Source organism: Kitasatospora sp. NPDC004240 (genome assembly GCF_053603215.1).
Genome location: NZ_JBSGFD010000048.1, coordinates 1 through 49184, shown reverse-complemented (window position 1 = coordinate 49184; position 49184 = coordinate 1). Strand labels below are relative to the sequence as shown.

The window sequence follows — 49184 nt, the reverse complement described above, 5'->3', positions numbered from 1 at the left end:
CGGGCCGCTGCCGGGGTGAGCCGGCGCTGCCGCCCCGGCGCACCCGGGTGCGCCGGGCCGGGGGCCGCTCGCTAGCGCGAGGCGCTCGGGGTCGGGGTCGCGGTCAGGGCCAGGGTCAGGGCCGGGTTCGGGGTCGCGGAGGCCGGGCCCGCGCCGGACGGGCGGGTGACGGTGAGGTCGGAGAGGGTGAACGCCACCGGGAGGGTACCGGTGAGCTGGGCGGCGAGGCCCTTGGCGTCGGCCTCCGTGAAGTTGCCCGCGATGACGGCCTGGCCGCCGGTGATGGCGCCCTGCACGAACGGGTGCGACACCACGACGTCGTCCACCAGGACGGCGAGCTGGTTGCCGGGGGCGGCCTCGGTGGCGATGCGGCCGGTGAGGTCGGCGAACTTCCGGGTCCCGGAGGCGTTGAAGGCGAGGGTGGTCTGCCAGCCGCCGCCGTTCTGGCCGTCGAACGCGGCCTTGGCGCCGTCCAGGTCCGCACCCGCGAGCGCGACCGGGCCGAGTGCGAAGGCGTACCGGACGCCCTGCTCGGGCTTGGCGCTGCAGGCGAGCGCCGGCTCGGCCGGGGCCGTGGCGCCGGCCGCGGTGGCGCGGGCGGGGTCGGTGCAGTCGTAGGTGCGCAGGGTCTGCTGGAGCGCGGGCGGTACGGCGCCCTGGACGAGCTCCGGTGCCGGGGCGCCACCGGGGCCGAGGGAGGGCAGCACCGCCAGGACCGGGCGGACGGTGAGGCGGCCCGACTTGGCGAGCGCGGCGAACTTGTCGCGCGCGTCCCCCGCGGCGCTGCCCTTGATCACCCCGTCCCGGACCTCGAAGGTGGCGTCGGCCAGGTCGAGCGCCGCGGCCCGTCGCTTCAACTGGGCCACGGATTCCTGCAGTTCGGCGGCGGAGGCGGCGCCGGCGGGGGCAAGGGTGGCCGAGGTGCGGGTGCCGTCGGAGGGGGCGGCCGGGGTGGCGGATCCGGTCGGCGAGGCGGGCGCGGCACCGGTCCGTCCGATGGCGGAGGTCGACGAGGAGCCTGCGTCACCGCCGGAGCAGGCGGTGAGCGAGGCCAGCGCCAGCAGGGACGCGGCCAGGACGGTGCTGCGGTGTCGCGGAGTCATGGCGGCCAGTCTGGTCGGGCGCCGGGTCAGGTCGCAACGTCCTTACGAGGACTGACGGGACAACAGCCTCCGACTGCATGATGCGTCCACATCAAAGTCCCGGCCTCGCGCCTCTAGATGAAGATGATTATCAAGCGCTAATCTGGCACCGCCGCTCGCACCGGAGCCGAGCGGGCGCCGCCCCATGCCGTCGTCACCACGCTCCGGCAGCGGGATCCGGCACAGCACCCACCGCCTGCCGACGACCGTTGGCAGTCACCCAGGGCGGGAACATGGCCGACACCACCCCCACCGTCACCGCACCGCCGGCGAGCCCCACCTCGCCGCGCCGACGCCCACCGGCAGCACCCGAACTGCCCACCCGCACCACGAACACCCTCGAACCGCACGCCCCGACCCCGCACGCCCCGACCCCGCACAGCCCGAACCCCCGCACGCCGGGCCCGCGCCGTCTCGCCGCCGTCGCCGTCCCCGTCGCCGTCCCCGTCGCCGTCGGGGTGACGGTGCTGCTGCTCGGCACCGGTCTCCTCGGCCTCTCGGACGCACCCGCGCTGGCCACCTGGCGCACCGTGCTGATCGCCATCGTGGTCCAGGGCGTGCCGTTCCTGCTGCTCGGCACGGTGGTGTCCGCCGCGATCGGGGCGTTCGTCCCGCCCGACCTCTTCTCCCGGCTGCTGCCGCGCCGGCAGGCCCTGGCCGTCCCGGTGGCCGGCGCGGCGGGCGTGGTGCTGCCCGGCTGCGAGTGCGCCTCGGTGCCGGTCGCGGGCAGCCTGATGAAGCGCGGGGTCGCCCCGGCGGCCGCGCTCGCCTTCCTGCTCTCGGCACCGGCCGTCAACCCCGTCGTCCTGGTCTCCACCGCGATCGCCTTCCCCGGGCAGCCCGGCATGGTGGCCGCCCGGCTGGTCGCCTCGCTGCTCACCTCCGTCGTGATGGGCTGGCTCTGGCTGCGCCTGGGCCGGGAGGAGTGGCTGCGGCTGCCCGCCGCTCCCGAGGAGCACGAGGAGGAGGACGGGCCGGTGGTCCGGTTCGCGCGCGGCCTCCAGCACGACTTCCTGCACGCCGGCGGCTTCCTGGTGGTCGGCGCGGCGGCGGCCGCCACCTTCAACGTGCTGGTGCCGCCCTCGGTGCTGGACCTGTTCGCCGACTCCCCGTGGATCGGGGTGCTGGCCCTCGCGGTGCTGGCCGTGGTGCTGGCGGTCTGCTCCGAGGCCGACGCCTTCGTCGCCGCCTCGCTGACCGGCTTCTCCCCCACCGCCCGGCTGGCGTTCATGGTGGTCGGCCCGATGGTCGACCTCAAGCTGATCGCCCTGCAGTCCGGCACCTTCGGCCGTTCCTTCGCCGCCCGGTTCCCGGCCGCCACCTTCATCGTCGCCGTCCTGGCCAGCCTCGCCGTCGGAGGGGTCCTCCTGTGAGCCGCATCGCCCGCGTCCTGTTCCCCTCCCTGCTGCTCGCGCTGCTCGGCGCCGCGCTGCTGCGCGTCACCGTCGGCAGCGACGTCTACCTCCAGTACGTCAAGGAGGGCCTGCACGTCCCGCTGGTGGTCTCCGGTGTGCTGCTGGTGCTGGTCGGGATCGTCAACGCCGTGCACGGGCTGACCCCGCCGCGCGAGCCGGTGCTGCGCTTCAGCCGGGCCGCCGACGGCAGCGCGCAGTGGCACCGGGCCGGGCACACGCCCGACGAAGGGGGCGACGCACACGGGTACGGGCACGGGCACGCGAACGGCGGCGAGCACGGCCACGGCAGCGGGCACGGGCACGGCGGCGCACCGGGTCACGGCGGTGCGCACGGGCACGGCCACGGGGGTGCCCCGCGGGTGGCCGGGCTGCTCGCGGTGCCGGCCGTGGCGCTGCTGTTCTTCGCCCCGCCCGCGCTCGGCGCGTTCACCGCGCAGCGGGAGGGGACCACCGCCCCGGTGGAGCAGGTCGCCTACGCCGGGCTCGCCGAGCGGCCGACCACCCCGATGTCGCTCACCGAGTTCATCGGCCGCAGCCACGACCCGGCGAAGAGCCTGGAGGGGCGGACCGTCCGGCTCACCGGCTTCGCCGCGCCCGGCTCCCAGGCCGGCGAGTGGTACCTCAACCGGCTCACCGTCAACTGCTGCGCGGCCGACGCCCGCAGGCTCCGGGTCCAGGTGACGGGCACCACCGCCGCACCGGCCACCGACTCCTGGGTCGAGGTCACGGGTGTCTGGCGTCCCGTCCCCGGCGCGGCCGCCACCGCCGCACCCCGTCTGGAGGTCCGGGAGGTCAAGCCGGTCCAGGCACCGCGGAACCCCTACCGCGACGTCCCGCCCGGCGAGGGCGGTTCCTGACGGCGGCGGCTCCTGACGAGGGCGGCTCCTGAGAGGATCCCGCCCGCCCCGGCGCACCGAGCACCCCCACCTCGGTGCGCCGGAGGGTCGTCCAGGACCGCCCGGGGGCCCGGCGTCAGTGCGCGGGGTCGCGGTCGTACGCCTCGCGGGCGTCCGCGACCCGGTCGAGGTGGGCGGCGGACCAGTCGGCGAGCGCGGCGAACAGCGGCGCGAGGCTGCGGCCGAGCTCGGTGATCTCGTACTCCACCCGGGGCGGGACCTCGGCGAAGTAGGTGCGCCGGACCAGGCCGTCCCGCTCCAGTTGCCGCAGCCGCTGGGTGAGCACCTTGGGGGTGATCGCCTCGATCCTGCGCTGGAGCTCGACGAAGCGCTGGCGGCCGTCCGCGTGGAGCGTCCACAGGATCGGCGTCGTCCAGCGGCTGAACACCAGGTCGACGACCGGCCCGATCGGGCAGGCCTGCACGGGATCTCCGCCCGCCTCCTGCATGGACTCCCCCCGAGGTAGCCGCTTTCCTCCGGGTACCCACTGTACCGAGCCCGTCGGCTTCGTCCGGTCGCCGCGACCGGGGCCCGCACACGAGGCCCGGCGGAACGACACATCCACCACTCAACGGCCTACTTGAGCATGCCTGCCCGCTCAGGTCTCGCGCTGCGGGTGGTACTCGTCCTCCGGTATGCCGAAGGTCCAGGCCACGCCGGCGCGGGCCGTGCGGGTGCCGGGCGGCACCCGGAGCCAGTAGGTGCGGAAGGTACCGTCCGGCTCGGCGGTCGAGTTGACCACCTCGACCATCACCACCGGCTCGTCGTCGTCCAGCTGGATCCGCCAGAGCACGCCGGTCTCGTCCCGGTGCAGCGGCTCGGCCCCGGAGTCCGCGAGGTAGCGGTCGTAGCCGTAGTGCTCCAGCATCACCCGGCGCAGCTCGGCGTTCTCCTCGGAGCGGATCCGCTCCGGGGTGAGCGTGCCGAGGGTGGCCAGGAAGTCGGCCGGCACCGGCATGCCGCGCCAGGCGTGCAGCGCGAAGCCGTCGGCGTAGGCGAGGGCCGGACCGTCGGCGTGGTCGAGGCGGCCCGCCTCGTCGCGGTGCAGCGCGGTCGGCCGCTCGCTGACCAGGGCGACCCGCTCGTACGGCCACCACCAGCCCGCCCCGCGGGCGATCTCGGCGAGCGCGGCGAGGCCGTCGGACCGCTCCAGCTCGCCGGCCGCCTCCAGGGCGGCCAGCCAGGGGGCGTCGTGCTGGCCCCGTACGGCGTCCAGCACGGCGAGCCGGCCCGCGGTGCGGCGGGCGCGCGCGGCCCGGAAGTCGGCCTCGTCGTCCTCCTCGAAGTCCGGCTCGGGGGCGAAGCGGTCCAGCACGGCGTCCCGGACCCGGCCGGCCAGGGCCTCGGTGGCCGGGCCGAGTTCGCCCCCGGTGAGCGCCCAGAGCGGCGACCAGGCCTGGCCCCCCAGCCGTTCGACGGCCCCGCGCCTGGCCCGCTCCCACGGCCCGGTGCGAACGGCCTCACGGACGCTCACCGCGCCGGCGGCCCGCAGCTCCAGTGCGGCCTCGGCGGCCTGCAGCGGCGAGTCGCACCACCGTACGGTCTCGGGCTCGGCCAGCCCGGCCGCGCGGTAGGCGGCCCGCACCGCGCGCTCCACCGCCGCCCGGTCGGCCGGGCCGGTGGCCGCCGCGCTCGCCCGCCAGCGGGCCGTGACCTCTCCGGGCACGACCGTCGGTTCCACTGCCATCACGCTCTCCGATCCCGTCGGCCGTCCCGCCGACACCGCTCCACCACGTTCACGGCCCGCGGCCGTTCCCCGACGCCCGGGGGCTCGGGGGCCCAGGACCTCAAGGCCCCGGGGCCCCGGGTGCGGACTCAGTCCGCCACGACCCGTACCGCGCCCGGCACGTACTCGCGCTGGCGCACCACCCGGTACCACCCCTTGGGCAGGGGTATCGCGGCGTGCTCCTCGTGCACGACCCGGCCGCCCTCCGGCAGGTGGAGCCACGCGGCGCCGAACGGCCCGGACTCCCGGCGCAGCTCACCCGGACCGACCACGGCGTGCGCGTGGCCGGTGACCTCGCCGAGCGCGAGCACCATCCGGCCGCGCGCGTCCCTCGGCCGGGCCGCGATCGCGCCCACCCTGGCGGGCACCGCGGCCTCCCCGACCGGCACGATCAAGACATCACCCTGGCGATACATCAGCCCTCCCCGGCCGCTCCGACGGGCGTCGGAATCTCACGCTCCGAAGCTAGGGCAGGGGTCTGACAATCCGTGCCCCACGACGGCCGCAGCCCGCTCCCCGGGCCGACGGGTGGTGCCGCCGGACCCGCGCGCCCGGCTGTCGGACCCGACTGGTAGACAGGTCCCGTCCGACCACGAGGAGCAGCGCATGACGGTCAACGAGCACATCCAGCGGTTCCACGACCTACCGGTCCTGGACTTCCGCGAGGCCCTGGACGCCGGGACGGCGCTGCCCGACGCGGCGGAGGCCGCCTGGAAGATCGGCGTGGAGTACGACGGCGGGCACTCCTTCACCGAGCTGTGGGAGCGCTTCCTCGACACCGTCGACACCGGCCGGGTGCGTGCCGTGGTGATCGGTCTGTGGTCGGACGACCCGGAGAGCTTCGCCGGCCCGCTGCGGGCGATCCTGGACGCGGCCTCGCGGCTGCCCGCGCTGCGCGCGCTGTTCGTCGGTGACATCACCTACGAGGAGTGCGAGATCTCCTGGCTCCAGCTGACCGACGTGACGCCGCTGCTGACGGAGTTCCCCCTGCTGGAGGAGCTGGTCGTACGCGGCGCCTCGGAGGACTGGGACGGCACCGACGGCGGTCTGGCGCTGCGCACGGTGCGGCACGAGCGGCTGCGGGCCCTGCGCTTCGAGGCCGGCGGCCTGCCGGCGACCGTGGTGCGTTCGGTGGCCTCCTGCGACTTCCCGGCGCTGGAGCGGCTGGAGCTGTGGCTCGGCGTGGCCAACTACGGCGGCGACAGCACGATCGACGACCTGGCGCCGTTCCTGGCCGGCACCGCCCTGCCGGCGCTGCGCCACCTGGGCCTGCAGAACAGCGAGTACCAGGACGAGATCGCCGCCGCCGTCGCCCAGGCACCGGTGGTGGCCCGGCTGGAGTCGCTCGACCTGTCGATGGGCGTGCTCACCGACGAGGGCGCCACGGCGCTGCTGGAGGGCCAGCCGCTCACTCACCTGCGCTCCCTCGACCTGCACCACCACTTCCTCTCGAAGGGGCTCCAGCAGCGGCTGCGCGACGCCCTGACCGGTGTGGAGCTGGACCTCTCAAGGGGCGGTGAGCCGGACGGCCGCCGACGGTACGTGGCCGTCGCCGAGTAGCGTCCGCCGTCGCCGAGTGGCGTCCGCCGTTCCCGGAGAGGTCGTCCGTTCCCGGAGAGGTCCGTCGCTCGTTCTCCCGTACGTTCCGTTCCCCCGTCCGTCCGCCAGGTGCCACAGGAGCCCGCCCGTGTACCCCACCCACCCCTCGTCGTTCCACGGACTGCCGACGTTCGACCTCCCCGTCCCGCCGGACGGGCGGGAGCTGCCCGCGCCCGACGCCACGGCCTGGCGGATCGCGGTGGACTACGGCTCGGAGTCCGACTTCGCCGCCCGCTGGTCGGCCTTCCTCGACGCGGTCGACCCGGCCGGGGTGCGGGCCCTCGTCCTCGGCCCCTGGTGGACTCGCGACTACACCTCGGTGACCGGCGTGGTGGAGGCCGTCGTCCGGTCCGCGGACCGGCTCACCGGCCTGGAGGCGCTGTTCCTGGCCGACGTCACCTCCGAGGAGTGCGAGATCTCCTGGCTGGAGATGTGCGACGTCACCGCGCTGCTGACGGAGTTCCCCCGGTTGGAGGAGCTGGTGGTGCGCGGCGGCTCGGGCCTGGGGCTCAAGCCGGTGCACCACGACCGGCTGCGGTCCCTGCGGTTCGAGTCGGGCGGCCTGCCGTCCTCGGTGGTGCAGGGTGTGGCCGGCTCGGAGCTGCCCGCCCTGGAGGGCCTGGAGCTGTGGCTCGGGGTCGACGAGTACGGCGGGGACTCCACGATCGGCGACCTCGCGCCGCTGCTGGACGGTTCGCGCTTCCCCGCGCTGCGCCGCCTCGGCCTGCAGAACAGCGAGTACCAGGACGAGATCGCCGCCGCCGTGGCGCACGCCCCGGTGGTGGCGCGGCTGGAGACGCTGCGCCTGTCGATGGGCCTGCTCACCGACGAGGGCGCCACGGCGCTGCTGGAGGGCCAGCCGCTCACCCACCTGCGCTCGCTCGACCTGCGGCACCACTACATCTCCGAGGAGCTCCAGCAGCGCCTGGTGGAGGCGCTGCCCGGCGTCGACGTCGACCTCTCGTACGCCGAGGAGGAGGACGACCCGGAGGACCGCTACGTGGCGGTCGCGGAGTAGGACCCCGCGCAGGACCACGCAGGAGTAGGGCCACGCAGGAGCAGGACCACGACGGAGGACAGGGCCGCGGGCGGGGACGCCACCGCCGCGGGCCCGGCGGCCGAGGAGACGGGAGGCGGAGGATGACCGGAGGACGGACCGACCGGCTCACGGTGCTCGGCAACCCCGGGCACCGGCGAGTGACACTGTTCGCCGCCGCGGCCCGGGCCGCCGGCCTGCCCGAGCCGGAGGTGCTGCCCTGGCTCGACCTGCTGCGCGGCAGCCGCCGCCCGGCCGAGGGGGCGCTGCTGCGCATCGAGTCACCGGGCGAGGAGCCGGCCGTGGACGAGCTGCTGCGCGGCCCGGCGCTCGGCACCTCGTACGCGCCGACCCGGGTGGAGGGCGGGGCCGCCTGGTACGCGGGGGTGACGGCCGCGCTGCGCGAGGTCGCCCGGGTGCCCGGGGTGCGGCTGCTGGGCGATCCGGAGGAGATCGCCGTGATGTTCGACAAGCGCCGGGCGCACGCGCTGCTGTCCGCCGCCGGGGTGCCGGTGCCGCCCGCGCTGGGCGGCGGGCCGGTCGCCGGGTGGGAGGACCTCAAGGAGCGGCTGCGCGGGGCGGGCATGCGCCGGGTGTTCGTGAAGCCGGCGCACGGCTCCTCCGCCTCCGGTGTGGTCGCCCTGGAGTTCGGCCCGGCCGGCCGGGTGCTGGCCACCACCTCGGTCGAGCTCGCGCCGTCCGGCCCCTCCCGGGGGCTGCACAACTCGCTGCGGGTGCGGCGCTACCGGGCGGAGCACGAGGTCGCCGAGCTGGTCGACCGGCTCGCCCCGGACGGCCTGCACGTCGAGCGGTGGATACCGAAGGCCTCCCAGAACGGGCGGTCGGCGGACCTCCGGGTGGTGGTGATCGGCGGCCGCGCCACCCATGTGGTGGTCCGCACCAGCACCCAGCCGATGACCAACCTCCACCTGGGCGGCGCCCGGGGCAGCCTGGCCCTCGCCCGGGAGGCGGCGGGCGCCGGCTGGCCCGCCGTGCTGGAGACGGCCGAGCGGGCCGCCGTCTGCTTCCCCCGCGCCCGGATGGTCGGGGTGGACGTGCTGCCCGCCTCCGGCTGGCGGCGGGCGGTGGTCGGCGAGGTGAACGCCTTCGGCGACCTGCTGCCGAATCTCACCGGCCTGCCGGGCGGGCCCGCCGAAGGCCTGGACACCTACGGCGCCCAGCTCGCCGCCCTGCTGGCCGACGGCACGCTCCGGCCCGACCGCCCGCACCCGCACGACCGGCACCACCAGGCCCACCCGGGCCTCCGACCCATGGAACCGACCCGATGAACCACCCCCGGACCACACCACCCGACGTGCCCGACGTGCCCGCCATGCCCGACATGAACGCGGTGATCGGCAGCCACGACCTGCTGCTGGTCACCCTGGACACGCTCCGCTTCGACGTGGCCGAGGAACTGGCCGCCGCCGGGCGGATCCCCCACCTCGCGGCGCACCTGCCCGGGGGCCGCTGGGAGCGCCGGCACTCGCCCGGCAGCTTCACGTACGCGGCGCACCAGGCGATCCTGGCCGGGTTCCTGCCCACGCCGGCGAGCCCGGACGGGCCTCACCCGCGGCTGTTCGCGGCGCGGTTCGCCGGCTCGGAGACCACCGAGTCGCGCACCTGGGTGTTCGACACTCCGGACCTGCCGAGCGCGCTGGCCGGCGCCGGGTACCGCACGGTCTGCATCGGCGGGGTCGGCTTCTTCAACAAGCAGGGGCCGCTCGGTTCGGTCCTGCCGGGGATGTTCCAGGAGAGCCACTGGGCGCCGGAGATGGGCGTGCCCTCGCCCACCTCCTTCGAGGCCCAGGTGGCGTGCGCGGAGCGGGTCGCCGCCGAGCAGCCCGCCGGGCGGCCGCTGTTCCTGTTCGTCAACGTCTCGGCGCTGCACCAGCCCAACTGGTTCCACCTGCCCGGCGCGGAGCGCGCCCACGGCGACACCCGGGAGAGCCACGCGGCCGCCCTGGAGTACGTGGACGCCCACCTCGGCCGGCTGTTCGCCGCGATGAGCGCGCGCCGCCCGTGCTTCGCGATCGTCTGCTCCGACCACGGCACCGCGTACGGCGAGGACGGCTACACCGGTCACCGGATCGGCCACGAGGTGGTCTGGACGGTCCCGTACGCGCACTTCACCATCCCCGCCGCAACCGTCACCGCCGACTCCGTCCCCGCCGCACCCGGCACCCCGGCCGCCGGCACCGCCGAGGAGGGCGCGCCCGCATGACCACGACCACCCCCGCACCCGAGTCGCCGTACCGCTCGTACGTCTACGCCTACCCGCACAAGACCGCCTACCGGCCGCTGCCGGAGCGCCCCGCGCTGCGTGAGCTGTGGGCCGGCGAGCCGCAGCAGGCGTTGTCGCTCTACGTCCACATCCCGTTCTGCGAGGTGCGCTGCGGCTTCTGCAACCTCTTCACCCGGATCGGCAGCCCGGAGGGCCTCACCACCGCCTACCTGGACGCCCTCGACCGGCAGGCCGGGCAGGTGCGCGAGGCGCTGGACGGCGACGCCCGGTTCGCGCTGGCGGCCTTCGGCGGCGGCACGCCCACCTATCTGACCGCGGCCGAGCTGGAACGGCTCTGCGACATCACCGAGCGCCGCACCGGCGCCGACCTGCGGGCGATACCCCTGTCCGTGGAGGCCTCGCCGGACACCGCGACCGCCGACCGCCTGGAGGTCCTGGCCGCGCGCGGCACCACCCGGCTCAGCCTCGGCGTGCAGTCCTTCCTCGACCAGGAGGCCCGCTCGGCGGTGCGCCCGCAGAAGCGGGCCGCGGTGGAGGCCGCCCTCGGGCGGATCCGCGACGCGGGCTTCCCGGTCCTCAACATCGACCTGATCTACGGGATCGAGGGCCAGACCAGCGCCACCTGGCTGCACTCGCTGGACGCCGCCCTCGCCTGGCGGCCCGAGGAGCTCTACCTCTACCCGCTGTACGTCCGCCCGCTGACCGGCCTCGCCCGGCGCGACGCCGCCGGCGCCGGTCACGACGGCCGGGCGGACCGCGCCGACCCGAACGACCGCACCGACCGGAACGACCACGCCGACCGGGCCGCCTGGGACACCCAGCGGCTCTCGCTGTACCGGGCCGGCCGCGACCACCTCCTCGCCCACGGGTACGAGCAGGTGTCGATGCGGATGTTCCGCCGCACCGACGCGCCCCGGATCAGCAGCGGCGAGTACGCCTGCCAGACCGACGGGATGGTCGGCCTGGGCTGCGGTTCGCGCTCGTACACCTCGCGGCTGCACTACTCCTTCGACTACGCGGTCAACGCCACCGAGGTCCGGCGGATCATCGACGACTACGTGGCCACCGAGGACTTCGGCCGGGCGGAGGTCGGCCGCCGGATGACGCCCGCCGAGACCCGCCGGCGGCACCTGGTGCAGTCGCTGCTCCAGGCGGAGGGCCTGTCCGTGGCCGAGTACCGGGCCCGCTTCGGGGCCACCCCGGAGGAGGACTTCCCGGCCGAGCTGGCCGGGTTCGCCGCGCGCGGCTGGCTGGCCGCGGACGCCGGCGGCCCGGCCGGCCGGCTGCGGCTCTCCCCCGAGGGCCTGGCCCACTCGGACGCCGTCGGCCCGATGCTCTTCTCCCCCGAGGTCCGCGACCTCATGGCCGACTACGAGGCGAAGTGAGCGCCTTCCTCGGCATGCCGGTGCCACCCGGGCCGCCCGGGCCGGCCCTCGGCCACGCCACCGAACGGGCACTCGACCTGACCCTGCTCTACCGGGGCCCGCTCGCCTCCTGCGACTACGACTGCCCGTACTGCCCGTTCGCCAAGCGGCGGGACACGCCCGAGCAACTGCGCGCCGACCGCGCCGCGCTGGAGCGGTTCACGGCCTGGGCCGCCGGGCGCGAGGGCGGCAGCGACACCCTCTCCCTGCTGTTCACCCCGTGGGGCGAGGGGCTGGTGCGGTCCTGGTACCGGCGCGCGCTGGTCGACCTGAGCCGGCTGCCGCACGTCCGCCGGGTCGCGATCCAGACCAACCTGAGCGGCCGGACCGGCTGGCTCGCCGAGGCCGACCTCGACACCCTCGCGCTCTGGGTGACCTACCACCCCGGCCAGATCACCCACGACCGCTTCCTCGCCCGGTGCCGGGAGCTCAACGCGCTCGGCGTCCGGTACAGCGTCGGCGTGGTCGGGCAGCCCGAGCACCTGGCGGCGGCCCGCCGGCTGCGCGCCGATCTGCCGCCCGCCGTCTACCTCTGGGTGAACGCCGCCGAGGGCCGCACGTACACCGAGGCCGAGGCCGCCGACTGGACGGCGCTGGACCCGCACTTCGGCTACAGCCGTCACCCGCACCCCAGCGCGGGGCGGCCCTGCCGCACCGGCGAGTCGGTGCTGTCGGTGGACGGCGACGGCACGATCCGCCGCTGCCACTTCGTCCGCGACCCGCTGGGCAACCTGTACGACGGCTCGTACCGTGCCGCGCTGCTCCCCCGGGCCTGCCCGCTGCCGGTCTGCGACTGCCACATCGGCTATGTGCACCTGGAGACGCTGCCGCTGTACGAGGTGTTCGCCGGGGGCGTCCTGGAGCGGATCCCGCACGCCTGGTGACCCGGCGCGGCCGCTGACCGCCACGTCCGGTGACCCCGGCGCGGCCGGCCCGTCGGATCTCCTCCCCCGAAGGGAGGCACGGCGGCGAGGAGGTACCCGGGGCCCGTCTTCGAACCCCCGTCGTCCGCCCGGCAGGCGGGGGTTCGAGGACGGGCCCTAGCCTGGAGGGAGGAGGCGATCGACATGCTTTCAGACGCGCCACTCTATGCCGTCATCCCGGCCACGGACCTCGCCCGGGCCAAGGCCTTCTACCAGGACACCCTGGGGCTGAAGGTCGTCGAGGAGAACCCGGAGGAGCTGTCCTTCGAGTGCGGCGGCACCAGGTTCGGCATCTACGAGACACCCAGCGGCGGACAGGCCGCCCACACCCTGGCCAGCTTCAAGGTGGCCGACCTGGACGCCGAGATGTCGGCCCTGCGCTCGCACGGCGTCACGTTCGAGGACTACGACCTACCGGGGCTGAAGACGGTCGACGGGGTCGTGGAGTCCGAGAACATGCGCGGTGCCTGGTTCAAGGACAGCGAGGGCAACATCCTCTGCGTGCTGCAGGTCACGGGCGGCTGAACCGGCGAGCGGAGTCCCGTTCAGCGAAGCCCCCGTTCAGCGCACCCGTGTGAGTGGACGGCGCTGCGGCGGTACGGCCGCGGCGCGGACCGGGCGCGCCGCGGTGGCCGGTGAACTGGGCACCGCGGCCCGGGCGACCGCCTCCCGCAGGGTCAGCACGATCTCGCCGTCGAACTCCTCGGTGAGGGTGCGGGCGATGTCCGCCGGGTCCAGCGGGCGGGCCGGGCCGAGCGCGACCTCGGGCAGGCGCTGCGGGGCCGCGAGGTCCCGGGCGTGGCCGCGCCACAACTCGGCGTCCTCGTCCTGCCCCTCGGAGGTGTAGTGGACGGCCAGGCAGTGCACGGCCAGGTGGTCACCGCCCTGCGCGGCGATCCGCCACCAGAACACGGCGTCGGCCGTGCGGCCCATGCTGTACAGCAGGCAGCCGAGGGTCCGGGTGGCGGCCTTCTGGCCCGGCCGGTCGAGGCCCAGCGCGAGTTCGTCGAGGTCGGCCGCCGCGGCGACGCCCCCGCACAGGTGCAGGAGGTCCCGGCGCAGTTCGGCCCGCCCGTCCTCGGAGCAGCGGGCACCGGCCCGTCTGGCCGTCTCCCGGACCTCCCGGCCCCCCGGGCCTGCGCCCCGGGCCGCCCAGGGCCCGGGCGGAGGCCCCGGGGCGGGGCCGGCGGACGCCGAGGCGCCCGCCGACGGGGGGCGGTCGCCGCGTAACGGCCCGCGCGCGAGGAACGGGCGTGCGCCGGGCGCGAGGGGCTGCTCCTCGGCGTCCTCGGCGGCGATGCGCTCGGCCAGCCGGCGGGTGAACGCCGTCGGGTCGTGATCGCGGTACTCCCGCTCGACCAGTTCGGCCTGGGCGCGCAGCAGGGCGGAGAGGTTCATCCGCGGTGCTCCTCCTCGTCCGTGCCACCACACCGTCCGACGCCGCCGACACCGCCTGAACCGCCCGGGTGCACCCCGCCCGGGCCCCCGCCGCCCGGTCCCGGTCCCGCTTCCGTGGGGCCGCCCTCACCGCGGCCGCACGAGGACGAGGCCGGGCCCGGGACCGCCGCGCCGCGCGCCCCGGGCCGGTCGTCCGGTTCGAGGCCCGCCTGCTCGACCAGGTACTCCAGGTGCCGGCGGCCGAGGCTGTAGTAGGTGCGGGCGGTGGTGTGCGCGATGCCCAGCGCGTTGCCGATCTCCGGGTAGGAGCGACCGGCCTGGCGCAGCCGGACCACGTCCGCCTGGATCGGCGCGGCCCGGCCGAGGTCCTCCATCGCCCGGTCCAGGATGTCGAGCTCGGCCAGTTCGTCGAACTCGTTCTGGCTGGTGTCGGGGTCGCGCTGGGCGATCACCCGGAGGCGTTTGCGCTCGGTGCGGCGCCGTTCGCGCATGATGTCGGCCACCGCGTCCTTGAGGATCTTGAACGCGAAGGCCTCCAGGTTGGCGCTGGAGAGCGCGCGGCGCCAGTTCCGGTAGAGCACCGCGCCGGCGTTCTGGACGGCGTCCTCGGCGTCCTCGTGGTGGCGCAGCCGCTGCCGGGCGTACCGCAGGTAGCCGGGGTGCTCCTCGCAGTAGAAGGCGGTGAAGTCGACCGGGAGCCGGTCGAGCGCGTCCGCGGGAACGGCGCTGTCCGGGACGGGCCCCGACCTCGGGATCTCCACGACGCTCCCCCTCCCTTCCGTCAGCTGGCCGGCGCACCGGATGGTGCGCCGGCGGCCCATGGGGCTTGTGCTGTAACCGTTCGGGGGGTGCCGTTTGTTAACCGGATCGCGCTGGCAATATATGACCGTTTGCGCCCGGTTTCTTACTCACCGTACTGACCTGCGGATTCGAGCGCCCGCTCGACGTCCGGGGCCGGCCGGCGTGAGCCAGATCACACTTCCGGGTACGGGATCACCCGGTCGGAGCACCGAGCCGGTCGGGGTCGAGCAGCGCCGCGTCGAGGGTGCCGGTGACCCGGCCGAGCGTCGCCCGCAGCGCGACCAGCTCCTCCAGCGCCAGGCCGGTGGCGGCGAGCAGCCGGCGCGGCACCTCGTAGGCCCGCTCGCGCAGCAGGTCCCCGGCGGCGGTCAGGCCGACGGTGACCGACCGCTCGTCCTCGGCGCTGCGCTCGCGCCGTACGAGCCCGGCGGCCTCCAGGCGCTTGAGCAGGGGCGAGAGCGTGCCGGAGTCGAGCCGCAGGTGCTCGCCGATCCGCTTGACCGGCAGCTCGCCGTGCTCCCAGAGCACCAGCATGACCAGGTACTGGGGGTAGGTGATCCCGAGGTCCTTGAGCAGCACCCGGTAGACGCCGTTGAAGGCGCGCGAGGCGGCGTTCAGCGAGAAGCAGATCTGGTGGTCGAGGCGGAGCAGGTCCTCGTCGGGCACCTCGCCGAGGTCCCGCACCTCCGAGAGGGGCAGCTTGGTCATGCACCCCATGGTAGCGAGCCCGCGCACGATTGAGTTGTGCGCAATTGAATTGCGTGCTCTACTTGTCGTCGAGGGCGGCCGGGCGGCCGCCGAGGAGAGAAGGGAAGCCCTCACATGGACGCGCTCTACACCGCTGTGGCCACGGCGAACGGTCGCGAGGGCCGCGCGGTCAGCTCGGACGGACAGCTCGACCTCGCCCTGGCGATGCCGGCCGCGCTCGGCGGCAACGGGCAGGGCACCAACCCCGAGCAGCTGTTCGCGGCCGGCTACGCCGCCTGCTTCGCGAGCGCCCTCGGCCTGGTCGGCCGGCAGGCCCGGGTGGACACCAGCGAGGTGTCGGTGACCGCCGAGGTCTCCATCGGCAAGGACGGGGTCGGCTTCGGCCTCGCGGTGGTGCTGCGCGTCGAGCTGCCCGACTCGCTCGCGGGCGAGAACGGCCTGCTCCTGGTCAAGCAGGCACACGAGGTCTGCCCCTACTCCCGGGCCACCCGCGGCAACATCCCGGTCGAGCTGGTCGTCGAGTAGTCGGGACGCCCGGCGGTCACCCCGACCGCCCGCGCCAGGACGCGCCACGAGGGCCGCACCCCGCCACGGAGCGGGGTGCGGCCCTCGCGATGCGCCCTCGGCCCCCGCCCGCCGGCCGGGCGGACGACGGAGGGCCCGAGGAAGGGCCCGGCGCACGCCGGCGGATCCGCACGCGAACCGCACCCCGTAGCAGAGACCTCACGCCCTGTCGAACACCCCCGCGATCGCACGACACCCGGGCGCCGGGCGGAGGTACCGTTCGCGTCATGAACCTCCCTCCACCGGCGGCGGGCCCCACACCGCCGGGCTTCCCCACCCACGGCGGCGCACCCGTCACGGACAGCCAGCGACTGCTGGCGGCCGGCCTGCTGCGCCCCCTGGAGGACGGGTGCATCCACCCCACGCTCGGCCACTCGCCGATCACCTACGTGTCGACCCGCCTCTGGGACGAGCTCGCCGCCCTCGCCATCGCGCCCGACGCGGCGGCCCTGACCGTGCGGGCACTGCTGCGCGACCTCGCGGCCCGGGCCGTGGACGCCGCGCTCTCCCCCGGCAACGAGGGCGCTCCCCGCGACGACCTCTACGTCACCTTCCCCGCGCACATCGGGCCGCGCCGGCACACGGTGTGGTTCCAGCGCTCCGGCCCGCGCGGTCTGATCACGGCGACCTTTCCTCCGGAGCGGTGAGCCCCGGCGGCTCCGCGGCCGGCCTGGCCGCCTCGGCGATCACCCCGGGGACGTCCGCCACCACCTCCGGCAGCCCGGACACCTCGGCCGACAGCTCCGCGGACACCCCCGCGACACCGGCCGCCCCCGCCGCGCCCCAGGGGGTGAGCGACGGCCGCTCCACCGTCAGGCTGTGGCAGGTCCAGCTGAGCCGGCCCGGCCCGTCCGCCGGCGGACGGTCGTGGTACGTGCCGTCCGAGACCGACATGTTGACGATCAGGTAGGCGTGCCAGCCCTGGCCGACACCCCGGCGGTCGGCGTGGATCAGCCGGCCGTTGGCGAACCAGTCCACCGAACGGGCGCCGAACACCGTCCGCAGGTCGAGGGTGGCGCCGGGCGCCACCCCGGCGGAGGCGCCGTGCCAGTAGCGGTAGCCGCCGCGAACGTGGTTGGAGACCTCCAGCAGGTCCGGGTGGTCCGGGTGGTACTCGAACACGTCGATCTCGTTGCCGCCGTCGCGCCAGGTCCAGATCGCCGGCCAGGCCCCGAGCTCCACCGGCAGGGTGACCCGGGCCCGCAGGACGTCACCGGCCCGCACCTGGAAGCCCTGCGGACTGCCCTCGGTGGTGAGCAGGTTGCAGCTCCACAGCTCGCCGCCGGGACGCCGCACCGCACTGAGGACCCCACCGGGGCAGAAGTCCCGGTTGAGATGGTCGAGTTTGTGATCGCCCGGATTGGTGGGCCCCATGTGGGGATAGGCGCTCGACCTGCCCGCCACCCACTGAACCGCCGAACCGAAGTCGGCCCTGAACACCGTAGCCACGGTCGCCTCCCCGGTGCCCCGCGCCGCCGCCACTGGGGCGCGAACCTGCACGGAGAGTGACATACCCGCCACGTACGGCGGTATGCGAACCGGATGCTCCGGATCCCGCGCGCGACCCGGCGCGCGGAAGCGCGGACTCCGCGCCCCGCACGCCCGTGGGCCCCCACGGCTCACTCGGGCCCCCGCTTCCCGCCACCGCGCCGCCGCCGGACGGACCCCTACGGCGCCGCGACCGGGGTGCCGCTGCCCTCCAGCCGGTCGGTCACCGGCCGGTCGCTCTCCGGCCGTTCGGTCTCCGGCCGGTCGCTCTCCAGCCGGTCGGTCACCGAGACCACACCGTCCACCGAGCGGCAGAGGTTCACCACGATCGGGATCAGGTGCGGCTCGCCGACGGTGCCGCTGAGCACCACCCGGCCCTGGTCCACCTCCACACCGACCAACGCCGGACTGACCCCGGCGACCCGTCCGAGCACCTCCTCGACGATCTCCCGGCGGATCACCCGGTCCTCGCGCAGGAAGACCCGCAGCAGGTCGCCCCGGCTCACCATGCCGGTCACCCGGCCCTCCTCGTCCAGCACCGGCAGCCGCTTGACGCCGTGGCGGCTCATCAGCCGGGCGGCCGCGACCACGCTGGTCCCGGGGGTGGTGCAGAGTGCCGGGCCGGTCATCAGGTCCCCCGCGGTGACCGCGCCGCCGGGGCCGGGCTCGGGGAGGGTCGGCGCCGGCAGCAGGCTGCCCGGGTCCTCCTGCGCGGCCAGGGTGCGCAGCAGGTCGGCCTCCGAGACGATGCCGAGCGGTCTGCCGTCGCCGTCGACGACGGGCACGGCGGTGATGTCGTACTCGGCGAGCAGGGAGACGATCTCGCGGAATCCGGTCTCGGGGGCCACCCGGACCACGGGGCTGGTCATCACTGATCCGACGGTGGCATGCTGCACGCCGTTCACCTCGTCCGGCCGATCTGTCGGGGTCCCCGGCCGTCCGGTCGTCCGGAGGCCGGTCGTCCTGTGTACGTGCGACTCCGTCCGCGGAGTTCCCGAAACCTCCCGGAAGATCCCGGAACGTACCCGGAACGTACCCGCAGCCGTCCGCTACCTGGAGCATCGCCCGCCGCCGGGCGCCGGGCCAGGGTCGTCGGGGCCGACGGTCCGGGACCAAAGGCCCCGCCCGGCGAACGGGGCGTTCACCCCCCATGGTCGCCCACCGGGGGGCGCATTCGCTCATGCGTGCGCCCCGCCCGGTCGGCGTACGCCACTGGGCGCGCCGCCGGGGAGAGCGGTGACCATCGATCCATGGCCAAACCTCACCCCGATCCCGGCCGGGACGAAGCCGGATCCGTGTTCCCCGTCGGCGCCGGCGGGGCCGGCGTCCTCCCCGAGTTCGCCAGCGCCTCCGAGCTCGCCGCGCGCGGCGGCTACGACCCCGCCTTCCTCGGCCCGGTCGTCCCGCTGCCCAGACCGATCGACGGCGCGATCGCCACCGTCACCCTCCCGTACACGCACTTCACGGTGCTGCTGCGCCCCGACCGCCGGCTCGCCGCCGCGACGGCCGTCGCCATCGACGGCCGCCAGCTGGTGAGCCTCAACCGCGAGGGCCAGTGGCGGCTCGACCCCCGGGTGCCCGAGGACCAGCAGGCCGGCAACGCGCTCTACGTCGACAACGACTTCGACCGCGGCCACCTGGTGCGCCGGCTCGACCCGGTCTGGGGCAACGAGCGCGACGTACGGGACGCCAACAGCGACACCTTCCACTTCACCAACGCCGCCCCGCAGCACTCCGCGTTCAACCAGGGCAAGGAGCTCTGGCAGGGGCTGGAGAACTTCCTGCTCGACCACGCGGCGCGGTTCGACCGCAAGCTGGTGGTGCTCACCGGCCCGGTGCTGCGGCCCGACGACCCGCGCTACCGCGGGGTGCAGATCCCGCTGGCGTTCTGGAAGGTGACCGGCTTCATCAACGACGGCGTGCTCGCCTCGACGGCGTACGTGCTCGACCAGAGCCCGGACCTGCCGGACGCCGTCGCCGCGCTGGCCGAGGCCGAGGCGGCCGACCAGCCGCCGCCGCTCGGCGCCTTCCGCACCTTCCAGGTGCCGGTGGTGGACATCGCCCAGATGACGGGCCTGGACCTGGGGCCGCTGCCCGAGGCCGACCTGCTGCCCCCGCCGCCCACCCCGGCCCCCGCCGTCACCGGCGTGACGCCCCCGATCGAGCGCTGGCGTCCACTGACCAGCCACGCCGACATCGTGCTCGGCTCCGACTCCTGACCCCGACGACCCCGGGAGCGGGGGCGGGTGGCGCGACCGTGCGCCATCCGCCCCCGCCGCGTGTCGGCACCCTTGGCTAGCATCACCGCCCATGGCGATGTTCGTGCACCTCACCTCGGCGGCCAACGGGCCGCGCATCCGCCGGGCCGGCATCCGCGCGGACAGCCGGGGCCAGGACGGCCTGCGCGGCGTGTACTGCTTCCCGGTACTGCCCTCGTACACGCTGACCCACCAGTGGCTGCGCGAACTGGCCCTCGGCGGCAGCCGGGGCGGGCTGGTCGCGGTGCACGTACGGCTGCCGGACGAGGAGCCGGTGCTGGTGGGCCGCTACGGCGACCGCGCCCGCTCGGCGCAGCGGCCGGTGACGGCGGCGGAGGCGGTGCGCCGCGTCCGCGCGCTGGCCGACCCGCGCGGCTGGGAGGTCTTCGTGCCCCGCGCGCTCACCGCGCGCGAGGTGCACCGGATCCGCAGCGCGCCGCAGGTGGCCGGGTGGCGGTACTTCCCTCAGGCGCACGGGGTGCGGCCGTGCACGTGCCCCGGCTGCAGGATCCGCGGCGAGTACGGCAACCGGCGGATGCGCGAGCGCCTGGCGGACCCGCTGGACGGGCCGCCGCCCCCGGTGCCGGTGCTGCTGGAACGGCTGGCCGCGGCGGGGGACGATCCGGCGGCGCTGGCGCCGGTGCTGCACTGGTTCGCCCGGCGGCGGCGCGGCCCGGTGGAGGTACTGGCCCCGCTGGCCGCCCATCCCGACGCCGGGGTGCGCGAGGCGCTGGTGTACGCGGTGTCCGGGTGGTCGACCCCGGGTGCCGCGGAACTGCTCGACCGGCTCGGCGCCGATTCCGACCGGGAGGTCCGCGAGGCGGTGGCGGCAGCCCGGGAGGAGTGAGCGGGCGGATGCGTTCACCTGCGGCGGCACCCGCCGACGCGTGCCGCCCTGACCGGCGCGCGTCGACGGGTGGACCGGGCGTCAGGCGACGCGCTTGATCTGCCAGGAGTTGTTGTTCAGGCTCGGCACGGCCGAGTAGCGGCAGCTGCTGGAGTAGAAGGAGCTGACGGTCGCCCAGCCGGCCGGCGGAAGCGTGGAGGAACAGACGTTCACCACGGTGCCGACCGGGTAGCCGGTGAGCTGCTTGATCTGCTTGATGTTCGGGTTGAAGGTGGACCCACAGCTGAAGCTGTTCCACCACTGCACGTCGACCCAGCCGCTCGGGGTGAGCGAGCTGGAGCAGATGGTGGCGGTGTCACCGGGGGCGGCGTGCGCCGGAGTCGTCAGGGACAGGGCTGCGGCGGCGCAGCCGAGGGTCAGGGCGACGGTCCGAAGACGGATCACGGGGTGCGGCTCCTCTCGTCGACGCGGGCTCTCCGCGCCGGCACCGCCATTCCTATCGGTGACCCATCGAGCGCGGACAGCGACTTTCCGGTCGCACATTCGAGCAGGTAGGCGCGAATCGATCGCCCGTGCGGACGATCGCCGGGGTTACCCGAGGTATCCGAGGTGCTCCAGGGGCCGAACGGGGCGATCCTGGAGAGCGCGTCACGTTCTCGGCGGAGATGCGCATCGGCGGAGCCCACGGAAGGGTCGGATGCCATGTTCCAGCTGCTTTGGATTCTCATGATCGGCTTCGTGCTGGGTGTGCTGGCGAAGCTCCTCCTGCGCGGGCCGCAGGCCATCCCGTGGTGGCTGACCATGCTGCTCGGCGCGGCGGGCGCCTGGCTCGGCAACGCGGTGGCCGGCTGGCTCGGCGTCGGCGAGACCCGCGGCATCGACTGGACCCGCCACGCGCTCCAGCTCGGCTTCGCGGTCGCCCTGGTCGCCCTGGCCGCCCCCGCCTGGAGCAAGTCCCGGACCCCGCACCGGTAGCCACCGGATGTCCGCAGCCCCGTCCCCCGCGATCGGAGGGACGGGGCCGGCGCACGCCCTGGGACGTCGGCGCGCTACGGCGCCCGCGGGGTCGGCGCATCCCGGCGGGCGGACGCCGCCCGGACGGGGTCCTACCCCTGACCGGATGCCCGCCGAACCGCTGTGACCTGCGACGATGCGGCGCCCTCGGAGTCCATGAGGGGGAACCGGCGGTGCCTGGCTAGACTCACACGGCCGAAGTGAACAGTTGCCCGGTACGGGACGACCGCCCCGGACCGTGGCGGCCGTCGCGATGCCGGCCGGAGAGCGCACGAGGATGGAACATGGTCGAGGCTTCCCCCAAGGTCGTCGTCGTCGTACCCACGTACAACGAGCGGGAGAACCTGCCGGTCCTGGCCGGGCTGCTCGCCGACCTGGAGGTCCCGAACCTGCACCTGCTGGTGGTCGACGACAACTCGCCCGACGGGACGGGCGAGGTCGCCGACAAGCTCGCCGCCGACGCGCCGGGCACCGTGGGCGTCCTGCACCGCACCGAGAAGGACGGCCTCGGCCGCGCCTACGTGGCCGGGATGACGCGCGCGCTGGAGGAGGGCGCCGACATCGTGATCCAGATGGACGCCGACCTCTCGCACCCGTCCACGGTCATCCCGCAGATGGTCGAGACCCTGTCCTCCGGTGACGCCGCGGTGGTGCTGGGCTCCCGGTACGTGCCGGGCGGTTCGACGGCCGAGGAGTGGCCGTGGCACCGCAAGGCCCTCTCCGCCTGGGCGAACTTCTACGTCGACACCATCCTCAGCCTCGGTGTGCGCGACGCCACCGCCGGTTTCAAGGCCTGGCAGGCGCAGACCCTGCGCGACATCGACCTGCCGACGGTGAACAGCAACGGCTACTCGTTCCAGGTCGAGCTGAACTACCGGGTGGTCAAGCTCGGCCGGCGCATCGTCGAGGTGCCGATCCGCTTCGAGGAGCGGGTCAAGGGCGCCTCGAAGATGAGCCTTGCGGTCCAGATGGAGTCGGCGCTGGCACCGTGGAAGCTGCGCTTCGGCTCGAAGTGACGGACCCGGCGGCCGCGCCGCTCCCCACCTCGGCACCCGTTCCCGCACCGGCCTGTCCGCGGGCGGGCCGCAGGGCCCCGGGGAGCAGCGCCGCCGGGAACAGGGCCAGCGCCGCGAGACCGGCCAGCACCGGCAGCGTGAGCTGCGGGGACGGCGGGCCGCCCGGGGCGGTGAGGCCGGCGGCGACGGCGATGCCGAGTGTCGGACCGATGTTCACGGCGGTCTGCTTGAGCCCGCCGATCACCCCCGCGTAGGCGGGCGGCGCCTCCCCCACCACGGTGCCGGTGGCGGTGACCATCACGGTCGCGAAGCCGGCGCCGAGCACCGCACAGGCCACCGCGGTCGGCGTCCACCCGGTGTCCGGGCCGAGCCCGGCCAGGCCCGCGATGCCGAGGGCGACCAGCGCGACGCCGGTCAGCGCGGTGCGGCGCGGGCCGTACCGGCGTACGGCGGCGGCCGCGACGGGCGAGCCGAGCACCATCACCACGGTGAGCGGCAGCACCCGGAGCGCGCCGGCCAGCGGGTCGAGCCCGGCCGCGTCCTGCAACTGGTAGTTGGTGACGAAGAGGGCGCCGAAGAGCCCGCCGGAGGCGCAGAGCAGGATCGCCATCGAGGCGGTCACCGGCGTGGAGCCGAGCACCGCCCGGGGCACGATCGGATCCGGCGTGCGGCGCTCGTGGACCACCAGCAGCACGGCGAGGGCCTTGACCGCGGCCAGCCCGAGCAGGCAGCGCGGCGAGCCCCAGCCGTACGACGGCACCTCGGCCAGCGTGTGCACCAGCACGGCGAGCGTCCCGGCGAGCAGGAGCGCGCCGGTGAGGTCGAGCCGTCCGGCCGGCGCGGTCCCGGGCCCGTCGGCCCCCGCACCCCCGCCGGCCACCCGAGGCGCCCTGACCCACGGCGCCCGGGTCGTGGACGCCCTGACCCCGGACATCCGGACCGCCAGGGTGCCCGCCGCGATCAGCAGCGCGGCGGGGATGTTGAGCACGAACACCGCCCGCCAGCCCAGGTGGTCCACCAGGAGGCCGCCGAGCACCGGTCCGGCGGCGGCCGCCAGCCCGATGCCGCTGGTGCGGACGGCGACCGCCCGGGCGATCCGGTCCGCCGGGTAGGCCTCGCGCAGCAGGGCGAGGGTGGCGGGTTGGAGCAGCGCGCCGAAGACGCCCTGGAGGGCGCGCAGGGCGATCACCCAGCCGATGTCCGGGGCGAGCGCGATCCCGGCCGAGGTGACGGCGAAGCCGAGGGTGCCGAGCAGCAGCAGCCGGGCGTGGCCGTGCCGGTCGCCCAGGCGTCCGGCGAGGACGAGCAGGGCGGCGACGGCGAGCAGGTAGCCGGTGCTGGTCCACTGGGTCTGGGCGGTGGTGGCGCCGAGGTCGCGTTGCAGGTCGGGCTGGGCGACGATCAGCACCGTCCCGTCCAGGGCGACCATCATGGCGCCGGCCGCGCTGACGGCCAGCGCGAGGCGGCGGGCCGTCGCGCCGCCCGGGCGGGGGGCGCCGGGGCGGAGGGTGGCGCTCATCCGGCGTCCGGCCCGAGGTGGGTGTCCAGGACGGCGGTGACCAGACGGTCGAGCTCCGGCCCGGGGCCGGAGCCGGAGCCGAGGGCGAGCGGCAGGGTGTCCCAGGCCCAGAGCTGGGCGAGGCCGTGGAGGTTGGCCCAGAGGGCGGCGGCGGCGACCTCGGGTTCGGCGGCGCCGCTCTCGCCGACCAGGGTGACCATGGCCCGGAACAGCGGCAGGGTGGAGCGGCGCAGCGGCGTCCGGTCGGTGGGGTGGCGCTCGCTGTCGATGAGTTCGTGGCGGAACATCAGCTCGAACATGCCGCGCTGCTCCAGCGCGTAGCGGACGTAGACCCGGCCGACCGTGCGGAGGCGCTCGCGCGGCCCGGGGGCGGACGGGGCCTCGTCGGCCTCGCCGAGGGTGGCCGCGACGCGTCCGGCGAGGTCGTCGAAGCCGCGGTGGGCGATCGCGGCGAGCAGGTCCTGATGGGTGGGGAAGTAGCGGCGCGGCGCGCCGTGGGAGACGCCGGCCCGGCGGGCGATCTCGCGCAGGCCGAGGGCGGCGACGCCCTCGGCGAGCACGAGCTCCACGCCGGCGTCGATCAGCCGGTCGCGCAGCGGGCCGGGCGCCTGCTCGGGCCCGGCCGGGGAGGGGTTCGTGGAATCACGCATAGACAGTGTCTACCAAGCGGAGGTAAACACTGTCTACTCGCGTGCACACGGGAGGGTCCCGGTCCGGTACGGTCCACGGCTCCTGCGGCAGCGGGCTCCCAGGGCGTTCCCGGACACGTCCTACCGCCCGGCGTGGGCGTCTTCGAGGGCCCGGACGTCGAGCCTGCCCATGCCGAGCATCGCCCGGATCACCCGCTGGGACTTCACCGGGTCGGGGTCGCCAGCGAGTTCCAACAGCTGCCGGGGGACGACCTGCCAGGAGAGGCCGTAACGGTCCTTGAGCCAGCCGCACCGGCCGCCCTCACCGCCGCCCTGCGTGAGCCCGGCCCAGTAGTGGTCGACCTCCGTCTGGTCCGCGCAGTCCACCTGGAGCGAGAGCGCCTCCGTGAAGGTGAACAGCGGTCCGCCGTTGAGGGCGGTGAAGCGCTGGCCGGCGAGTTCGAAGGTCACGGTCATCACCGTGCCGGCCTCGCCGGGGCCCGCCTCGCCGTAGTGGGCGGTGTCGACGATCCGGGAGTCGGGGAAGAGCGAGACGTAGAAGCGGGCGGCCTCCTCGGCCTGGTCGTCGAACCAGAGGAAGGGCGTGATCTTCTGCATGGTGGGCATGCCGCCGACGCTAGTGCGGGCCCGCCGCTCCCCCGGCGCGCCACGGCCACCGGTTCACCGGTTCGGCGCCCCGGCCGCCGACCACCCCACCGGTACCGGCTCCTCCTTGACGCAGGTCACGTCCGCCCGCGGCAGCGCGCCGGACGCCAGGTAGGCGTTGACCGCCTCGTCCACGCAGGCGTTGCCGTACAGGCCGTACAGGCCGTGCCGGAAGGCACCCCGGAGCGTCACCATCCGGGAGGAGGGCAGCAGTCCGTGCAGGGCGACGCCGTCCCGGTAGGGGGTGCGCGGGTCGCCGGTGGCGGCGACGATCAGCGCCGGGACGTCGTGGCGCACCTCGGTGCGGCCCCCGCGCGGCGGGTCCCAGAAGGTGCAGGGCAGCACGTTGTTCAACACCGGTCCGAGCAGCGGGTGTTCGGCCCGGCTGCGCTCGACGGCCCGCCAGTGGACCTCGGGGTCGCCCGGCGCGGCGCCGTCCGCGCAGAGGATCGCCATCTGGGCACCGCCGTACCGCGCCCCGGCCGGGGTGAGGAAGAACCGCAGCAGTTCGGTGAAGTCCGGCGTCAGCGGGCCGGTCGGCCGCCCCTCCGCGGCCCGGGCCAGCACCGCCATCGCCGCGGCGGTGCTCCCCCGCGACTCGTCCGTGTCGTCCGAGAGCCCGCTGAACAGCACGAACGGCACCTGGGTGTCGTCGAGCCGGAACACCTCGGGCCCGGCGGCCACGGTCAGCGGGGTGCGCGCGGCCGCCTCCACGGTGCGCAGCAGGCCCGCGACCACCTCCTGCGCCGTCCGGCCGAGGCCGAAGGTGCCGTGCCGGGCCGCCGTCCAGGCCGCCCACTCGGCGAGCGCGCGCTCGTTCGCGTCCAGCAGGGCCGGGAACATCCCCGGCCCGTACGTGCGCGGGTCGAGCGCCCCGTCGAACACCACCCGGTCGTAGCGGCCGGGGAACATCTGGGTGTAGACCGTGCCGAGGTAGCTGCCGTACGAGGCCCCGAGGTAGCTGATCCTCCGCTCGCCGAGCGCGCCCCGGATGACGTCCATGTCGCGGGCGGTGTTGCGGGTGGTCGCGTGCGGCAGCAGCGGACCGGCGGCGGCCCGGCACCTGGCGGCCAGGTCCTTCTGGAAGGAGACCTGGCGGTCGAAGCCCGCCCGGTCCACCCCCGCCGACAGCAGGGCGCTGCCCACCGGCCAGCCGCAGTCCAGCGGGGTGCTGCGGCCGGCGAAGCGCGGGTCCACCCCGACCAGGTCGTAGCGGCCGGCGACGTCCTTCATCGCCGCCCGGACGCGCGGCGGCGCCCCCAGCGTGGGGCCGCCCGGGCCGCCGTCGTTGAGCAGCAGCACGCCGGCCCGGCGGGCCGGGTCGGTGGCCCGGATCCGCGACATCGCCACCGTGAGGGTCCGGCCGCGGGGGTCGCCGTAGTCCAGCGGCACGGTGACGTCCGCGCACCGCGCCCCCGCGCGCTCCAACTCGGCGCCCTCGGCGTCGTCCGGGCCGAGGACGCAGCTGCGCCAGTCGAGCCGCTGATGGTAGAAGCGCTCCAGCCCGCGCGGGACGAACTCCGCGGCCCCGCCGCTCCCGGCGGACTCCGCCCGGACGGGACCGACCGTGGCGAACACGACGCCCAGGCCGGCCGCGAGAGCGAGAGCGACGGCCGTGACACGGCGGCCGGCCGACCGGGCGGCACCCGCCGACCGCGCCATATCGCCTTCTGTGCAAGGGATTTGGTGAGATGACATAGCCGCCATGCTAGGAAGCGGGCCGCCGGATCTCACGGCGGCAGTCCCCCGGTTCCGACCGGGCCCCACCTCCACCCCGACCGGGCGCCACCTCCACCCGGCCATGCCCGCCGGGCCATCCCCGTCCGGGTACGGCCGTCCGGGCGTGGCTCCTCGGGTACAGCTCTTCGGGTACGGCCGGGTGGGCCCGGGACCTAGGACCAAAAGCGGATGGCCGCGCCCATCGTCACCGGGTGGAATGGGCCGTGTGGATCAGCACTTGACGACACCCGAGGGCCTCGACGACACCCAGGTCGACGCCTACCTCGCCCGACTCGGCCTGCCCCGCCCCGAACGCGCCGACGTCACCGCGCTCGCCGCGCTCCAGCGGGCGCACCTGGGCGCCGTACCCTTCGAGAACCTGAGCGTCCATCTGGGCGAGCCGATCGTGCTGGAGCCCGGCGCGCTCTTCGAGAAGATCGTCACCGGCGGCCGGGGCGGCTTCTGTTACGAGCTCAACGGCCTGTTCGCCGAACTGCTGCGCGCCCTCGGCTACCGGGTCACCCTGCTCGCCGGCCGGGTGTTCCAGGGCGAGCGGATGGGCCCGCCGTTCGACCACATGGCGCTGCGGGTCGACCTGGACGAGCCGTGGCTGGCCGATGTCGGCTTCGGCAACTTCGGCCACCTGCCGCTGCGCCTGGACGTCCGCGACGAGCAGAAGGACCCGGCGGGCATCTTCACGGTGACCCCGTACGCCGCCGGCCCGGACGGCCCGGCCGGCCCGGAGCGCGACGCCGACCTCGTGGTGACGATGAACGGCGAGCCGCAGTACCGGCTCGACCGGCGCCCCTACCGGCTGGCGGACTTCGCCCCGACCTGCTGGTGGCAGGCCACCTCGCCGGCCTCGCACTTCCGGCGCGGGACGACCTGTTCCCGGCTGACCGCCGACGGCGGCCGGACCACCCTCGCCGGCACCCGGCTGATCCGCACCGGCGCCGACGGCGAGAAGGCCACCCGGCAGCTCACCGAGGACGAGGCGCTGACGCTCTACCGGGAGGAGTTCGGCATCGCGCTGGAGCGGCTGCCGGTGGTGGCGGCCGCACGCTGAGACGGGACGCCCGCAGCGGCCGGCCCCCCTCCCCGCGTGGAGGAGCCGCCCCCTGCGGGCACACGCGCGGGGTGCACCGCCCAGGGTCGAGGGTCCGTGTGAACACCGGGCGACGGGTGTGCGAGCGGGGCCGGTCCAGGCGGTGCCGAGGGGTCCGGGCCCGGCGTCAGAGGAAAGTCCCGGCTCAGGCCAGGGTGAGGAACAGCTTCTCCAGCTCGGCCTCGCTCATCGGCGGGGTGTCGCCGTCGGCGGCGGCCATGCACTGGCGCATGCCGCTGGCCACGATCTTGAAGCCGGCCCGGTCCAGGGCGCGGGAGACGGCGGCCAGCTGCGTGACGACGTCCTTGCAGTCCCGGCCGGCCTCGATCATCGCGATGACCCCGGCGAGCTGCCCCTGGGCGCGGCGCAGCCGGTTGAGCACGGCGCCGACCGCCTCGTCGTCGACCTGCATGTGAGCCACCTCCCGGGTGAACGGATTCGTCCCGGTCGAGTGTACCCCTCGGGGTATCGCTTTCCCCAGGTCGCGCGAGGTGGCGGGTGGTGCACCGGGGGCGGAGGGTGCGCGCGCGACGAACGGGGGTGCGCGGGGGGCGCTCGGCCCCACCCGGGCGCCGTACACCTGCCGAACCCGCCCCCGGGAGCCACCCGCCGGACCCGCCCGCGCCGGACCGTACGGCAGGTGCACGGGTCCCGTACGGGGTGGCCACCGTCCCGCGGCCGGCGCCCCGAGGAGCCGGCGGCCGCGGGGGCCGGCCGGGTCGGCATGTACGGCGCGGTGGCCCGCCCGGCCCGAGGACCACCCCCTGAGGACCGCCCGCCGGGAGCCGGGCCACCGCGTCACGCCCTACGAGGCCTCCGCGACCTCCGCGACCTCCAGCCCGTACGCGACCACGGCCTGGTGCAGCCCGCCCGGGTAGCCGGCGAGGGCCGGGGTGAAGTCCCAGTTGCCCTCGGTGTCGCGGTCGAAGCGGCCCAGCCGCATCGCGGTGTTGGTGTCGGCGCCGTCCGCCAGGTGGGCCACCGCCGCCTGGTCGGCGCCGGCCTCCAGGATCAGCGCCGGCCCGGCGAACCCGCCCATGGTGGAGTCGGGGTGGTTCTGGGTGTCGGCCGCGGCGACGATGACCAGCCGGTCGGCCTCGGCGGGCAGCGCGTCGAAGTCGACCATCAGGCAGGCGTTGGCGTCGCCGTAGCCGGTCACCAGGCGCACCGAACCGTCCGGCGTGGAGCCGTTGTTGTAGAAGACCAGGTGCTCGTCCGACAGCGCCCGGTTCCCCTGGCAGACCAGGGCGGCGATGTCGTACTCGTCCTCGCCGGACCAGTGCAGCAGGAGCCGGGCCGGTTCGGCGGCGAGCTCGATGGCGGGCAGGTCCTCGCCGCCGCCCGTCGCCCCGCCGGGCCCGGGGGCGGCCCCGGCCTGGGCGGGTGTGAACACCTCGTGGAAGCCGTGGTGCTTGAGCAGGCCGACCAGTTCGGCGCCGTTGATCAGGGTGATCGGCTTGCCGGCGGCGAACTGGTGCGAGCTCGGGCCGAACCTGCTGGTGGTGACGAGCACCGCCTTGAACGCGTCCCGGTCGTGCTGGAGCGTGCCGTACAGGTCCCGTACGGCCGACGGGGTCACGGTGTCGCGGTAGCGCTTCACCTGCACGATGACGTTCCCGCCGCGGAACGGGTCGGTGTCGATGCCGCGCACGTCCACCCCGCCGTCCCGGGAGCGGGCGGTGAGCTCGACCTTCATGCCCATCGCCGCCATCAGGTCGGCGATGAGTTTCTCGAAGTCGACCGGGTCCATCGCCAGGAGGAGCTGGAGCTCGCGCACCCGCTTCGCCATCCGGCCGCGATCGGCGGTGGTGTCGTCGCGGAGGTGGCGGAAGAGCATGCGCTGCGCGCGGCGCTCGTCGGTGTCGGGGTTGCTGAGGCGGTGGAGCTTCCGGCTCCGGGACATGGGTGCCCCCTTGCAAGGTGTGACTGTGTGGTGGCAGCCGTCACCGTAGGGCAATCTCCGACGCTCCGTCAGCCATGTGTCCCAACTGATAACTTCACGGGGCGTTTCCCAGGAATTCGGTCGCGAGCATGACGAATCGCCCCGGCTCCTCCACCCACGGCCGGTGGCCCGAGGCCGCCATCACCTCCAGCCGGGCGCCGGGGTGGCAGGCGGCCACCGCGCGGGCCGGGGCGGTGCCGATCTGGCCGTCCGAGGCGCCGGCCAGGACGAGCGCGGACAGTCCGGAGGCGGCCAGGCGCCGCAGGCGGCCGGGGTCGGTGGAGGAGCCGGCGTAGAAGGCGTCCCGCAGCCAGGGGTGGCGGCAGGCGTGTTCGGCCCGGTACTCGGCGAGCCGGCCGGAGTCCCAGTGGTGCCAGGAGAACGGGAGGGTCCTGGCCTGGAGCAGCGGGGCCTCGGCGGCGCCGGCCCCCTCGGCGAGGCGGCGGTCCGCCTCGGCGGCGCCGGGGTACCAGGGTTCGGCCGAGCGGGCGGCGCGCAGGGCGGCCAGCTCGGCGGGGTCGGGTTCGCGGGCGGCCCGGCCGACCGGGGTGACCAGCACCGCCCGCCGCACCCGGCCGGGGTGGGCCGCCGCGTACTCCTGCGCGACCAGGGTGCCGGCGGAGTGGGCCAGCAGATCGAGGCGCTCCAGCCCGAGGTGCAGGCGCAGCGCCTCCAGGTCGCGGGCCTGGGTGAGGAAGGAGACGGTCGACCGGTCGGCGGGCACCGCCGAGCGTCCGGCGGCGCGCCCGTCCAGCAGGACGAGCGTGCGGTGCGCGGTCAGCCCGCCGAGGTCGCCCAGGTAGCGGGCGTCCATCCCGGGGCCGCCGGCGAGGACCACCAACGGGTTCCCCTCGCCCGCGAGTTCGTACCAGAGCTCGGTGTCGTCATGGGAGGTCAGGATCGGCATGGGGAAACGATCACACGCGGCGGGCCGGGCTGTCACCGGCATTCCACCCAGCGGTCCAGACCATCGGGGCGACGGCTCCCCGCCGGTCCCACGTCGGTCGTCGGCGGCGGCCCGCGGTCCTGGCGCGGCGCCTCGGCGGTTCGGGGGGGCCGCCGAGGCTCGACACACCACAGGGGAGGCCGGACACCACCCGGCCGGTACGACGGGAACGCCTCCCGCCCGACCCCTCACACGCCCACCCCGGGACGCCCCGGGACGCCCCGACGGCGACGCTCCGTGACCGCGGGCGGCGGCCCGGAAGGGGTGGGGCCGGGGGTCGCGGTCACCCGGGTGGTGTAGACGGGGACGAGGCCGGTGGCGGGCGGTTCTCCCCGGTGGATCCGGTGCGGCGGGCGGGCCGGAGCGGGCACAGGGCGGGCCGGCGGGCGGGACGGCGACGTAGCCCGATGTGCCCGACCTGACCGTTTTGTGCGGTGATGGGTAGACATGACCTTGGGTGAACCGGACGTGGACCCGCTCACCCCCGCCGGAGAGCCACAGGAGGTGCCGTATGGGGGTCCCCGCGGCTCGCATCGTGTTCGACGAGAGCGACCGGAGCGCCGTCGCCGACGCGGTGACCGAGATCCTCGCCACCGGCGCGCTGACGCTCGGCCCGTGGACCGAGCGCTTCGAGCAGGCCTTCGCCGCCGAGCACGGCGCCGCCCACGCCGTGGCCGTCGCCAGCGGAACGGCGGCCCTGGAGGTGGTGCTGCGCACCGTCGGGGTGAAGGGCCGCGACGTGGTCGTGCCCGCCGTGACCTTCTACGCCACCGCCGGGGCCGTGCTCCACGCGGGCGGCCGACCGGTGTTCGCGGACGTGGACCCGGCGACGCTCGCCCTCGGCCCCGCCGAACTGGAGGCGGCGCTGACGCCGGACACCGCCGCGGTCGTCCTGGTGCACATCGGCGGACTGATCACCCCGCGGGTGGACGCGATCCGGGAGCTGTGCGACCGCCGCGGCATCCCGCTGGTCGAGGACGCCGCGCACGCGCACGGCAGCAGCTTCGAGGGCCGCTCGGCCGGGTCGTTCGGCCTGGCCGGCGCGTTCTCCTTCTACCCGACCAAGGTCACCACCAGCGGCGAGGGCGGCATGATCCTCACCGGTTCGCCGGAGCTGCGCGACGAGGCGCGGATCCACCGGGACCAGGGCAAGGGCTCGTTCACCACCAACCACCACGTCCGGGAGGGCGCCTCCTGGCGGATGAGCGAGCTCAACGCCGCCGTCGGCACCGTCCACCTGCGACGGCTCAAGGAGTTCGTCGAGACCCGCCGCCGGGTCGCCCAGCGCTACGACGCCGCGCTCGCCGGGCTGGACGGTCTGGACCCGGTGACCGAGCCGCCCGGCTGCCGCGGCAACTACTACAAGTACGTCGCGCTGCTGCCCGCCGGCGTCGACCGCGCCCTCGTCAAGCGCACCCTCGCCGAGGAGTTCGGCGTACGGCTCTCCGGCGAGGTGTACGACCTCCCGCTGCACCTCCAGCCGGTGCTCGCCCCCTACCGGAACGGGCCGCTGCCGGTCGCGGAGGACGTCTGCGCCCGCCAGGTGTGCCTGCCGGTGCACTCCGACATGACCGAGGACGAGACCGACCAGGTGATCGCGGCCGTGTCCGCCGTCCACCGCCGGCTGGCCGGCTGAGCCGCCGGCACCCGGCCGGACCGGGTGACCGGCCGACCGACCCGTTGGGGAACGCCGAGGAACGAAGGAGCGGAACCGTGCGTGTAGCCGTCACCGGAGGCTGTGGATTCATCGGTTCACACGTCGTGGACCGGCTGCTCGCCGCCGGGCACGAGGTGCTGGCGATCGACACCACCGACAAGTACCTCAACCCGGAGGCCGAGCACGCCGGCATCGACATCCTCGACCTGCCGGCGCTGACCTCCGCCCTCGACGGCAGCGAGGTGGTCTTCCACCTCGCCGCCATGGCCGACGTCGAGCAGGTCGCCGCCGACCCCGTCCGCGCCGTACGGGTCAACGTCGACGGCACCGGGACCGTCCTGGAGGCCGCCCGGCGCAGCGGCCTCAGCCGGACCGTGCTGGCCAGCACCGTCTGGGTGTACGGCGCCGCCCTCGCCGAACCCGGCCTGGACGGCGAGGAGCAGGAGCTCGACGAGCACGCCCCGATCGAGCTCGACCGCAGCGGCCACCTCTACGTCGCCACCAAACTCGCCGCCGAGATGCTGGTCCACAGCTACCGCGAGCTGTACGGCCGCCACTTCACCATCCTGCGCTTCGGCATCCCGTACGGGCCCCGGATGCGCGACGAGCTGGTGGTCGCCCGGTTCGTGCAGGCCGCCCTCGACGGACGCCCGATCACCATCGCCGGCGACGGCCGCCAGAGCCGCAACTTCGTGTACGTCGAGGACATCGCGGACGCCCACGTCCGGGCGCTGTCCCCGGCCGCCGAGGACCAGACCTTCGCCCTGGAGGGCTCCGCGCCGGTCTCCGTCCGCGACATCGCCGACACGGTCGACCGGCTGTTCGGGCCGGTCACCATCGAGCACATCGCCGCCCGCGCGGCGGACTACCCCGGGCGCCGGATCTCGGCCGCCCAGGCGAAGCGGCTGCTCGGCTGGTCACCGCGGACCAACTTCGCCGACGGCGTGCTCCGCTACGCCGACTGGTACCGCTCGGCGGACGGCCGGGCCCGCGAGGACCGCACCTCGGGCGGCCGGACACGCGGCCGACGCCCGGCGGGCGGCCGGACGGCGGGCGGGCACGCGACAGGCAGCCGGACGGGCGACGGGCAGCCGGGCGACGGGCGCGCGGCGGGCGGCACGGCGGCCGGTGACCGTCCCTCGGGCCCGGCCTGAGACCCGGCCCGAGATGCCGCACGCGCTGCTGGTGTCCGGCTCGATCGGCCAGGGCCACGACGTGATGGCCCAGGCCTGCGCCGACTCGCTGCACGCCGTCGGCTGGACCACCGACACGGTCGACGCCATGGCGCTGCTCGGGCAGCGGGCCGGCGCGGTCGGCGAGGCGGTGTTCCGGCGGATGATCGACCTGCCCGGGGTCTACGACGCCTTCCACTTCTCCGCGCTGCGCCCCGGCGCCCGGCTCGCGCTGATGGCCGACGCCGCCGCCCGCGCCCGGCTGGTGCCCCACCTGCGGGAACTGGTCGAGCGGCAGCGGCCCCGGCTGGTGGTGTCGGTGTTCGCGACGGCGACCTCGGCCGTCAACCGGCTGCGCGGCCGGGACTTCCGCCACCTGGTGCTCTGCACCGACGTCACCCCGCACCGGCTCTGGGTGCAGGACGGCACCGACCTCTTCCTGGTCACCTCCGAGGTCGCCGCCTGCGCGGTGCGCCGCTACCGGCCGGACGCGCCGATCGCCGTCCTGCCCGCACCGCTGCGGGCCGGCTTCTACCACCCGCCCGCCCGCGCCGCGGCCCGCGCCGCGCTCGGCGTACCGGCCGACGCCCGCTGCGTCCTGCTGATGTCCGGCTCCTGGGGCCTCGGCCCGCTCGCCCGCACCGCCGCCGACCTGGCCGACGCCGGTCCGCACGTGCTGGCGGTGGCCGGGCGCAACGCCCCGCTGGAGCGCCGGCTGCGCGCCGCCGCCCACCGCCGCCCACGGCTGCACCCCTTCGGCTGGACCGACCGGATGCCCGCACTGATGGCCGCCGCCGACCTGGTCGTCACCAGCTCCGGCGACACCTGCAGCGAGGCCCGCGCCCTCGGCCGGCGCCTGCTGCTGCTCGACGTCGTCCAGGGCCACGGCCGCGACAACCTCCAGCACGAACTGGAGCTCGGCCACGCCGACGTCGCCTCCGCCCGCCCCGCCGAAGTCGTCCGCAACGCCCTCGCCGCCCTCGACCGCCCCGCCCCGCCCCCTTCCCCCGGCGCCACGCCCACCGCCTGGCACAGCGGCTTCACCACCGCCCTCGACCGGCTCGGCTGACGCTCCCGGGCGGGAGTCCGGGGCCGGGAGGCTTCACCGCAGGCCGTGGTCGCGGAGGGGGCCGAGGGTGAGGCCGTGGGCGCGGCAGTGGGCGGTGAGGAGGGGGAGGGCACCGAGGGCGGAGTGCCAGGCGCCGGGGGCGGAGGTGCAGTCGGAGTCGTGGAGGAGCAGGGTGGCGCCGCCGCGCAGGTCGGGGCGGGCGGTGGCGTAGACGGACGCGGGCGTGGCGCGGTCCGTCCAGTCGCGGCCCCAGGCCGACCACAGCACCGTGCGCAGCCCCAGCCGGCGGGCGGAGAGCGCGAGGCCGGTGGTGAGCACCCCGTACGGCGGGCGGTACCAGAGCGGGCGGGTGCCGCAGAGCTCGGTGACGGCCTGGCGGGCGCGCCGCAGCTCGCGCAGGTCGCGGGCGGGCGCCGGGTACCACTGGGTGCGGTGGTGCCAGCCGTGCACGGCGGCCTCGTGGCCGCGCTCGACGAGTTCCCGGCCGAGGTCCGGCGCGCGTTCCAGCATCGAGCCGAGCAGGAAGAAGGTGGCCCGCACGCCCAGCTCGTCCAGCGCGTCCAGGAAGTACGGCGTGGAGGCGGGGTCCGGGCCGTCGTCGAAGGTCAGCGCGACGTGCCCGGGCGCGCCGCGGCCGGCCGTCCCCCGGGCCACCGTACGGCGCACGGCGGTGAGCCGGACCGCCGCCGGGGCCAGGTGCAGCAGCGCGGCCCCGGCGACGACGCCGGCCGCCACCCCGGCCGGCCGGGCCGCCCGCATCAGCCGAACCGGTAGGCCATCCGGCGGAACACCCCGGGCGCGAGCCCGTGCAGCCGGGCCGGGCCGGCCAGCCAGCGCGGGGCGAAGATCCGGTCGCGCTCCGTACGGATGGCCGCCAGCACCGTGTCGGCGATCCGCTCCGGCGGGACGGGACGCGGGCGCTCCCGGTGGTACGGGGTGCCGCGGCGGGCGAAGAACGGCGTGTCCACCGCGCCCGGGAGGATGATCCGCACCCCCACGCCGGTGCCCCGCAGCTCGTACCAGAGGCTCTCGGCGAACATCGCCAGCCCGCCCTTGGTGGCCGCGTACACCGCCTCGTCCGGTACGCCCACCTGGCCGGCCATCGAGCCGACCAGCACGATCCGCCCGCGCCGGCGCTCCAGCATGCCGGGCAGCAGCAGCCTGGCCAGTTGCAGCGGCGCGGCCAGGTTGACGTCGATCATGCGGCCCAGGGTGTCCGGCGGGGTCTCCTGGAACGGCCCGCGGAAGCCCAGGCCCGCGCCGGCGACCAGCGCGTCGACGTGGCCGGCGGCCGCCAGGGCCCGTTCGGCGAGGCGGGCCGGGCCGTCCGGGACGCTCAGGTCCTGCGGCAGGGCGAGGCCGCCGGTGCGGTCGGCGACGGCGGCGAGGCGGCCGGGGTCGGTGCCGGAGAGCAGGGTGCGCCAGCCGGACGCCGCGAGGCGGGCCGCGGTCGCCGCTCCGATACCCGAGGAGGCGCCCGTGACCAGGGCGACCAGGGGTCGGGGACTCTGCTCCGCCATCGCTCACCTGCCGGCCGTACGCGGTTCGCCGTCCGTTTGGTCCGGCACGTCACCTTCGCACGCCGGGGCCGGGCGGGCGACCGGGGCCGCGTCCTCGCGGGAGCCCGGTTCCCCGGCGTGCCGCTGCGGGGCACCCGGCTCGATCTCGCCGAAGCGGGACAGCAGGAACGTACCGCCCACCGCGACCACGAAGCCCGTCACCGCGGCCCAGGCGTAGCCGGGCCGGGCGGCGTCACCCAGCACCCAGACGCCCACCGCCGCCGGGCCGAAGGTCTCCGCGACGGTCCCCGCCGCGGTGGCCGCCGTCACCGTGCCGCGCTGCAGTGCCAGCGCGTACGCGACGTACCCGCCGAGACCGCCCAGCGCGAGCGCGTACGCCGCCGGATCGGTGAAGACCTCCCACGGCCGCGACACGTCGAGCACCCGGACGGCGAGGCTGGTCACCCCGAAGCCGGTGCCCGCGAGCAGGCCGAGGCCCGCCGCGGCCGCGGTGCCGTCCCGACGGGCCAGGACGGCGGTGAGCAGCAGCATCAGCACCGTGGTGGCGAGCAGCGCCCAGTGGAACGCCGGGCCGGCGTGATCACGTCCCTCCTCGCCCGAACCGACCGCGAGCAGGGTCAGTCCGGCGACCACGGCCGCGATCCCCGCCGCGTCCGGGCCGCGCAGCCGCGCCCCGAGCAGCCAGACCGCCGCCATCGCGGTCACCGCCAGACTGGCGTTGGTCACCGCCTGCACCAGGAACAGCGGCAGCGTCCGCAGCGCCACGATGCTCAGCGCGAACCCGGCCACGTCCATGGCGGTCCCCAGCACGAACTGCCACGACCGCGCGAGCCCCGCCAGCAGGCCCGCCCGTACCCGGTCCGCCCGGGGCACCACCCGCGCCCCGCGCGCCTGGAACACGGACCCGAAGCCGAAGCACACGGTCGCGATCAGCGCCGTGGTCAGTCCGAGCAGCATCACACCCCAGCCCCTCGGGGACGGTTACCACCACCAGTCTGTCCCCGCCGCCGCGAGCCCGCCCGCAGGGAGGCCCTGGCGGCGGGGACGCCGGGGGCGCGGACGGGGGCGGAACGCCGGAACGGGGCGTCGGGTGGTGGGCGCCCTTCGTCGCGCCCTGGGCCGGCCGGCCGGTACGGGCAGTCGCGCGGGGAATGCTCCGCACAACGGGGAAGGCCCCCGGGCCGAGGGGCCCGGGGACCTTCCGTGTCGCGGTGACGGATCGTCAGCCGAGGTTGGCGATGGCCTCGTTGAAGGTCTTCGACGGGCGCATCACGGCGGCGGCCCTGGCCGGGTCGGGCTGGAAGTAGCCGCCCAGCTCGACCGGGGCACCCTGGACGGCGTTCAGCTCGTCCACGATGGCCTGCTGCTGCTCGGTGAGGGTCTGCGCCAGGCCCGCGAAGGCGGCGGCCAGCTCGGCGTCGACGGTCTGGGCGGCCAGCTCCTGGGCCCAGTACAGGGACAGGAAGAAGTGGCTGCCGCGGTTGTCGATGCCACCGAGGCGGCGGCTCGGCGACTTGTCCTCGTTGAGGAAGGTGCCGGTGGCGCGGTCCAGGGTGTCGGCCAGCACCTGGGCGCGGGCGTTGCCGGTGGTGGTGGCCAGGTGCTCGAAGCTGGCGGCCAGGGCGAAGAACTCGCCGAGGCTGTCCCAGCGCAGGTAGTTCTCCTTGACCAGCTGCTGGACGTGCTTCGGGGCGGAGCCGCCGGCGCCGGTCTCGAAGAGGCCGCCGCCCGCCATCAGCGGGACGACCGACAGCATCTTGGCGCTGGTGCCCAGCTCCAGGATCGGGAACAGGTCGGTGAGGTAGTCACGCAGCACGTTGCCGGTCACCGAGATGGTGTTCTCGCCGCGGCGGATGCGCTCCAGGGAGAACTTGGTGGCCTCGACCGGGGACTTGATCTCGATCTGCAGGCCCTCGGTGTCGTGCTCCGGGAGGTACTGCTCGACCTTGGCGATCAGCTGGGCGTCGTGGGCGCGGTCGGCGTCCAGCCAGAAGACGGCCGGGTCGCCGGTGGCGCGGGCGCGGGTGACGGCGAGCTTGACCCAGTCCTGGATCGGGAGGTCCTTGGTCTGGCAGGCGCGGAAGATGTCGCCCTCGGCGACCTCCTGCTCCAGCACCACGGCGCCCTCGGCGTCGACGAGGCGGACGGTGCCGGCCGCGGCGATCTCGAAGGTCTTGTCGTGGCTGCCGTACTCCTCGGCCTTCTGCGCCATGAGGCCGACGTTCGGGACGGAGCCCATGGTCGAGGGGTCGAAGGCGCCGTGGGCGCGGCAGTCCTCGATGACGGCCTGGTAGACACCGGCGTAGCTGCTGTCCGGCAGCACGGCGAGGGTGTCGGCCTCCTGGCCGTCCGGGCCCCACATGTGGCCGGAGGTGCGGATCATGGCCGGCATCGAGGCGTCGACGATGACGTCGGACGGCACGTGCAGGTTGGTGATGCCCTTGTCGGAGTCGACCATCGCCAGGGCGGGGCCCTCGGCGATCTCGGCCTCGAAGGAGGCCTTGATCTCTGCTCCCTGCGGCAGGCCGGCCAGGCCGTTCAGGATGGTGCCGAGGCCGTCGTTGGGGCTCAGGCCGGCGGCGGCCAGGGTCTCGCCGTGCGCGGCGAAGGTCTTCGGGAAGAAGGCGCGGACCACGTGGCCGAAGACGATCGGGTCGGAGACCTTCATCATGGTGGCCTTGAGGTGCACCGAGAACAGCACGTCCTCGGCCTTGGCGCGGGCGACCTGGGCGGCCAGGAACTCGCGCAGCTCGGCGACGCGCAGCACGGAGGCGTCGACGACCTCGCCGGCCAGCACCGGGACCTTCTCGCGCAGCACGGTGACGGCGCCGTCGGCGGCGACGTGCTCGATGCGCAGGGTGCCGGCCTCGGCGACCACGGCGGACTTCTCGGTGGAGCGGAAGTCGTTCTCGCCCATGGTGGCGACGTTGGTCTTGGAGTCGGCCGACCAGGCGCCCATGCGGTGCGGGTGGGTCTTGGCGTAGTTCTTGACCGAGCCGGGGGCGCGGCGGTCGGAGTTGCCCTCGCGCAGGACCGGGTTGACGGCGCTGCCCTTGACCTTGTCGTAGCGGGCGCGGACGTCCCGGTCCTCGTCGGTCTTCGGGTCGTCCGGGTAGTCCGGCAGCGCGTAGCCCTGGGCCTGCAGCTCGGCGATCGCGGCCTTCAGCTGCGGGATGGAGGCCGAGATGTTCGGCAGCTTGATGATGTTCGCGCCCGGGGTCTTGGCGAGCTCACCCAGCTCGGCGAGGGCGTCCTCGATGCGCTGGCCCTCGGCGAGACGCTCCGGGAAGCTCGCGATGATCCGCCCGGCCAGGGAGATGTCGCGCGTCTCCACCGTGACGCCCGCCGTCGAGGCGTACGCCTGCACCACGGGCAGGAACGAGTACGTCGCCAGGGCCGGGGCCTCGTCGGTGTGCGTGTAAATGATGGTCGAGTCAGTCACGGGTGCTCCGCTTCACGTCTACAACGTCTTGAACGTCTTGATATCAAGATATCCCGTGAGCCTCCCTCCCGGCCACCGCCCCCTGGGGTGGACTCCCGGCAGGCCGTCCACTCCGGGGGCGAGCCCCGGGCGAGCCTCAGGACAGCAGCGCCTGCCAGTCGGGCGTGGCGGGGTCGCGGCCCGGGCCGTGGGTGGTGTGGGCCGGATGGTGGACGACGTAGTCGGTGGGCGCCATGGCGGTGTCCCGGCCGGGGAGGGCGGCGACCACGGCGCGGTGGGCGAGCAGCGGGGTGAGGGTGTCATCGTCCGTGGTCAGGTGGGCGGTGAGGCGCCCGTCCGCGGCCTCCACCCGGATGCCCGCCACCGGGACGGCCGCCCCGGGGCCGAGGGCGTGGGCGAGCAGCTCGCGGACGGCCGCGGGGTCGATCCAGGAGCCGTCCACGAGGGCCCACTCACGGTCCCGGGTACCGGGGCGCAGGCCGGTCAGCGCGGTGAGCCCGTCCAGCGGGACCGGGCCGGCGGCGGCGGCCCGCAGCAGGGTGAGCAGGCCGTGCGAGAACCGCTCGCCCTCGGCGTGGTCGAGCAGCTGGGGGCAGGTGAGCAGGGCGAACTCCAGGCTTCCGTTGATCCGCAGGATGTTGAGCATGATCCGCACCGGGACGCGCTGGTCCGGGATCCGGATGATCTCGGGGTCGGCGGCAGGGACCGGGCGGGCGGCGGAGACGGACTCGGGGATGGTGAGGCCGAGGTCGTTGACCACCACCTGCCGGGCGTACCGGGAGCCCCGCCGGTGGGCGATGTCCTCGATCATCTGCCAGATCCTGGCCGCGTCGAAGGTGCCGTGCCAGTAGCCGGCGAGGGTGGCGGCCTTGGCCCGGCCGATCAGCTCGTCCAGGTCGCCGGGGCGGGCGTCCAGGGCCAGGAAGGCGTCCTGGGCGAGGGTGCCGACGTGGTCGGCCAGCGCGGCGCGCTGCCGGTTGGCGGAGAGCGCGGCGATCACCAGCTCGGACCGGTCGGCGCGGTGGGCGACCAGCGCGGCGAAGGCCGCGAGCAGCACGACGGACGGGCTGGCGCCGGTGCGCGCCGAGGCCGCGGCGAGGTCGGCGGCGCCGGACGGCGAGCGCAGCACATGGGCGCACATCAGGTCCGGCGGGCCGGTGAGCCGGTCCTCGGCGAACACCGCCTGCGGGTGGGTGCGCAGGATCCGCTCCCAGTGCCGCAGCGAGGCGGTCGCCTTGCGGCGGCCCAGGTCGGTGGCCTCGGCGGCGGCGATCTGCAGCGGGGTGCGGCCGGTGACGGGCGGCAGCTCCTTGCCGGCGGCGAGCGCCAGCCAGTCCTGGAGGAGCAGGACGCAGGCGGCGCCGTCGGCCCCGCTGTGGCAGACCACGACCACCAGCCGCACCACGTGCTCGCCCCGGGTGAGCAGGGTGAGGCGGAGCGGGAAGTCGGCGGCGAGGTCGAAGCCGAGGGTGTTCCCGGCGCGCCCGAGCTCCTCGGCGAGACCGTCGAGGCCGGCGTCGTCCAGGTGGTCGGCGGAGATCACCTCGACGGTGAACTCGCCCTCGGCGCGCAGCTCCTGGTGGCCGGGGAAGCCGTCGGGGCCGGGCGGGAAGACCGTGCGCAGGGACTCGTGGCGTTCGGCGAGGGCGCGCAGCGCGTCGAGGGCGGCGGTGAGGCCGGTGCCGTCCGGGACCGGCCAGACCATGTCCCGGTTGATCTGCTCGGGCAGGTCCCGGAGGATGCAGCGGATCATGTTGTCCTGGCCGAGGGTGAGCGGGCCCGTTCCGCTGCCGGGGCCGTGGTAGCGGACGGTGATCCGCCGGGTCTGGGTCACGTGGTGGGCGCCTTCCGCTGTCCGGTGGTCTTGCCGGTCCTATCGGTGACGATTCGTCAATTGCCGTTCAGGATCGAGGTGGTGACCTCGTCCGGCCAGAGCTCCGGGCGGCTGCCGTGGGTGTGCAGCAGGGCCAGGGCGATGCGGTCCAGGCCGAAGGCGGCGCAGGAGGTGTGGCCCGGCGCGCCGTCGGCGGTGAAGCCGAAGGCCTCGCCGAAGTGCTCCTTGTGGAGGTTGGCGGAGGCGACGGCCTGGACGACGCCGTCCGCGACCGGCACCTTGAGTTCGTACTTGAGCTCCTGGACGCGCTGGGCGGCCCGGTAGAGCCGGCGGGACGGGCCGAAGAAGGGGTCGTCGGCGATCTCGGTCCGCGGTCTCAGGCCGATCCGCTCCAGCCAGCCGGTCATCCGCTCCAGCCAGCCGGCGCGCCAGCGGACGCAGTGCTCCTCGGTGCCGGCGGTGACGTGCTCGGACATCCGGAAGCTGCGCAGCCGGCCGGGTTCGGCGCTGGCCTCCTGGCGGAAGCAGCGGCCCTCGACGGCGAGGTGGACGGGCTGCGCGAGCTCGCGCCCGGCCAGGGACGGGTAGAGCGGGTAGCAGGCGGCGGGCAGCAGCACCAGGTCGCCGGGCCGCTGGGCCGAGTCCCAGGCGCCGCCCTCCACGGCGTGCGGGGCGTGGGCCCGCCACTCGGCCGGGGTGCCGGTGAAACTGTGCACGGTGCCGAGCAGTTGGGGGAAGGCGCGGACGTAGCCGGCCCGTTCGACCAGCGCGCGGGGCACCACCGGCGGAACGGCCAGCACCGGGACGGGCCGGTCCGCGGCGAGCGCCGCGACGCCCTGCCGGAGCAGGTCGATCACCGCCTCGTACGGCGCCGGATGGATCACCACACCGGGGGCCCCGGCGGGGATCGGGGTGGCCTCACCCTGCGGTACTTCCAGCGGACGGGCCGTCATCATGGTGAGCTCCAGGGGAAGTTCGTGCGGTCCAGTGATGGGTGCGGACCTCGAAGGGGCGGTCGCCGAGGGCCGCGACCGCCGCGTGGTGCCGGCCGGGGACGGTCACGTCGCGCACCCGCAGCGGGCCCGGGCCGAGCGGGCCGGGGTCGGCCAGCCGCAGGGGCGAGGGTCCGGCCAGGGCGAGGCCGAGGCCCTGGGCCAGCCGGCCGCCGTAGGCCTTGACGCAGGCCTCGCGGCGGCACCAGAGGCGGGTGAAGCGGTCGGCGGCCTCGGCGGGGGTCGGGGCGGCCGTGACGAGCGCGGCGTCCGGGGCCGGGAAGTGGCGGCGGGCGATGCGTTCGCCGACCCCGGGATCGCCGGTCTCCTCGACGTCCGCGCCGACCGGCCGGCCCTCGGTGACGGCCAGCACGGCGAGCGCTCCGGAGGCGGACCAGCTGAGCCGGATCCGGTCGCCGCCGGGGACGGGTTCGGGCTTGCCGTGCGGGCCGTACCGCCAGGCGAGCCGGGCGGGGTGGATGCCGAGGCGGTCCGCGGCGAGCAGCCGGACGACGCCCCGGACCACGGTGAAGCGGTCACGGTGGACGGGGTCGTGGCCGGCCTCGGCGCGGGCGCGTTCGTCCGGGTCGAGCAGCCGGCGCAGCCGGTGGACGACGGCGGTGGGCTGGTCGGTGGGGATGATCCAGAGGTCGACCGGGTCGGAGCCGGCGTCGGCCGGGAGGTCGGGGTCGGAGGGGCGTGCGGGCGTCAGTGGCGTCAGTGGCGTCGGGGGTCTCGGGGGTCTCGGGGGTCTCGGGGGTCTCGGGGGCGTGAGGGGAAGGGGCTCGGTCATGGCAGGGGCTCGGTCATGGCAGGGTGAGGGTGCTGAGCCGCCCGAGCCGGTGGTCGTGGTCGGCGAGCAGCAGCGGTCCGGCGTCCGCCGTACGGGCGGGCAGCCGTTCGGCGAGCAGCGTCCACAGGCCGGTGAACGGCTGCCCGGGGGCGGCCGCGGTGACCGGCCCGCCCTCGGGGGCACCGCCCTCAAGGACACCGTCCTCGCCGGACAGGCCGGCGGCGAGCAGCAGTTCGGCGTCCGGGCCCAGGGCCCGGTGCTCCTCGCGGACGGCCGCGCGGGCCCCTTCGCCGTCCACCCGCGCGCTCTGCCGTACGGCGATCCCCTCCCCCGCGGACTCCTCGCAGAGCAGCAGGACCGCGCGGTGCCGCTCGGGCAGTTCGACCGGTTCGGCGGGCCGGTGGTGCAGGGCGCTCTGTTCGGCGAGGACCACCGCGGCCCGCCGGCAGCCGCCGGTGCGGTGGTGGACGGCGGCGAGCCGCAGGGCGGTGAAGGCGGCCGCGCTGCCCTGGTCGCAGACCGCGAAGGCGGTCGGCGTGCCCGGGCAGTGCCGGCTGAGGTACAGCGCGGCGGGTGCGCCGGGCCGCACGTCCGGGGAGGAGAAGGCGAGGATCAGCAGGTCGACCGGCGGGCCGTCGGCCAGGGCCTGTTGCAGCAGGTCCCGGCCCATCTCGCCGTACGCGTGGCCGACGCCCTCGCGCAGCAGGTCCTCACGCGGCTCCAGCCCGTACGGGCGGGCGAGGTCGCCGGTGAACACCCGCAGGTCGGGGTCGAGCGAGGTCTCCGAGTGCCCCTCGAAGTCCGCGGCGAACGCCCGGGTGACGCTCAGGCCGCGGGCCCCGGCGGCGGGGGGCATCGGGTCAGTCCTCGTCGATCAGGTGCCCGGCCACGTAGTCGGCCAGGCTGGCGACCGAGCGCAGGTCGTCCTCGGCGATGTGCTCGACGTCGACCTGGATGTCCAGCGACTCCTCGACCTCCAGGATCAGCTCGATGGTGCCGGCGGAGGTGAGGCCGAGGTCGTCGAAGAGGCAGGCGTTCTCGGGGATCTCGGGCAGGTCGCGCTTGAGGACGCGGGGCAGCAGTTCCTCGATGCCGCGCAGGATCCGGTCGCGCAGTTCGGGGTCGGTCCCGGCGTCCGGCGCGGTGACGGTGGTGGCGGGTGCGGGGTCTGGCATGGGTGAACCGTCCCGTCGTGCGTACGTGTGACAGTGGATGTGGTGCGCCGCGGCCCATCCCTGACGCTGCGTCAGTGCTGGACGGCCATGGCGGAGAAAGTGGCGCCGATGCCCGCGGCAGCGATCAGGTAGTGGTCGCCGGGCCGCAGTAATCCCCTTGTGATGGACGTGTGGAGATTGATGAAGGCGTCTGCTGCGAAACTGTGCCCGACGGAGGGCACGTTGTCCAGCACCACCTGGTCGACCGGATAGCCGATCCGGCGACAGATCATCCGCCAGGAAGCCTGGTTGACGTTGTGCGGAAGGATCAGCGCGATGTCCGAGAGGTCCAGACCTGCCTGGTCGAGGGCGGCCTGGACGGTCTCCACCATGACCGTCGGGTACTCCTTCTGGTAGCGCGCCAGGAGCTCCGGGTCGACGGCCAGCCGGCCGTCGAACTCCGGGCGCTGGCGCACCGCGTAGGAGAGCACCCGGTCGCGCGGGCCGTCGGCGCTCACCAGGCAGGCCGCCGAGGCCTCCCCGAAGATCCCGGTCTCCGGGACGACCTGGGCGTCCTTGGTGAAGGTCTTCTCCCCCGCGACCACCAGGGCCAGCGCCCCGGGGTCGCCGTCGTCGGCGAGCAGCCGGCCGGCCAGGTCGACCGCCAGCAGACCGGCCGCGCAGGCCTGCTGGGTGACGGTGAAGGCCTGGGCGTGTGCCAGGCCGTGCCGTTCCAGCAGCTCGTGCAGGGGGTTGAGCGGGTAGGGCACGGCCACCGGCATGCTGCGGGCGTGCAGCACGTAGCGGATCCGGTGCTCGCGTCCGCGCAGCTCGGGCAGGGCCCGGACGGCGTGGTCGAGCAGGTCGAGGAGCGTCCCGTCCGGGTCCAGGCGCACCCGGTCCAGGCCGTGGAAGCGGCGGAAGAGTCTGAGTTGACGTGGGGTCAGGCCGATCCGCTCGCCCACGTCCTCGATCGTCGCGAGGTGATGGGGAAGGTGGACGGCCACTGCCTCCAGTGCGGTCACGCGGGCTAGTATTCCCACGCCCCGTGGGTCGCACAAGTGATCGCCGGCCTACGGGAGACTCTCCCGCCCCCGTGCCGTCGAGCAGGTGGAGCCCCTCATGAACATCACCGATCGCATCGCCCTGCCCGTCGAAGCCCCGCCCGTCCGACCCCCCGCGACCGGCGTCCCGGACCTGCCGGCCGGCCTGCCCGACCTGCTGGCCGAGGCCGCCGGGGCACCGCCCGGCTGGGCCGCCGCGCTCACCCCCGGGGCCCGGCTGGACGCCGACCTGATGCTGGACGAGTACGAGATCTCGCTGCTCGCGCAGCTGTTGCGCGAGCGGCACGGCACCGACCTGGCCGCCCTGCGGGCCGGCCTCGACCTGGACGAACTCGCCGCGCTGACCGTCGGCGACCTGATCGGGCTGGTGCGCCGATGAGCCGCTTCCTGCTGGTGGTGCCCCCGCTGACCGGGCACGTCAACCCGGTGGTCGGGATCGCGAAGGAGCTCGCCGCGCGCGGCCACGAGGTGGCCTGGACCGGCACCGAGTCGGTGCTGCGCCCGCTGCTCGGCCCCGACGCCACGGTCTTCGGCACCGGCACCCGGGCGTTCCGGGCGCAGGGCGGGCACGGCCTGGCCGCGCTGCGCTCGCTCTGGGAGGGCTTCGTCGTCCCGTACGCGCGGTTCACCGCGAAGCCGCTGGACGCGGTGGTGCGAGAGTTCCGGCCGGACGTGCTGCTGGTCGACCAGCACACCCCGGCGGGCGCGGTGGCCGCCCACCGGCACGGGCTGCCGTGGGTGACGCTGGCGCCCGGGGCGATGGAACTGGGCCGCCCCTACCGGCACCTGCCGCAGGTCGAGGCGTGGACGGCGGGGCTGCTCGCCGGGCTCTGGCAGCGCGCCGGGCTGTCCGCCGCCCAGTACACCGATCCGCGGTTCTCGCCGCACCTGGTGCTGGCCACCACCGGCCGGGCCCTGCTGGCGGAGGGCGAACTCCCGGGGAACTGCGCCCTGCTGGGGCCGGTGCTGGCCGAACGCCCGGCCGACCCGGACTTCCCCTGGGAGCGGCTGCCCCCCGGGCCGCGAACGGTGCTGATCACCATGGGCACGCTGGCCGGCGAGCTGGGCGCGGACTTCCACGCCCGGGCGCTGCGGGCCGTGGAGCTGTGCGGTCCGGACGTCCGGGCGGTGCTCGCCGCGCCCGCCTCCGCCCTGCCCGACCGGCCGCCCGCAGGGGTGCTGACGGTGGATCGGGCGCCGGTGCTGGAGCTGCTGGCCCGCGGCGCGGTGGACGCGGTGCTCTGCCACGGCGGGATGAACACCGTCGGCGAGTCGCTGGCGCACGGCGTCCCGCTGGTGGTGGCGCCGATCCGGCACGACCAGCCCTTCGTGGCGGCCCGGTTGGCCGCGTACGGCGCGGGTCTGCGGGTGCCGTTCGCACGGACCGGTCCGGAGGAGCTGGCGCGGCGGCTGCGCGAGGTGCTGGACGAGCCCGGACCCCGGGCGGCGGCGGGACGGCTCGGGCGCGAACTGCTGGCCGGCGGAGGGGCGGTGACGGCCGTTGACCGGCTGGAGCGGCTGGTCGGCGGCCGGGCGGAACGATCGAATCCATTGGTCTAGGCCATTGTTTCCGAGGTGCCGGAGACTCTAGTGTGGGCGCGCAGCACCACTTCCCAGGTGCCCCGGCAACCCATCCCCGCACGGGAGTTCTGGTTGATCGAGACCAAGGGACTGCGCAAGTCCTACCCCTCCAGGAAACGCGGCCAACCCGCCGTCGACGCCGTCCGCGGCATCGACCTCGACGTGGCCGCCGGTGAGATCTTCGGCTTCCTCGGGCCCAACGGCGCGGGCAAGACCACCACGTTGCGCATGCTCGCCACCCTGATCCGCCCGGACGGCGGTGAGGCCCGGATCGCCGGCGCCGACCTGTTCGCCGACCCGGCCGAGGTCCGCCGCCGGATCGGCTACGTCGCCCAGGGCGGCGGCACCACCGACGCCGTCACCGCACGCGAGGAACTCGTCCTCCAGGCCCGGATGCACGGCACCGGCCGGACCGAGGCGCGGCAACGCGCCGAGGACGCCGTCAAGGCCTTCGACCTGGAGGAGTTCGCCGACCGGCACTGCCGCACCTACTCGGGCGGCCAGCGCCGCCGGGTGGACATCGCCCTGGGCGTCATCCACTCCCCCCGGGTGCTCTTCCTGGACGAGCCCACGGTGGGCCTCGACCCGGCCAGCCGGGGCCAGGTCTGGGCCGAGATCCGGCGGCTGCGCACCGAGGGCATGACCGTCGTGGTGACCACCCACTACCTGGAGGAGGCCGACGCCCTCTGCGACCGTGTGGCGATCGTCGACCACGGCCAGGTGGTGGCCGAGGGCACCCCGGAGACCCTCAAACGCGAGATCTCCGGCGACGTCGTCCTGCTGGGCCTGGCGTCCGGCGAGAGCGACCGGGCCGCCGGGGCGCTGCGCGGGCAGCCCTACCTGCACCGGCTGGAGGTGCGCGGCGAGGACGGCCTGCGGCTGTACCTGGACGACGGCGCCGCGGCCATTCCGCGGCTGCTGAAGGCCCTGGACGGCGCGGGCGTGGTGCCCGGCACCGTCCAGCTCCAACGGCCCAGCCTGGACGACGTGTTCCTGGCCCGTACCGGCCGCTCCATCGACCAGTCCTGACCCGGAACGAGGCGCATCATGAAGCTGGCCCGCGACACCTGGCTGGTCTTCCAGCGGCAGGTGCTGCTGATGTGGCGCACACCGATCTGGATCGCCGTCGGGGTGATCCAGCCGGTGTTCTACCTGCTGCTGTTCGCCCCGCTGCTCAAGAAGGTGCTGGCGCCGATGGGCGCCACCAGCTACGCCGAGGCCTACCAGATCTACGTACCGGGCCTGTTGGCGGTGCTGTGCATCTTCGGCGGGCTCTACACCGGCTTCAGCCTGCTCGGCGAGCTGAAGGCCGGCATCATCGAGCGCTCCCGGGTCACCCCGGTGAGCCGGCTGGCGCTGCTGCTCGGCCGGGCGCTGCGGGAGACCGTGGCGCTGCTGGTGCAGGCCGTCATCATCACCCTGATCGCGCTGCCGTTCGGCCTGCGGGTCGGCCCGGTGGACCTGCTGCTGGCCTACCTGCTGCTCGGCCTGCTGGCGCTGATGACCTCGGCGATCTCCTACGGCATCGCGCTGCTGCTGCCCGCCGACGAGGCGATGGCCCCGGTGGTGAACACCATCGCCCAGCCCATCGCACTGCTCTCCGGGGTGCTGCTGCCGCTGGCGCTGGCGCCGATGTGGCTGCAGACCATGGCGAAGTGGAACCCCTTCTACTGGGCCGTGGAGGGCATGCGGGCGCTGTTCTCCGGGAACGTCGGCGACAGCGTGGTCTGGCAGGGCCTGCTGGTGGTCGCGCTGATGACGGTGGCCTCGGTGTACTGGTCGGCCCGGCTGTTCTCGACCCGGGTGCGCTGAGGGCGTACGGATACGGGAACGTGCGACGGCCGCGGGGCCGGGTGGAGAGGTCTCCACCCGGCCCCGCG

The 49184-nt window shown here is 75.2% G+C and carries 50 protein-coding genes; 23 read left to right on the top strand and 27 right to left on the bottom strand.

Annotated features, from left to right (window positions below; translation table 11 throughout):
- Positions 1–71 precede the first annotated feature (71 nt).
- A complete protein-coding gene (locus ACWEQL_RS15705) occupies positions 72–1103 on the bottom strand; it encodes a SecDF P1 head subdomain-containing protein (protein ID WP_452150796.1) in 1032 nt (343 codons plus the stop codon).
- 272 nt (positions 1104–1375) lie between these two features.
- On the opposite strand from ACWEQL_RS15705, the gene ACWEQL_RS15700 reads away from it, so the two are divergent.
- Complete coding sequence (locus ACWEQL_RS15700; protein ID WP_452150795.1) at positions 1376–2515, top strand: permease; 1140 nt, start codon at positions 1376–1378, stop codon at positions 2513–2515.
- Positions 2512–3414, top strand: coding sequence for a TIGR03943 family putative permease subunit (locus ACWEQL_RS15695; RefSeq protein ID WP_452150794.1), 903 nt, complete (start codon positions 2512–2514; stop codon positions 3412–3414). The genes ACWEQL_RS15700 and ACWEQL_RS15695 overlap by 4 nt, the downstream gene beginning before the upstream one ends.
- 115 nt (positions 3415–3529) lie before the next feature.
- On the opposite strand, the gene ACWEQL_RS15690 is transcribed toward ACWEQL_RS15695, so the two are convergent.
- The 3 genes from ACWEQL_RS15690 to ACWEQL_RS15680 form a co-directional block, all read right to left on the bottom strand.
- The gene (locus ACWEQL_RS15690) at positions 3530–3901 is read right to left on the bottom strand and encodes a winged helix-turn-helix transcriptional regulator (RefSeq protein ID WP_452150793.1); all 372 of its coding nucleotides are present in this window, start codon (positions 3899–3901) and stop codon (positions 3530–3532) included.
- Positions 3902–4051: 150 nt separating this feature from the next.
- Positions 4052–5140, bottom strand: a complete 1089-nt coding sequence (locus ACWEQL_RS15685; RefSeq protein ID WP_452150792.1) for a DUF6745 domain-containing protein — start codon at positions 5138–5140, stop codon at positions 4052–4054.
- A 128-nt stretch (positions 5141–5268) separates the two neighbouring features.
- Positions 5269–5595, bottom strand: coding sequence for a hypothetical protein (locus ACWEQL_RS15680; protein ID WP_452150791.1), 327 nt, complete (start codon positions 5593–5595; stop codon positions 5269–5271).
- A gap of 190 nt (positions 5596–5785) precedes the next feature.
- Between ACWEQL_RS15680 and ACWEQL_RS15675 the strand changes: the two genes are divergently transcribed.
- The 7 genes from ACWEQL_RS15675 (at position 5786) to ACWEQL_RS15645 (ending at position 12931) form a co-directional block, all read left to right on the top strand.
- Positions 5786–6739 (top strand): STM4015 family protein, encoded by a 954-nt coding sequence (locus ACWEQL_RS15675; RefSeq protein WP_452150790.1) that lies wholly within the window; start codon positions 5786–5788, stop codon positions 6737–6739.
- Positions 6740–6866: 127 nt separating this feature from the next.
- Positions 6867–7796, top strand: a complete 930-nt coding sequence (locus ACWEQL_RS15670; RefSeq protein WP_452150789.1) for an STM4015 family protein — start codon at positions 6867–6869, stop codon at positions 7794–7796.
- Positions 7797–7918: 122 nt separating this feature from the next.
- Positions 7919–9103: an STM4014 family protein gene (locus ACWEQL_RS15665; protein WP_452150788.1), complete on the top strand. Its 1185-nt coding sequence runs from the start codon at positions 7919–7921 to the stop codon at positions 9101–9103.
- Between the two features lie 53 nt (positions 9104–9156).
- A complete protein-coding gene (locus tag ACWEQL_RS15660) occupies positions 9157–10038 on the top strand; it encodes an STM4013/SEN3800 family hydrolase (protein WP_452150799.1) in 882 nt (293 codons plus the stop codon).
- Positions 10035–11444 (top strand): STM4012 family radical SAM protein, encoded by a 1410-nt coding sequence (locus ACWEQL_RS15655; protein ID WP_452150787.1) that lies wholly within the window; start codon positions 10035–10037, stop codon positions 11442–11444. The genes ACWEQL_RS15660 and ACWEQL_RS15655 overlap by 4 nt, the downstream gene beginning before the upstream one ends.
- Before the next feature lie 14 nt (positions 11445–11458).
- Positions 11459–12367, top strand: coding sequence for an STM4011 family radical SAM protein (locus tag ACWEQL_RS15650; RefSeq protein ID WP_452150798.1), 909 nt, complete (start codon positions 11459–11461; stop codon positions 12365–12367).
- A 183-nt stretch (positions 12368–12550) separates the two neighbouring features.
- The gene (locus ACWEQL_RS15645; RefSeq protein ID WP_452150786.1) at positions 12551–12931 is read left to right on the top strand and encodes a VOC family protein; all 381 of its coding nucleotides are present in this window, start codon (positions 12551–12553) and stop codon (positions 12929–12931) included.
- A 36-nt stretch (positions 12932–12967) separates the two neighbouring features.
- On the opposite strand, the gene ACWEQL_RS15640 is transcribed toward ACWEQL_RS15645, so the two are convergent.
- The 3 genes from ACWEQL_RS15640 to ACWEQL_RS15630 form a co-directional block, all read right to left on the bottom strand.
- Positions 12968–13804, bottom strand: a complete 837-nt coding sequence (locus ACWEQL_RS15640; protein WP_452150785.1) for a hypothetical protein — start codon at positions 13802–13804, stop codon at positions 12968–12970.
- Positions 13801–14565 (bottom strand): RNA polymerase sigma factor, encoded by a 765-nt coding sequence (locus ACWEQL_RS15635; protein ID WP_452150784.1) that lies wholly within the window; start codon positions 14563–14565, stop codon positions 13801–13803. The genes ACWEQL_RS15640 and ACWEQL_RS15635 overlap by 4 nt, the downstream gene beginning before the upstream one ends.
- A gap of 232 nt (positions 14566–14797) precedes the next feature.
- Positions 14798–15313 carry a MarR family winged helix-turn-helix transcriptional regulator gene (locus ACWEQL_RS15630; RefSeq protein WP_452150783.1) on the bottom strand — a complete coding sequence of 172 codons (516 nt, stop codon included), beginning with the start codon at positions 15311–15313 and terminating at the stop codon, positions 14798–14800.
- A gap of 114 nt (positions 15314–15427) precedes the next feature.
- On the opposite strand from ACWEQL_RS15630, the gene ACWEQL_RS15625 reads away from it, so the two are divergent.
- Both ACWEQL_RS15625 and ACWEQL_RS15620 read left to right on the top strand, forming a co-directional pair.
- Entirely contained in the window at positions 15428–15838 is a 411-nt protein-coding gene (locus ACWEQL_RS15625; RefSeq protein WP_452150782.1) for an organic hydroperoxide resistance protein, read from the top strand.
- Between the two features lie 266 nt (positions 15839–16104).
- Positions 16105–16524, top strand: a complete 420-nt coding sequence (locus tag ACWEQL_RS15620) for a hypothetical protein (RefSeq protein ID WP_452150781.1) — start codon at positions 16105–16107, stop codon at positions 16522–16524.
- Here the strand turns inward: ACWEQL_RS15620 and ACWEQL_RS15615 are convergent.
- Together ACWEQL_RS15615 and ACWEQL_RS15610 are read right to left on the bottom strand one after the other, a co-directional pair.
- Positions 16496–17326, bottom strand: a complete 831-nt coding sequence (locus tag ACWEQL_RS15615; protein WP_452150780.1) for a beta-glucanase — start codon at positions 17324–17326, stop codon at positions 16496–16498. The genes ACWEQL_RS15620 and ACWEQL_RS15615 overlap by 29 nt on opposite strands.
- 218 nt (positions 17327–17544) lie before the next feature.
- The gene (locus ACWEQL_RS15610) at positions 17545–18261 is read right to left on the bottom strand and encodes a CBS domain-containing protein (RefSeq protein ID WP_452150779.1); all 717 of its coding nucleotides are present in this window, start codon (positions 18259–18261) and stop codon (positions 17545–17547) included.
- A gap of 354 nt (positions 18262–18615) precedes the next feature.
- Here ACWEQL_RS15610 and ACWEQL_RS15605 point away from each other — a divergent pair, with 354 nt between their 5' ends.
- On the top strand, positions 18616–19584 hold the full coding sequence (locus ACWEQL_RS15605) for a DNA/RNA non-specific endonuclease (RefSeq protein ID WP_452150778.1): 969 nt from the start codon (positions 18616–18618) through the stop codon (positions 19582–19584).
- Positions 19585–19675: 91 nt separating this feature from the next.
- On the top strand, positions 19676–20470 hold the full coding sequence (locus ACWEQL_RS15600) for a HEAT repeat domain-containing protein (protein ID WP_452150777.1): 795 nt from the start codon (positions 19676–19678) through the stop codon (positions 20468–20470).
- Between the two features lie 81 nt (positions 20471–20551).
- Here the strand turns inward: ACWEQL_RS15600 and ACWEQL_RS15595 are convergent, their stop codons facing one another.
- Positions 20552–20914, bottom strand: a complete 363-nt coding sequence (locus ACWEQL_RS15595) for a hypothetical protein (RefSeq protein ID WP_452150776.1) — start codon at positions 20912–20914, stop codon at positions 20552–20554.
- 258 nt (positions 20915–21172) lie between these two features.
- On the opposite strand from ACWEQL_RS15595, the gene ACWEQL_RS15590 reads away from it, so the two are divergent.
- The gene (locus tag ACWEQL_RS15590) at positions 21173–21445 is read left to right on the top strand and encodes a GlsB/YeaQ/YmgE family stress response membrane protein (RefSeq protein WP_452150775.1); all 273 of its coding nucleotides are present in this window, start codon (positions 21173–21175) and stop codon (positions 21443–21445) included.
- Positions 21446–21768: 323 nt separating this feature from the next.
- Positions 21769–22500: a polyprenol monophosphomannose synthase gene (locus ACWEQL_RS15585; protein ID WP_452150774.1), complete on the top strand. Its 732-nt coding sequence runs from the start codon at positions 21769–21771 to the stop codon at positions 22498–22500.
- Here the strand turns inward: ACWEQL_RS15585 and ACWEQL_RS15580 are convergent.
- The 4 genes from ACWEQL_RS15580 to ACWEQL_RS15565 form a co-directional block, all read right to left on the bottom strand.
- Positions 22418–24019, bottom strand: coding sequence for an MFS transporter (locus tag ACWEQL_RS15580; protein ID WP_452150773.1), 1602 nt, complete (start codon positions 24017–24019; stop codon positions 22418–22420). The two genes, ACWEQL_RS15585 and ACWEQL_RS15580, sit on opposite strands and share 83 nt — an antisense overlap.
- A complete protein-coding gene (locus ACWEQL_RS15575) occupies positions 24016–24669 on the bottom strand; it encodes a TetR/AcrR family transcriptional regulator (protein WP_452150772.1) in 654 nt (217 codons plus the stop codon). Before ACWEQL_RS15575 ends, ACWEQL_RS15580 begins: the two co-directional genes overlap by 4 nt.
- Before the next feature lie 120 nt (positions 24670–24789).
- Positions 24790–25266, bottom strand: coding sequence for a VOC family protein (locus tag ACWEQL_RS15570; protein WP_452150797.1), 477 nt, complete (start codon positions 25264–25266; stop codon positions 24790–24792).
- 63 nt (positions 25267–25329) lie between these two features.
- On the bottom strand, positions 25330–26976 hold the full coding sequence (locus ACWEQL_RS15565) for an alpha/beta hydrolase (RefSeq protein WP_452150771.1): 1647 nt from the start codon (positions 26974–26976) through the stop codon (positions 25330–25332).
- 274 nt (positions 26977–27250) lie between these two features.
- On the opposite strand from ACWEQL_RS15565, the gene ACWEQL_RS15560 reads away from it, so the two are divergent.
- Positions 27251–28099, top strand: coding sequence for an arylamine N-acetyltransferase family protein (locus ACWEQL_RS15560; RefSeq protein ID WP_452150770.1), 849 nt, complete (start codon positions 27251–27253; stop codon positions 28097–28099).
- Positions 28100–28283: 184 nt separating this feature from the next.
- On the opposite strand, the gene ACWEQL_RS15555 is transcribed toward ACWEQL_RS15560, so the two are convergent.
- The 3 genes from ACWEQL_RS15555 to ACWEQL_RS15545 form a co-directional block, all read right to left on the bottom strand.
- On the bottom strand, positions 28284–28550 hold the full coding sequence (locus ACWEQL_RS15555) for a metal-sensitive transcriptional regulator (protein WP_452150769.1): 267 nt from the start codon (positions 28548–28550) through the stop codon (positions 28284–28286).
- A gap of 393 nt (positions 28551–28943) precedes the next feature.
- On the bottom strand, positions 28944–30041 hold the full coding sequence (locus tag ACWEQL_RS15550) for a restriction endonuclease (protein WP_452150768.1): 1098 nt from the start codon (positions 30039–30041) through the stop codon (positions 28944–28946).
- A gap of 94 nt (positions 30042–30135) precedes the next feature.
- On the bottom strand, positions 30136–30987 hold the full coding sequence (locus tag ACWEQL_RS15545) for an alpha/beta fold hydrolase (RefSeq protein WP_452150767.1): 852 nt from the start codon (positions 30985–30987) through the stop codon (positions 30136–30138).
- A gap of 550 nt (positions 30988–31537) precedes the next feature.
- Between ACWEQL_RS15545 and ACWEQL_RS15540 the strand changes: the two genes are divergently transcribed.
- From ACWEQL_RS15540 to ACWEQL_RS15530, 3 genes are all read left to right on the top strand, one after another.
- The gene (locus ACWEQL_RS15540; protein ID WP_452150766.1) at positions 31538–32662 is read left to right on the top strand and encodes a DegT/DnrJ/EryC1/StrS family aminotransferase; all 1125 of its coding nucleotides are present in this window, start codon (positions 31538–31540) and stop codon (positions 32660–32662) included.
- A 77-nt stretch (positions 32663–32739) separates the two neighbouring features.
- Complete coding sequence (locus ACWEQL_RS15535) at positions 32740–33837, top strand: NAD-dependent epimerase/dehydratase family protein (protein ID WP_452150765.1); 1098 nt, start codon at positions 32740–32742, stop codon at positions 33835–33837.
- Between the two features lie 13 nt (positions 33838–33850).
- Complete coding sequence (locus tag ACWEQL_RS15530) at positions 33851–34924, top strand: MGDG synthase family glycosyltransferase (RefSeq protein ID WP_452150764.1); 1074 nt, start codon at positions 33851–33853, stop codon at positions 34922–34924.
- 33 nt (positions 34925–34957) lie between these two features.
- Here ACWEQL_RS15530 and ACWEQL_RS15525 read toward each other — a convergent pair whose 3' ends face one another.
- From ACWEQL_RS15525 to ACWEQL_RS15480, 10 genes are all read right to left on the bottom strand, one after another.
- A complete protein-coding gene (locus tag ACWEQL_RS15525) occupies positions 34958–35683 on the bottom strand; it encodes a polysaccharide deacetylase family protein (RefSeq protein ID WP_452150763.1) in 726 nt (241 codons plus the stop codon).
- Positions 35683–36444, bottom strand: coding sequence for an SDR family NAD(P)-dependent oxidoreductase (locus tag ACWEQL_RS15520; RefSeq protein ID WP_452150762.1), 762 nt, complete (start codon positions 36442–36444; stop codon positions 35683–35685). Before ACWEQL_RS15520 ends, ACWEQL_RS15525 begins: the two co-directional genes overlap by 1 nt.
- 3 nt (positions 36445–36447) lie before the next feature.
- Entirely contained in the window at positions 36448–37401 is a 954-nt protein-coding gene (locus ACWEQL_RS15515) for a hypothetical protein (RefSeq protein WP_452150761.1), read from the bottom strand.
- Between the two features lie 265 nt (positions 37402–37666).
- Positions 37667–39886: an NADP-dependent isocitrate dehydrogenase gene (locus tag ACWEQL_RS15510; protein WP_452150760.1), complete on the bottom strand. Its 2220-nt coding sequence runs from the start codon at positions 39884–39886 to the stop codon at positions 37667–37669.
- Between the two features lie 136 nt (positions 39887–40022).
- Entirely contained in the window at positions 40023–41720 is a 1698-nt protein-coding gene (locus ACWEQL_RS15505; RefSeq protein ID WP_452150759.1) for a condensation domain-containing protein, read from the bottom strand.
- A 56-nt stretch (positions 41721–41776) separates the two neighbouring features.
- The gene (locus ACWEQL_RS15500) at positions 41777–42676 is read right to left on the bottom strand and encodes a hypothetical protein (protein WP_452150758.1); all 900 of its coding nucleotides are present in this window, start codon (positions 42674–42676) and stop codon (positions 41777–41779) included.
- A complete protein-coding gene (locus ACWEQL_RS15495; RefSeq protein WP_452150757.1) occupies positions 42639–43505 on the bottom strand; it encodes a 4'-phosphopantetheinyl transferase family protein in 867 nt (288 codons plus the stop codon). Before ACWEQL_RS15495 ends, ACWEQL_RS15500 begins: the two co-directional genes overlap by 38 nt.
- Positions 43506–43518: 13 nt before the next feature.
- Positions 43519–44361 carry a hypothetical protein gene (locus ACWEQL_RS15490; RefSeq protein ID WP_452150756.1) on the bottom strand — a complete coding sequence of 281 codons (843 nt, stop codon included), beginning with the start codon at positions 44359–44361 and terminating at the stop codon, positions 43519–43521.
- A gap of 4 nt (positions 44362–44365) precedes the next feature.
- Positions 44366–44680 carry an acyl carrier protein gene (locus ACWEQL_RS15485; protein WP_452150755.1) on the bottom strand — a complete coding sequence of 105 codons (315 nt, stop codon included), beginning with the start codon at positions 44678–44680 and terminating at the stop codon, positions 44366–44368.
- A 71-nt stretch (positions 44681–44751) separates the two neighbouring features.
- The gene (locus tag ACWEQL_RS15480) at positions 44752–45684 is read right to left on the bottom strand and encodes a 3-oxoacyl-[acyl-carrier-protein] synthase III C-terminal domain-containing protein (RefSeq protein WP_452150754.1); all 933 of its coding nucleotides are present in this window, start codon (positions 45682–45684) and stop codon (positions 44752–44754) included.
- A 97-nt stretch (positions 45685–45781) separates the two neighbouring features.
- Between ACWEQL_RS15480 and ACWEQL_RS15475 the strand changes: the two genes are divergently transcribed.
- From ACWEQL_RS15475 to ACWEQL_RS15460, 4 genes are all read left to right on the top strand, one after another.
- A complete protein-coding gene (locus tag ACWEQL_RS15475; RefSeq protein WP_452150753.1) occupies positions 45782–46102 on the top strand; it encodes a hypothetical protein in 321 nt (106 codons plus the stop codon).
- Entirely contained in the window at positions 46099–47283 is a 1185-nt protein-coding gene (locus tag ACWEQL_RS15470; protein ID WP_452150752.1) for a glycosyltransferase, read from the top strand. The genes ACWEQL_RS15475 and ACWEQL_RS15470 overlap by 4 nt, the downstream gene beginning before the upstream one ends.
- 93 nt (positions 47284–47376) lie before the next feature.
- Complete coding sequence (locus ACWEQL_RS15465) at positions 47377–48333, top strand: ATP-binding cassette domain-containing protein (protein ID WP_452150751.1); 957 nt, start codon at positions 47377–47379, stop codon at positions 48331–48333.
- Between the two features lie 18 nt (positions 48334–48351).
- A complete protein-coding gene (locus tag ACWEQL_RS15460) occupies positions 48352–49116 on the top strand; it encodes an ABC transporter permease (protein WP_452150750.1) in 765 nt (254 codons plus the stop codon).
- The last annotated feature ends 68 nt before the right edge of the window (positions 49117–49184 follow it).

Coding starts and splice junctions, on each gene's coding strand:
- ACWEQL_RS15705 (WP_452150796.1), bottom strand. CDS start 1,103: ATGACTCCGCGACACCGCAGCACCGTCCTGGCCGCGTCCCTGCTGGCG.
- ACWEQL_RS15700 (WP_452150795.1), top strand. CDS start 1,376: ATGGCCGACACCACCCCCACCGTCACCGCACCGCCGGCGAGCCCCACC.
- ACWEQL_RS15690 (WP_452150793.1), bottom strand. CDS start 3,901: ATGCAGGAGGCGGGCGGAGATCCCGTGCAGGCCTGCCCGATCGGGCCG.
- ACWEQL_RS15685 (WP_452150792.1), bottom strand. CDS start 5,140: ATGGCAGTGGAACCGACGGTCGTGCCCGGAGAGGTCACGGCCCGCTGG.
- ACWEQL_RS15680 (WP_452150791.1), bottom strand. CDS start 5,595: ATGTATCGCCAGGGTGATGTCTTGATCGTGCCGGTCGGGGAGGCCGCG.
- ACWEQL_RS15675 (WP_452150790.1), top strand. CDS start 5,786: ATGACGGTCAACGAGCACATCCAGCGGTTCCACGACCTACCGGTCCTG.
- ACWEQL_RS15665 (WP_452150788.1), top strand. CDS start 7,919: ATGACCGGAGGACGGACCGACCGGCTCACGGTGCTCGGCAACCCCGGG.
- ACWEQL_RS15660 (WP_452150799.1), top strand. CDS start 9,157: ATGAACGCGGTGATCGGCAGCCACGACCTGCTGCTGGTCACCCTGGAC.
- ACWEQL_RS15655 (WP_452150787.1), top strand. CDS start 10,035: ATGACCACGACCACCCCCGCACCCGAGTCGCCGTACCGCTCGTACGTC.
- ACWEQL_RS15650 (WP_452150798.1), top strand. CDS start 11,459: ATGCCGGTGCCACCCGGGCCGCCCGGGCCGGCCCTCGGCCACGCCACC.
- ACWEQL_RS15645 (WP_452150786.1), top strand. CDS start 12,551: ATGCTTTCAGACGCGCCACTCTATGCCGTCATCCCGGCCACGGACCTC.
- ACWEQL_RS15640 (WP_452150785.1), bottom strand. CDS start 13,804: ATGAACCTCTCCGCCCTGCTGCGCGCCCAGGCCGAACTGGTCGAGCGG.
- ACWEQL_RS15630 (WP_452150783.1), bottom strand. CDS start 15,313: ATGACCAAGCTGCCCCTCTCGGAGGTGCGGGACCTCGGCGAGGTGCCC.
- ACWEQL_RS15625 (WP_452150782.1), top strand. CDS start 15,428: ATGGACGCGCTCTACACCGCTGTGGCCACGGCGAACGGTCGCGAGGGC.
- ACWEQL_RS15620 (WP_452150781.1), top strand. CDS start 16,105: ATGAACCTCCCTCCACCGGCGGCGGGCCCCACACCGCCGGGCTTCCCC.
- ACWEQL_RS15605 (WP_452150778.1), top strand. CDS start 18,616: ATGGCCAAACCTCACCCCGATCCCGGCCGGGACGAAGCCGGATCCGTG.
- ACWEQL_RS15600 (WP_452150777.1), top strand. CDS start 19,676: ATGGCGATGTTCGTGCACCTCACCTCGGCGGCCAACGGGCCGCGCATC.
- ACWEQL_RS15590 (WP_452150775.1), top strand. CDS start 21,173: ATGTTCCAGCTGCTTTGGATTCTCATGATCGGCTTCGTGCTGGGTGTG.
- ACWEQL_RS15585 (WP_452150774.1), top strand. CDS start 21,769: ATGGTCGAGGCTTCCCCCAAGGTCGTCGTCGTCGTACCCACGTACAAC.
- ACWEQL_RS15580 (WP_452150773.1), bottom strand. CDS start 24,019: ATGAGCGCCACCCTCCGCCCCGGCGCCCCCCGCCCGGGCGGCGCGACG.
- ACWEQL_RS15575 (WP_452150772.1), bottom strand. CDS start 24,669: ATGCGTGATTCCACGAACCCCTCCCCGGCCGGGCCCGAGCAGGCGCCC.
- ACWEQL_RS15570 (WP_452150797.1), bottom strand. CDS start 25,266: ATGCAGAAGATCACGCCCTTCCTCTGGTTCGACGACCAGGCCGAGGAG.
- ACWEQL_RS15565 (WP_452150771.1), bottom strand. CDS start 26,976: ATGGCGCGGTCGGCGGGTGCCGCCCGGTCGGCCGGCCGCCGTGTCACG.
- ACWEQL_RS15560 (WP_452150770.1), top strand. CDS start 27,251: ATGGGCCGTGTGGATCAGCACTTGACGACACCCGAGGGCCTCGACGAC.
- ACWEQL_RS15555 (WP_452150769.1), bottom strand. CDS start 28,550: ATGCAGGTCGACGACGAGGCGGTCGGCGCCGTGCTCAACCGGCTGCGC.
- ACWEQL_RS15550 (WP_452150768.1), bottom strand. CDS start 30,041: ATGTCCCGGAGCCGGAAGCTCCACCGCCTCAGCAACCCCGACACCGAC.
- ACWEQL_RS15545 (WP_452150767.1), bottom strand. CDS start 30,987: ATGCCGATCCTGACCTCCCATGACGACACCGAGCTCTGGTACGAACTC.
- ACWEQL_RS15540 (WP_452150766.1), top strand. CDS start 31,538: ATGGGGGTCCCCGCGGCTCGCATCGTGTTCGACGAGAGCGACCGGAGC.
- ACWEQL_RS15530 (WP_452150764.1), top strand. CDS start 33,851: ATGCCGCACGCGCTGCTGGTGTCCGGCTCGATCGGCCAGGGCCACGAC.
- ACWEQL_RS15525 (WP_452150763.1), bottom strand. CDS start 35,683: ATGCGGGCGGCCCGGCCGGCCGGGGTGGCGGCCGGCGTCGTCGCCGGG.
- ACWEQL_RS15520 (WP_452150762.1), bottom strand. CDS start 36,444: ATGGCGGAGCAGAGTCCCCGACCCCTGGTCGCCCTGGTCACGGGCGCC.
- ACWEQL_RS15515 (WP_452150761.1), bottom strand. CDS start 37,401: ATGCTGCTCGGACTGACCACGGCGCTGATCGCGACCGTGTGCTTCGGC.
- ACWEQL_RS15500 (WP_452150758.1), bottom strand. CDS start 42,676: ATGATGACGGCCCGTCCGCTGGAAGTACCGCAGGGTGAGGCCACCCCG.
- ACWEQL_RS15495 (WP_452150757.1), bottom strand. CDS start 43,505: ATGACCGAGCCCCTTCCCCTCACGCCCCCGAGACCCCCGAGACCCCCG.
- ACWEQL_RS15490 (WP_452150756.1), bottom strand. CDS start 44,361: ATGCCCCCCGCCGCCGGGGCCCGCGGCCTGAGCGTCACCCGGGCGTTC.
- ACWEQL_RS15485 (WP_452150755.1), bottom strand. CDS start 44,680: ATGCCAGACCCCGCACCCGCCACCACCGTCACCGCGCCGGACGCCGGG.
- ACWEQL_RS15475 (WP_452150753.1), top strand. CDS start 45,782: ATGAACATCACCGATCGCATCGCCCTGCCCGTCGAAGCCCCGCCCGTC.
- ACWEQL_RS15470 (WP_452150752.1), top strand. CDS start 46,099: ATGAGCCGCTTCCTGCTGGTGGTGCCCCCGCTGACCGGGCACGTCAAC.
- ACWEQL_RS15460 (WP_452150750.1), top strand. CDS start 48,352: ATGAAGCTGGCCCGCGACACCTGGCTGGTCTTCCAGCGGCAGGTGCTG.